Here is a 50,025-nt window from a genome sequence, read left to right as displayed (position 1 = left end):
GCTTTTGAAGCTCCACGTGCACCCATCGAAGAGCAGCCGAGCAAGCTCGGCTCTACGACGCTTCGGTAACACGCAGACAATTCGGGCAGCCAGCAGGCTCTTGTAGAGCGGAGCTTGCTCCGCTGCTTTTGAAGCTCCACGTGCACCCATCGAAGAGCAGCCGAGCAAGCTCGGCTCTACGACGCTTCGGTAACACGCAGATAATTCGGGCAGCCCGCAGGCTCTGTAGAGCGGAGCTTGTTACATCCCCTTGGGGGACTCCGCTGCTTTTGAAGCTCCACGTGCAGCCATCGAAGAGCAGCCGAGCAAGCTCGGCTCTACGACGCTTCAAAGCGCTCCAGCAAGCGCGGATCAGCCGCCCTTCACACGATCTTCGCCCAAGGCAAACCACAATGCCAGGTTGCGATGCGGTCCGCTGCCTGTAAATGCAGGCGATTCCACACTTTGCGATATTCATGGCAGGTTAGAACGCTGCCGGGATAGATGTGTCTTCGAACTCCGGATATGTTTGGCTAGTGCAGCTGGATCGCGCTTGCACAAGTTTGGTTCGAATATCCCATCGGCATCGCACGAACGGCCGAAGTAGATTGCAAAACACGATTGATCAATACCGCCAGGATTTGGCAAGGTGTCGATAACCCTTAGGCTGGCCATCGCATATGGCCGCCCAGAATCCAAAGGTGGCATGCTTGAGAAAGATCGACCGTACATGGGTGCGTACTTGGGTGATGGCGGGCTGCCTGTTGGCACTGTTCGGCTGTAGTGCTGGAGGGCCTACTCGCGAACTGCCGCCGGCGGACCCTGTCAGCGAAGCGCTGGGTAGGCCCGAATACAAGATCGGGCCAGGGGATCTGCTCAAAGTGCAGGTGTTCCAAGTCGAAGACCTCGAACGCGATGTGCGGGTCGACAATGCCGGCAAGATTTCATTGCCCCTTATTGGTGCGGTCGAGACCGCGGGTTTGACGGTCAGCCAGATCCAGGACCAGGTAGCAGCGCGCTATCGCGACCGCTATCTGCAGGATCCGCAGGTCACGATCTCCTTGCTGGAATCGCCGAATCAGAAAGTGACCGTCAGTGGCGCGGTGGAACAGACCGGCATCTATCCGATGGGCGCTCCGCACCTGACGCTGCAGCAAGCAGTGTCGTTGGCGCGCGGCGTCAGCAACGTCGCCAACCAACACAACGTCATCGTGTTCCGTACGGTCGGCGGCGAACGCATATTCGCCAGGTTCGACCTGATCCAGATACAGGAAGGCAAACTGCGCGATCCCGATATCTACGGTGGCGACATCATCATCGTCGATCGCTCCGATACGCGAGTGTGGCTGCGCACACTGGTCGAACTCACGCCTTTCGTCGCGGTATGGCGGGCCTACAACCGATGAACGCGAACGTCCGAGCCGATACATTGCGCCATTCCGACTACGACGGCCCCATCACCGCCACGCTGGCCGAATTCGGCCGCGGCATTCTTCGCCGGTGGTGGGTGGTCGCCGGAATCGCGGCCGTCGTGGTGCTGGTGGCGCTGGCGGCAAGCCTGGCGATGACGCCCAAGTACCGGGCAACCACGACGCTGCAGATCGAGCGCGAGGCGATGAAGGTCGTGAACATGGACGACCTGATGCCGACCGAATCGCCGCAGGATCGGGACTTCTATCAGACGCAGTACGAACTGATGATGAGCCGTTCGCTGGCGCGCCGGGTGATCACCAAGGCCGGGCTGGCGAGCCATCCGGTTTACAAGGAAAGCGTCGAAACCGCGCTTGAGAAGTACGAGGAGGCCGCTGCCAGCAAGCGGGCTTCCGACGAGCGCGCGCCTGACAAGATCAACCCCTCCAAGCAGGCGTTGATCGAACGTGCGCTCACCGGCCAGGTACTCGCCTCATTGAACGTCGAGCCGGTGCGCAACTCCCGTTTGGTGAAGGTGAACTTCGACTCGCCGGATCCGGAGCTTTCGGCACGTGTCGCCAATACCTATGCCGACGAATTCATCGCCAGTGGCCTGGAACGCCGGTTGGAAGCCTCGACGTTCGCCACCAAATACCTGTCCGAGCGTTTGGCTCAGCTGAAACAGCGGCTGGAAGATTCAGAACGGAACTTCGTGGTTTTCGCCGGCCAGGAGAAGATCGTCTCACTGGGCGAAAACAAGCCATCGTTGCCCGCGCAGAACCTGACCGAGCTCAACGCGCTATTGGCGACCGCGCAGGACGCGCGCATCCAGAGCGAAGCCGCGTGGAGCCAGGCGAAAAACGCGAGTGGCCTGGCGCTGCCGCAAGTCGTAACCAATCCCTTGATCCAGAACATGCTGCAGACGCGTGGACAGCTGTCCGCCGAATACCAGCAGAAACTGAGCACGTTCAAGGCGGATTATCCCGAGATGCTGCGCTTGAACAGCCAGATCAGCGACATCGATCGCCAGATCAATCTGCAAGCGACCAATATCCGCGCGTCGATCAAGGCGCAGTACGATGCCGCCCGTTTGCATGAGCAGATGCTGGAGCAGCGTATCGAACAACTGAAGGGCGACGAGCTGGACCTGCAGGACCGCAGCATCCGCTACAACATGCTCAAGCGCGAAGCGGACACCAATCGCCAGCTCTACGACGGACTATTGCAGCGATTCAAGGAAATAGGCGTGGCCGGCAACGTCGGCGCCAACAATATCTCCGTGGTGGACAACGCGGATGTTCCGACCAAGCAATACTCGCCACGCGTTGGATTCAATCTGGCGCTGGCCGCCGTCTTCGGTATTTTCCTTGGCTTGATCGTAGCGTTGCTCTTGCATGTCATGCGGCCAGGCCATCGGCCAGTTTCGTGATCGGACACTACCAATTGATGACCACGCGCATGCACCGGCAGGGTGCATGAATCGAATGCTGGTTGGGTGTGTTCCTCGTGCATTGAATGTTCGACATCGCGACGGCGATCAAAATCGTACGTCGGCAACCTTCAAAAAATTCGCCGGCGAATTTCAGAAATACGTGCGGATTCCCAATTCGTAAGTGACGCGTGTCATTGGGTTCAGTCGAACTCCGCATTTGTTTTGAGGGGCGAATCACGCTCCACCACATTCGGCTGAATCGCATCGGTTGAAAATCACACTGGCTCACACTTTCTTCACGCACTGTTGAACTATGTTGCAGTGCAGCGAAAACAATCGTACGCTCGAAAACAAGGGTCATGAATGCATGGAATAGCGAATAGCAGCGGATGGAACCACCGGAGATTTCCGTAGTTTTCCACCAGTAAGCGAGCTTGTCGTTAGACCCGGGGTCGGTGCGGGAGGGCATCGAGGAAGGCGACGACGAGGTAACTAAACAGCACGGTTCGCGCTTCGACGTCCCCCCGCGTCAGGCCTGCTCCGAGCATGTTGCGGAATACTCAAAATGCTTCTGGCAAATATCAGCGCCGATACTTCGGCGTCCTCCCCCCGTTTGCTGTCCAAATACTCAACCGCCGCGGATCTGTGCCTAAGGTTCGCGGATCTGTCGGTCGTGCTGGCCTCCGCCCTGATCGCCTACCGGCTTCGTTTCGGGGAATGGATACCCGCCATCGAGTATCGGATTCCCATCAGCACATCGCTGCTGTTCGCGATGATCTGCTTCAACGTCTTTCCGCTGTATCGCAGCTGGCGCGGACGTGGTGTGTTCCGCGAGGTCGCCGTGCTGGGGATGGCCTGGACCGGCGTGTTCTTGCTGTTCACCGTGCACACCTGGAGTTTGCAGCTCGGGCAAGAGACTTCCCGACTCTGGGTAGGCATGTGGTTCGCGATTGGATTCGCACTGTTGGGTATGTCGCGGACGATCGCGCGCAGCGTGTTGTACTGGATTCGCAGCCAAGGCATCGACGTTCAACGCGTGGTCGTCGTGGGGCTGCGCCCGCCGGTGGTCAAGATCCATCGCTATCTGCGCCAGAACGCCTGGGTGGGCATGCAGATGGTCGGGTATTTCAGCACCCGCGAAGATATCGTTATCGCTGAGCGCACCGAACTGCAATGCCTGGGTGATGCGGACCAGCTGATCGAGTACCTGGCGACCGACAGCGTGGAAGAGGTGTGGATCTCGTTGCCGCTGGGCAAGCTGGACCAGATCAAATCGGTGCTCGCCAAGCTCGAACAGACGCCGATCAAGATCAAGCTGATTCCGGATATTTCCGACTTGGCGGTGCTCAATCAATCCAGTGAGCAACTGGGCAGCGTGCCGGTGATCAATCTTCGCCAAGGCAGCGGAGCTCCGGACAATTCGTTCTTCGTCACCAAAGGCGTGGTCGACAGGGTGCTGGCACTCATCGCGCTGATCATGCTGTCGCCGCTCATGATCGGCATTGCCATCGCAGTGAAGCTGAGTTCCCCCGGGCCGGTGTTGTTCCGGCAGAACCGCCACGGGCGTGGCGGCAAGATTTTCCAGATGCTCAAGTTCCGCTCCATGCGCACCGACCAGGAGCCCAGCGCGGAGCTGAAGCAGGCGACGCGCTCCGACCCGCGGGTCACCCGGATCGGTGCCTTCCTGCGACGCAGCAGCCTGGACGAGTTGCCGCAACTGTTCAACGTGCTGGGCGGCAGCATGTCGATCGTCGGTCCGCGCCCGCATGCAGTGCAGCACAACAGCCACTACGGGCGATTGATCAATTGCTACATGCACCGCCACTACGTGAAGCCGGGCATTACCGGCTGGGCCCAGGTCAATGGATTCCGCGGCGAAACACCGAGGCTGCGCGACATGAAGAAGCGCGTGCAGTACGACATGGACTACATACGCCGCTGGTCGCTGTGGCTGGATATGAAGATCATGGTTCTCACGGTAGTGAAGGTGCTTGGCCAGAAACAGGCGTACTAGGGCCTGCTAACGCTACTGGGATAAGCCACGCCGCAATCCAGTGCGTGCGGGGCAAGGAAGAATGAGGAAATGTATGTCGATCCATGCCCGAATGATGACGCTGGCCCGTGCGCACTGGGTTGCGGCCCGTTGGGTTGCTTCCCCGCCTCGCCAGGAACTCGCGCGTGGCTTGAACAGGCGGCCAGCCTGTCGCTACGCCACGCGCAAGCCCCTGGCAAGGCGGGGAAGCAACGTGACTTATCCCAGTAGCGTTAGCAAGCCCTAAGGCGATGGCGGGATGCAACCGGACGCGCTGCCATGGACAGATCCGCGGGTGACGGCGCGTACCGGTGGCACGCGCATCGATGACGTGCGTGCGCAAGGTGATCGCCTGACGAACCTGGCGGTAGGGGCGCTGCTGCTGCTTGGGGTCGGCTACAACTTCGCGCTGGCAGCGTTCAACGCCAATGTTGCTTCGATAGGCCCGTCGGCGGCCTACGCGGTGGAACTGGTGGTGTATGCGGGGTGCTTCTTGTTTGGCCTACGCACGCTGGGGCGAGAGGGGATCCTGCTGGTGCTGACCGGGCTTGGCCTGGTGCTCGTCTTCAATCTGATCCGTTTCCTGGACACGTGGAAATTCGACTTGAAGCTCGCACGCGACGCGATCATCCCGTTCGCTTTTCTGGCGCTGGGCACGGCTTACCGGGGATCGCTACGCAAGCTGGTGTTGTGGCTGGCGATCATCGTCTCGCTGGTGGCCGTGTTCGAAATGGCATTGCCCGGCCTGTACGGTGACCTGGTCAATCCTCGCAGCTACTTCGTCAACACACGCGGCAATGTCGAGGAGGATTTCTGGAACGACAGCAAGCTTTACGTAAGCGCCACCCGGCCGGGCGAGCGCAACTGGCTGGCCGGGTTCGAGCTGCCGCGGGTTTCCTCGATCTTCGTGGAGCCGGTGACGATGGGCAACTTCATCATTTTCTTCTGCGCGGTGGCGATCACCTTCGGGCGTTCCCTGCGTCTGGGCGGCATGGTGCTTTCCGTGGTGCTGATCCTGTTTCTGCTGATCGCTTCCGATGGGCGGCTGGCCAGCGCGACCTGTTTGCTGATGCTGCTGTTGGCGCCGTTGCTGCGGCGGGTGGACCAATGGCTGGCGGCGTTGATCTTCATCGGCGTGCTGCTGGCCGGTGGATTGGCGGTGTGGGCACTGGGTGTCGATGCTTACGAGGACACGTTGCTGGGACGCGTGTTCGTGTCGGTCGACGCCATCGTCAACCTGACTCCGCGCGAGTGGTTCGGGCTCGAACTGGGTGCTCCTTATCGCTACTCCGACAGTGGAATCGCCTACTTCATCGCAGCCCAGTCGATCGTCATCGTGTTCGCGTTCCTGCTGGGGTATTCGTTCCTGCTCAGGATGCCCACCAGCAACGGCCAGCTGTTCAAGAATCTCTTCATGCTGGCGTTCGCGTTGAGCCTGCTGGTCTCCAACTCGTACTTCTCGATCAAGACCGCGGGGCTGTGGTGGTTCGCGTGCGGCTATCTGTGGCGGCTGCAGGCCACGTCCGCAACGCGCATCGCTGGCGACTCGCCGGCTCCGCAGATGCCTGGCCACGCGCACGCCGCGGTAGCCACGTGAATGGAATGAGGACAAGAGATGGCGTCGAATATGGAAATCGTCCTGGAGCGCCATCGCGTGGTTGCCCCGGCGAAATCGGACCGGAACCCACGTATCGACGCCGCCAAGGGCGTGGCCATCGTGCTGGTGGTATTGGGGCATGCCAAGGGCATACCACCCTGGTTCACCGTGTTGGCTTACAGCTTTCACGTGCCGCTGTTCTTCGTGCTGTCCGGCTGGCTCTCCCACCACCGCGACGCCTACACCATGCGTCAGTGGCTGGATACGTCGACACGCACTCTGCTGGTGCCTTACGTCTTCTTCTTCCTCGTCGCTTACGCCTACTGGCTGCTCACGCGCAACATCGGCGAAAAGGCGCTGCGTTGGGGGCAGTTGCCTTGGTGGGATCCGTTCACTGGCCTGCTGACCGGAATCGGATCGCAGCTTTACGTTCACCCGGCGCTATGGTTCCTGCCGGCGTTGTTCGTGGCCACGCTGGCGTACCAATTGCTGCGCCGCGTACTGCCGCCGGAGATGATCGCGCTGCTGTCGCTGCCGCCGGCGCTGGCGTGGATCCTGGGCTTTCCGGATACCGGCCTGAGGCTGCCCTTCGCCCTGGATATTCTCCCGGTGGCGTTGCTTTTCTACGCCATTGGCGCCGTCGCCGGCAGAAGTGCCGCGTTGCCCCGAACAGTGCGGATGGGCTGCACGGCAGCGGTTCTGGTGGCAGTGCCCTGGTTGCTATTGGCATGGAGCAACGGCCGCGTCGATATCAACCAGCTGCGCTTTGGCGCCTCGGCGTGGAAGTTCCTTGCCGCAAGCGTGCTCGGCACATCGATGGTCCTGCTGGCCGGTCCTCTGGCGGCGCAATCTGCGGTTCTGCGATGGATCGGCCGCAACACACTCTTGATTCTATGCACTCATATTCTGGTTTTCTTCGTCCTGTCCGGCGTTGCGTCGCTAATGGGACTCTTTCTCGCCGGTACCAAACCTGGCGCGGCTTGGGCGATCTCAATCTCGATCGTCTCGATCGCGCTGTGCGTACCCATGCGCTGGGCGTTCCTGCGCTATGCGCCATGGGCACTCGGCGTTCGTGGCGAACCCGTGAGGGCGGCGGCATGAACAGGTCGCCACGCATGGGGACGAGCAACGTATTGGCGGGAGGCCGCGCATGAAGGTCGTGCACGTCGTCCGTCAGTTCCATCCTTCCGTGGGTGGCATGGAAGAGGTGGTGCTGAACATTGCCCGCCGGCATCTGGAAGCCGGCCGCGACCAGGTGGAAGTGCTGACGTTGGACCGGGTTTTTCGCGAAGACGGGAAACGCCTGGATGCGCAGGAAGTCCACGAGGGCGTGCCCGTGCGTCGCCTGGCGTACGCGGGATCCCCCCGATACCCGTTGTGCCCGCAGGTGCTGGGCGCCCTGCAAGGCGCCGACGTCGTGCACGTGCATGGCATCGACTTCTTCTACGACTACCTGGCCATGACACGCGTGCTCCATGGCAAGCCGATGATCGCCTCCACCCACGGCGGCTTCTTCCACACCGCGTACGCGTCGAAGCTAAAAAAACTTTGGTTCGGCAGCATCACCCGTGCATCCGCGCGCGCCTACCGGCGCATCGTCGCTACCAGCCAGAACGACGGCGACACGTTTGCCGAAGTGGTTGCGGCCAAACGCCTGCGCGTGATCGAGAACGGTGTCGATATCCAGAAATTCGCCGGGAAGGGTGCGGAGGAACCGGGCAAGACCATCATCAGCATCGGCCGTTGGTCGGTGAACAAAGGCATCCCCGAAACGCTCGACCTGCTTCAACGGCTGGTCGCCGAAGACAAGGCCTGGCGATTGATCGTGGCCGGTCGCGAATTCGACCTCAGCCGCGCTGATATCGATCGGGAAATTGCCGCGCGCGGCCTGCAGGCACACGTGGAGATCGAGCACGCGCCCTCGCAGGCGAGGCTGGGCCGGCTGTTGTCGCGCGCTCAATACTTCGTTTCGCTGTCGCGCCATGAAGGCTTCGGCATTGCGGCGATAGAAGCGATGAGCGCGGGTTTGATTCCCATACTCAGCGCGATTCCACCCTACGCGAAGCTGCACGCGGAGTCGAAACTGGGCGCGCTGGTGGATGCGGATGCGCCCGACATCGCCGCGCAAGCGGTCCGCCGGCTCGCCGACATCGGCCCGGATGTCTTCCTGTCGCAGCGCGAACGGGCCATGCGCCACGTCGAACGCTACGACTGGCGCGAAGTGGTGGACAGCTATGTCGACGAGTACCAACAGGCATTCGCCGACACCCGCAGGCAATCGCAATGATGCCGGCCGCCTCCGCCATGGCAGAGCAATCCCAGCCACGTTTCGTCGTGCTGCAGTCCACCGGCCGGCCGGACGACACCACCAATCCCTATCTGGTGCAGCTGTTGCGCGCGTTGCCTGACACCGTGGAAGTCAGATACTTCTCGGTACGCGATGCGTTGCTGTCGCGCTACGACCTTTTCCATGTGCACTGGCCGGAATACCTGATCCGCCATCCCACGGCACTGGGAACCCTGGCGAAGAAATTCTGCTTGTTCCTGTTGCTGCTACGCCTGTGGGTCACGCGCGTGCCGATCGTGCGCACTTTGCACAACGCACGTCCGCATGAGCAGGGCGGTCCGATCGAACGCCTGTTGTTGAACTGGCTGGATCGCCTGACGACAAGGCGGATCAGGATCAACGACGCTGCGCCAGACGCCGATCCGGCAACCGACACCATCCTGCATGGCCACTACCGCGATTGGTTCGCCACGCGAACGGTTCCCGCCAGCGTACCGGGGCGGGTGCTCTATTTCGGATTGATCCGCCCCTACAAAGGCGTGGAGACGTTGATCGAGGCATTTCGTGGCATGCCTGAGTCATCCGCCACCTTGCGCATCGTCGGCAACCCAAACACGCCCGCCATGCGTCAGACGGTGGAGGACGCCTGCCTGGCGGACCCACGTATCAGTGCGCGACTGGAATACGTGGGCGACGACGTGCTGGCGCGTGAAATCGGCGAAGCCCAGTGGGTCGTGTTGCCCTATCGGCAAATGCAGAACTCCGGTGCGTTGCTGCTGGCGTTGTCGTTATCGCGCCCGGTCCTGGTGCCGCGTACCGACGCGAACGTGGCCATTGCCGAAGAGGTCGGATCGCAATGGGTGCGCCTGTTCGACGGAGGCCTGGACGCGCAAACGCTGTCCGGCGTCCTGCGTTCCCGGTTCGAGAGCGCCGCCGCCGCACCCGATCTGTCCCGGCGTGATTGGCCGGCGCTCGGAGAGAGGCACTACCGCACTTATCTGTCGGCGTTGCGCGCCATGACGGACAAGGCCTGAGCCATGGCGATAGAGAAGCCGAGCGAGATTGCAGGCAGCGCACCGCCATCGCTGGCCCGCCTGGCCGCGAGCGGTGCACTGGTGACCATGGGCAGCCAGGTGGCGAAGATCGCAGTGCAGTTTGGTGGCATCGTGCTGCTGGCCCGGCTGCTGACGCCACGCGACTATGGTCTGGTGGCGATGGTCGTGGCGATTGTCGGCGTGGGCGAAGTGCTGCGCGATTTCGGGCTTTCTTCGGCCGCCATACAAGCCAAGAACCTCACCCGCGAGCAGCGCGCCAACCTGTTCTGGATCAATTCGGGTATCGGCCTGCTGCTGGCGTCCGCCGTTTTCCTGGGCGCCGGGGCCATCGCCGACTTCTATCGGGAACCATTGTTGCGCCCGATCTCCCAGGCGATTTCGGTCACGCTGCTGCTCAACGGCTTGACGACGCAGTTCCGCGCGCATCTCAATCGCGACATGCGCTTTGGTCCGTTGGCCTTGGCCGACGTCGGCGGTCAGCTGTTGGGGCTTGCCGCTGCCGTGGGGACGGCATTGCTGGGCTGGGGCTACTGGGCGCTGGTGGTACAGGCGCTGGTGCAGGCATCGACCGTCCTGGTCATGATGGCGGTGGCGACACGTTGGTTGCCGGGACTGCCGCGACGCACCGCGGGCATGCGCGGCTTGTTGCGCTTCGGCGGCAACTTGATGGCGTCGCAGCTGCTGAACTATCTCAGCACCAACGTCGGCCAGATCATCATTGGCAGCCGCCTGGGACCTGCGCCGCTTGGCCATTACAACCGCGCATTCGCGTTGTTGATGATGCCGTTGACCCAGCTCAATGCGCCGGCCACCACCGTGGCGCTGCCGATCCTGTCGCGCCTTCAGGGCGACCGCGAACGCTATTCCGCATTCCTGCTGCGCGGCCAAGCCACGTTGATGCATTTCATCATCGCCATCTTCGCCATGGCTTGCGCGCAAGCCGCGCCGTTGATCTTGCTGGTGCTGGGCCAGCGCTGGGAGATGACAGTGCCGATCTTCCAGATACTGGTGGTCGGCGGAGTTTTCCAGGCCGCGGGTTACGCGGCGTACTGGGTATTCCTTTCCAAAGGACTGACCGGTCCGCAGCTGTACTACGCGATCGTCAGCCGCACGCTGGTGATCGCCTGTATCGCCATCGGTTCGCAATGGGGTGTGCTGGGCGTCGCCACCGGCTATGCCTGCGGATTGGCGTTGTCGTGGCCACTGGTGCTGTGGTGGCTGTCCCGCGTATCGGATGCGCCGGTGCGCCAGATGCTGATCAATGGCTTGCGTGCCATGGCGGGATATGGCCTGTGTGCATTCGCCTCATATACGGCATCCGCGCAGTTCGCCGCGGCATCGCTGTCCCTGCAGTTGGGCATTGGGATTGCCGCTGCCGTTGTCGCCTTCGCGGTGCTGTGCGCAGTGTGGCCGGCGTTCCGGCGCGATGTCGTCGACATCCTGCATACCCGCACGTTCTTTGGGAGCGCCAAAGCAATGGAGTTGAAACGATGATCGAATCCTCGAAAGCGCAGTCCGCCGACGACACCGTGCCTGGTACGGAACCCAGTCGCTTCCTGGTGTTGTCGGCGCACGATTACCGCACGCCGCGCCGTGCCAATATCCATTTCGTTACCGATGAACTGGTCAAGCGCGGGCAGGCGCGGTTTTTCTCGCTTCGCTACAGTGGCCTGTCGCGCTGGAAAAAAGACAATCGGCTCTTCCTGGACGCTCGCGCCAACACGATGGAGCGCCATGGCGGCGTCGAATGTTTCCTGTGGAAGACCGCGCTGCATCCGTTCAACACCCGCCGCCCCTGGTTGCGTCCGCTGGAGCAGTTGATGTTCGCGTGGTATGTGCGGCAAGCGCCGCCGGTGCTGGTGAAATGGATGCGCGAAGCGGAAGTGATCATCTTCGAGAGCGGCACCGCCGTCGTCTTCGTCGAACTCGCCAGGGAGATCAACCCGTCCGCGCGGCTGATCTACCGCGCTTCCGACAGCCTGAGTGCCATCGATACAGCCGCATACGTAGAGCGCAGCTTCGCGCGCGTGGCCGCCGGCATGGATGCGATCGCGCTGGTATCACCGGCCATGGCCGATGAAGTGGCGAGCCGGCACAACGTCTATCACATCGGACACGGCATCGATCCGGCCATCGACACTCTCGCCGATCCGTCGCCCTATGGCGCGGGACTGCACGCAGTGTCGGTGGGGTCGATGCTGTTCGATCCCAGCGCTATCGCCACTGCCAGCCGGGCGTTTCCACAGGTGACGTTTCATGTGATCGGATCGGGACACGGGCCGATGCCGGAATACGGCGACAACGTGAAGGTGTACGGCGAGATGCCGCATGCGCAGACGCTGCGCTACATCAAGCACGCCAGTTTCGGCATCGCTCCCTACGCGTCTTCCAACATTCCGGCGTACCTGGCAGACAGTTCGCTGAAGTTGCTGCAATACGATTTCTTCGCACTGCCGGCCATCTGTCCGCACGTCATCGTCGGGCGCTATGCATCGCGGTTCGGTTACACGCCGGGCGATGAGGAATCGATCGTTACGGCAATCCAGGGGGCACTGGCCGCACCGCGGATTCGTTCGCGCCAATCCTTGAGCTGGTCCGAAACGGTGGACCGACTGCTCGCACCGGAGCGCTATCCGGAAACCCGAATCATGCCGGATATCGGCATACGGCGACCATCCACTGCGCCCGCCGGCGCGATTGCCTAATTGATTCGGAACAAAACAGTTTGAAACCGGCCGAATCAATTTCCCCCACCCTTGCCCGTCCCGCTCGGCGCAGCACGCCGAGCGTTCGGATGGCCTGCGCGGCAGTGCCGCGCAAACCGCCCATCCTCGCCCCCCGCATTGCGAGGGGAAAAGGAAGGCACTCAACTCGTTGAGTGCCGCATCTATCAGGAGAATCCGCTTGTCCTTACTCGAAACCTGGCTGGATCGCGAACAGCGGCGTGCGCTGTATTGGTGGCAGCCGAAGAATGGCGAAGTCAATGTTGGCGACTACCTGTCCAAGGTGACGGTGGTGGCGATGCTTGCTCTGCGCGATCTGGACCTGCTGGAAAAGCGCGACAAGAGCCGGCGCCTGTTCGCCATCGGTTCGGTGCTGCACAACGCTCGCGACGGCGAAACCGTCTGGGGCAGCGGCATCAACGGCAAGATTCCCCCGGCGCAGCACCGTTTTCGCGATCTGGATGTGCGCGCCGTGCGTGGCCCGTTGACTCGCCAGACGCTGATGGAACGCGGCATACAGGTCCCGGAGGTGTACGGCGATCCCGCGTTGCTGATGCCGTTGCTGTTTCGCAAGGAACTGATCGATACGGCGAAGCGGCATCCCTTCGTGGTCATACCGCATTTCAACGAGTCGCCAGAAAAGTACGCCGCCTACCGGCAACAGCTGGTGCTGCCGACGGCCAAGCCGCTCGCGTTCGTGGCTGCCTTGCTGGGCGCGGAAAAGGTGGTGTCCAGTTCCTTGCACGGCGTGATCCTGGCCGAAGCCTATGGCATCCCGGCGGTGTATCTGGACAGCGGCAACGGCGAACACCAGTTCAAGTACGACGACTACTACCAGGGCACCGGGCGGGAGAAATGGCACTCGGGTCGTTCCGTCGAAGAATGCCTGGACCTGGGCGGCAACGCGCGCTTCGATCTGGAGCGTATCCAGACGTCATTGATGCAGGCTTTTCCTTATGAACTATGGTGAAGTTTCGTCGAATAATGCCGCTGAGCCGCGCGTGCTGAGCCACGTGCCCGATGCGGCGCGGGCGCTGTTCCTGGGCGGTTACAGCGTTTATTCGCTACCGCGCGAAACGTTGGAAGCCAGGGTGGCCGACGCCTGCGAGCAGGGCGGCAAGCTCCAGGTGTTTTTTGCCAATACCAACTTCATCGTCGAATGCCGACCGCTGATACCGCGGTTGCAACGGCCTTCGGTGTGCATCGTGAACGATGGCATCGGCATGGACTTGGCGGCATTGTTGATTCACCAACGGCGGTTTGCCGAAAATCTCAACGGCACAGATTTCATCCCCTATCTCTGCAGCCGCAGTCCGCGGCCGTTGCGTTTCTTTCTGTTGGGCGGCCGTCCCGGCGTTGCCGAAAAAGCCGCGCGGCAGTTGGCCGATGGGCTGGGTCAGCAAGTGGTGGGGACCTGCGATGGCTATGGTGAGTACGCAGCGGCTGGCGACGATCTGATACGGCGGATCAACGAATCACGTGCGGATATCGTGCTGGTCGCCTTCGGCAACCCGAAGCAGGAAGCCTGGATCCTGGACCATTGCGATGCCGTCGATGCTCCGGTGATGTTCGGCGTGGGCGCGTTGCTGGATTTCCTGTCCGGCAGCGCGAAGCGTGCGCCCGAATGGGTGCGGACCGTGCACCTGGAATGGCTGTTCCGGTTATCGCGCGAACCGCGTCGACTGCTCAAGCGCTATAGCTGGGATTTGATCCGGTTCTTTGGGATATGCCTGCGGGCAGGTAGGCGGGCTTAGGGCTTCTGGGTGCCGCTTTACTGCAGAGCTGAGATCCCCATGTGAGGCAATCGGCGCCCTGGCTCTCCTGTCGGCAGCCGCAGCCTGATCCCGAGCGTGAGCAAGTGAGAGGAACAGCCATGTAACGCGATGTAACGCCGTTCCGAAACGCAGGCGTAACTCCGTCAGTGCGTTATTGGCGGAAATTCACGGCTCCTTCGCAAAAGAAGGGTACCGTCTCGCACAAATAACCCTTAACGTTGCCGCAGTACGTCCCACGACGGATCGCCTGCCCAGCGTCACGCGGGTTTGCTTTTGCCAAGCCCGATGCCAGGCAACTTGATTCACCCACCCCCGAGATAGGTAGACTGTTACTGTCGTCACAGTGCGCATGGAATTGTTTGCGCGGTTGGATTCCCCCACCGAAGGTTGAAAAATTGATGCAGGCAACGCGATCGGAACTCGATCAGATCGCCGTCGTCGAGGACGATGAAGAGTTCCGGGAACTGATGGTTTCCGATCTTTCCAGCCGCGGGTTTGCGGTGGTGGGAATGGACAGTGCCGAAGCGCTCTATCGGTACCTGTCGATAAGGCGGTGCCATATCGTGGTACTGGACGTCGGCTTGCCCGGCGAAGACGGCTATTCGGTGGCCCGACATCTGCGGCAGATGTCCTCCGTCGGCATCATCATGCTGACCGCGCGCGGTGATGCCGGGGATATGGCGCGCGGCTTCGATACCGGCGCCGATCTCTATCTGATAAAGCCGGTGGACCTGGACGTGCTGGCGTCAGCGGTCACCAGCTTGCAACGCCGGCTCGCCTCGGCCAAGGTCCCGGCCACCAGCAAGAAGAACGGCAGCTGGTCGCTGGTCGCGAGCGGATGGACGTTGAGCCCGCCACACGGAGAAGAAATCGCACTGGCGGAAGCCGAGCGTGCGTTTCTCCAACCTTTGTTCGCCAACCCCGGGCAACCCGTCGCACGCGAAACGCTGATCAGCGAACTCACCGACAAACCTTGGGAATTCGATCCGCACCGCCTGGAAGTGCTGGTGCATCGATTACGCACGCGGGTAAAAACCGCCACCGGCCTGACGCTGCCTATTCGCGCCGTGCGCGGTGTGGGGTATCTGTTCACCGACGGCGATGGCTCGCAGTAACGTCGTGTCCGGTAGCAGTTGGCGGTAAAAGTCGCTGGTCAAAGGGTGATTGTGGGTGTTCGCTTTTCTCCCGGAACAAAAAAGAAAAGAAATCTCGCTTCGCTGCGCATAACGCCAGCAGTCTTTTTTTCTGCTACTTGACCATTGAAGAATGCTTCCGGCCTACGCCGTGATGGCGACGGATTTTTGACGCCGCGAGCGAAGTGGTCGATACGAACCCTGTTTCTATCCGGCTCAATGGCTGGCAAACGACGCTTGTGGATGCCGGTATTCAGTGCCTTGCACTTGAGAAGACAGCACGTCGATCAATGCCAGCGATGCGGCCGTTGAAGAGCATCGACACACAACGAGATGGCGACGGATTTTTGACGCAACGAGTAAGTGGTTGATACGAAAAGCTCTCGTGTGAAATCGCTGCTCGTAAGCGAGTGAGAGTTTTCGAGAGCATTCGGAACTGCACTTTTATTTTCCGGCTCCCATAATCCCGCCCGCTGTTAGCAGGCTGGGGCCGTTCCCATAGTCGATCGTACATGCATACCACGGTGTGCACTGTGCCTTGGCTCACGAATGGTCCTCATCCGCGGTAACTACCCGCGGTGGGGAAAAGCCTGCATCAAAGCAGCTACGCGATCTGTGTTGGATCGCGATACGGGAACAGGGGAAAGTCCAGTGTGCATGCAAGTTGAGCCGGCAATGATTGCTGGCAAGGTTGATTCGTATTCGCTTGGCCGAATGAAAAGCGCTGCATCCGGCACCTCGCCGACGCGTTGCACCGCAGGGAACACTCGGCACGGTTGGCGTACGACATTGCGGCGACTGACCGCATCCGCGCTGTTGCTGATGGTGCCAACGCTGGCGTTCGCCGCCGACTTGCAGATCACCGACCTGTCCGACACCGGGTACGATCCCACGCCCGCTGGCGGCCAGGTGATCTACAGCATCACCATCGAAAACGGTGCGGTCGACGTCGTCAACAACACGGTGACCATCTTCGATCTGCCGGCAGGGACCACCGCCGGCACCTTGCCGGGATACTGTGCGGCCGACGCCGGTACACCTACACGCATCGTCTGTAACAACGGCACGTTGGACGGCACGTCACCTACCGGCAACTCGTCCACGTTCCAGATCGGCGTCAACACCGCCGGTCAGACGCCAGCGACCGTTACCGTGCGCGGCGCGATTGGTTTCGGCAACGCAGTTCCACCTGCTTCCACGCCGATCGCCAGCCTGACTCCGGCCGATCCGTTCTTCGTTGGCGACACCAACACCGCCAACAACACCCGCGTCGAAGCGACCACGCTGACCAACGCCGGCGACCTGCGCCTGGAAAAGACTGCGACGCCCGATCCTGTGGTGGGCGGTGCGGAAATCACCTATACGCTGACCGTTACCAACACCGGTCCCAGCGTATCGACCAACTTCCAGGTAGTGGACACGCTGCCGGCTGCCACTTCGTACGTGGCCAGCAGCTTCTCCGGCAGCGGTTGGACGTTCAACAGCGGCACCATGACCGCAACGCATGCCGGCACCTTGGGCGTTGGCGCCAGCAGCAGCTTCACCTTCCGCGCGCGGGTCAACGCTGGCACGGGCAACGTCATCAATGGCGCGACGGTTTCGGGTATCGGCACCGCAGATCCGAATCCCGCCAACGACAGCGCCCAAGTCACCACCGCGGTGACCGCAGGCGCGGATCTGACGTTGAGCAAATCGGCCGCGCCGGCGCCGGCGGTTTCCGGGCAGCCAGTGACTTTCACTTTGGTCGCACGCAACCTGGGGCCCAGCAACGCCCAAGACGCCAGCTTCACCGATACGCTGCCGGCCGGCTTCGTCATCACCGGCGGCACGCAGCCGGCTGGCTGGACCTGTACCAACAATGGCACCGATACGGCGCGTACGTGTTCGCGTAACACGGCGTTCGCCAATGGTGCGGTGGACACGTTCACCATCGTGGCAACCGTGCCCGCATCGGGCGCCAACAGCAGCGGCGATGTCACCAACACCGCCACCATCACCTCGACCACGCCGGATCCCAATGGTCCGACGCTGGGTACCAACAACAACAACGGTAGCGTCACTTTCACCGTATTGGCCGACGGCGCCGATCTGTCGTTGACCAAGTCCAAAACGCCGGACCTGATAGCAGTGTGGGACGGCATCGGCAGCGATGCCGACAGCCGCATGACCTCGACGATTGTTGTGCGCAACCTGGGGCCGCGCGCGGCCAGCGGCCAGGTACAGGTGGTCGACGAACTTGCTGCGGGCGAAGAGTTCGTTTCCTCTTCCGGGCCTTGGACCTGTACGGTCAACAATCCTTACGCCGTACCGCCGGCGCGCCAGCGCGTCACTTGCGATCTCAATGCCGGGTCGCTGCCGTTGGCGGTGAACAACAACGCGCCGCAGTTGCAGATCATCTCGCGCGCACGCGCGGCCGGCGCTCTGACCAACACCGCCTGCACCGGCGGTAGCGGCGGTTCCATCGAGCCCTTGACTGCCGGTGGTCTCAACAGCGACCCGGAAACCGACAACGACTGCAACGGCGACGGCACTCGCACCACGGACGAACGCGCCGATCTCACCATCGCCAAGCAGACCAATGGCCCGGGCACGGCCGACAACGTGTTGCCTGCCAACGGCACCACGCTGACCTACACGCTGACGGCCACCAACAACGGTCCGGACAGCACCACCGGCGTAGTGGTCAACGATGCGATCCCCGGCTTCGTCGCCAGCCGCACCACGGTGTCGGCCACGACCGTGCCGGCAGGTTGGACCTGCACCACCGGCGCCTCGGTGATCTGCCGTTCCGGCACCACCGCGCTGGCTAGCGGTGCCAGTGCGACGATCGTGCTGACGGTAAATCGCGCATTGTTCGACAGCGCTGGCCTGGGCGCAGGCACCTGCGGCGGCGTCGCCACCAACAACGCGTTCTGTAATACCGCGGGCGTCGGTATCGATGCCAACGTCGCCGGTTCGGTCGGCGAAATCGACACCAGCAACAACAGCGCGTCGGACTGGATACAGATCGACCGCGTCGCCAACGTGCAGACCACGGCGAAGAACATCACCTCCGGCGCTACCGGTCAGGCCGGCGTCAACACCACCTATCAGATGTCGTTCCGCAATCAGGGTCCGTCCACCGTGCCTGGCGTGGTGTTCCGCGACGTGTTCACGCTGCCTGCGGACGATACCGGCTTCGTGCTTATCTCGGCTAACCGCACCGGCGGCGGTAGCACCGCATGTACGGCGACCCCTGGCGCTGGTGTAACCACTTCGCCAGCGGCGGGCGGCACCTCGTACGCGAATCCGACCGCCGGAACGGCACAGGTGACGATCACCTGCACGCCGTTGTCGCTGACGAACGATCAAACCGAAAGCCTGACCGTGGTGATCCGCCCGAACGTCAATTCGGGCAACACCGGTCGCGTGTTCAACAACACCGCCGACTTCTTCTTCGATCGCAACAACGATGGCACCGCTGATCCGGCGACCGGCAGCGACGCCAACGGCAGCTTCGACTACAACACCGACACCAGCGCTGCCGACGACGAGCGCAGCGCATCGTTGCCGTTCGGCAGCGGTAGCGTGGACCTGATCACCAACAAGGTGGATACCGGATTTGCGGGCGGCGTGGATCCGCTGGGCTACGACGCCACCAACCTGGCGCTCAACGCGATCACCTATCGGGTGACCGTGCTCAACAACGGCCCCTCGGTCGCCAGCAACGTTCGCATCAGCGACACCATCACGCCGTTCGCTGGGCGGACGGTGCGCTACGTCGGCGCATCGGCGACGACTGGCGGGCCGTTCGTGGAGGCCGCCTGTACCGTTACTGCGGGCAGCAACCCCACTGCCGGTGTACCGATGACGCTGGACTGCCAGATGCCGGGCGCGGGCTTTTCGCCCAACCAACCGGGCATGGTGGCCTCCGGACAGACCAGCACGCTGTACTTGCGCTTCCAATACGAGACGGCGCCGGGTGCCTCGGGCGATACGCTGGCCAATTCGGTTACCGCCAGCTCGGCGGAAACCGACACCAACGCCGCCAACAACATCGCCAACCAGGAAACCACCATCCGTGCCCGCGCCGACATGGGCGTGGCCAAGACCATGGTGGTGCTGACGCCGGACAACGACCCGAATGCGGCGTTGCCGACTACGGTGACCAGCGTTGCGCTGCGCCAGCCGTTCTACTACGTCATCGATGGCGTCAACAACGGTCCCGGTGCCAGTCTGTCGCGCGACCGCACCGGCAACGGTCCGCTCAACGGCACGGGTACTGTCGTCACCGATACGCTGCCGGCCGGTGTGGTCATTACCGGTCCTATCAGCTGGCGGAAGGTCGGCCCGGATCCCGGCGGCGACGAAGTGCCCAACGGCACCGGCACGTGTACCCAAGCCGGTAGCACTGTCACCTGCAACCTGGGCGACGTCACCGTCAGCGGCCGCGTGCGCATCATCGTGCCGGCGGTCTGGAACTCCTATCCCAGTGGCGGTACCAGCAACAACACCGCTGCGGTAACCACCGAGCAGGTCGATCCCACTCCGCCCAACAACACCGTTACCGTGCCGTTGACCGTGACTAGGTCTTCCATCGCGGGCGTGGTGTTCGAAGATCGCGATCGTGCGGGCGCGAATGGTGGTATCCGTCAGTCTGCTGCAGCGGAACCCGGCATCGCCGGCGTGACCATCACCCTGACGGGTACCGATGCTTACGGCAACGCGGTGAATCGCACCACGACGACCGCTGCCGACGGCACCTACAGCTTCAACAATCTGTCGCCGGCGAATGCTTCCGGCTACACGCTGACGGAGACGCAGCCGAGCACCTATCGCAACGGTCCGGTGAATCCGCCTGCCGCCGGCGGCGATGCGCCATCGTTGGGCGGCACCTACGCGGTGGGTTCGCCGAACTCGGTGTACAGCGCCATTGCGGTGGGCGCCGCCGATACCGGCGTGCGCTACAACTTCCCGGAAGTGCGCAATCCTTCGTTGTCGGGTTTCGTCTACGTCGACGGCAACTTCAACAATGTGCGCGATGCCGGTGCGGACGCCGCCATTGCCGGCGCCACCGTCGAACTGCTGAACGCCGTCACCGGCACCGTGATCACCACGGCCACCACCGATGCGAGCGGCGCCTACAGCTTCACCAATCTCGACCCGCTGATCCTCTATACGCTGCGCGAAGTATTGCCGACCGGCAATTACCGGAATCGGCCGACGGCGGTGAATCCTGGGCAGATCGGCGGCGCGCCCTGCGCTACCGGCTGTACTCCCGGCACCGGCGTGAGCGGCGATGCCGCCACCACCGATCGCATCGCCAGCATCGATCTGGGCGCTGGTTTGGACGGTACTGTCTTCAACTTCGGCGAAGACGCTATCTCCGCCATTTCCGGCAGCGTCTACCTGGACCGCAATCGCAACGGTGATTTCGACGGTGCCGATGCCGGCAGCGTCAACTCGCAGCCTAACGGCGGCTTGCAAGGTGTCAGCGTGACGCTGACCGGCGCGGGCGCCAACGGTACGTTCGGCGATGGCGACGATCCGGCTCCTGTCACCATTCAAACGGGCGCCAACGGTGCATATCAGTTCACCGACCTGGTGGTCGGCCAGAACTATCGCGTCACCGAAGCGCAGCCAGATGGCTATGCCGACGGTACGGAAAACACCTCCAACGTCATCAACGTTGCCAATCTGCCCGTGGCAGGTTCGACCGGGCATGACTTCGGTGAAGTGCTGGGCTCCATCGCCGGCGCGGTATTCGAGGACTTCTCCACGACCGCGGCGAATAACAACAACGGCGCGTTCGATACCGGCGAAAACCCCATCGCGAATGCGACGGTGACGCTGACCGGTACCGATGTACTGGGCAATCCGGTGAACGTCGCTGTGCAGACCAACGCGGCTGGCGCCTACGTGTTCAATGATCTGCTGCCACCGCAGGCGGGCACGTTCTACACCATCACCGAAACCCAACCGGTCGGCTATATCGACGGCCGCCATACGCCGGGCAATGCGACCACGCCGGGCAGTGCGGCCACGTCGAACATCATCGACGGCATCGCGATCAGCGCGGGCCAGCAGGCCGCCGGTTATCTGTTCGGCGAATTGGCCAACACCAACATCAGCGGCACGGTCTACCTGGACCGCAATGACGACGGAGATCAGGACGGCGGCGAACCCGGCATTCCTGGCGTAACGGTCGTCATCCAAGGTGCGGGCCCGGATGGCGTGTTCGGCACCGGCGACGATCTGCCGCCGGTCACGCTGACCACCGACGCCAACGGCGACTACAGCTATGGCGGCGCGATCACTGGCCAGGACTATCGCATCGTAGAAACCCAGCCGACCGGCTTGGCCGATGGCCAGGAGAACACCACCAACACCATCACGGTGACCAACCTGCCGGCGAGCGGTTCCACCGAAAACAATTTCGGCGAACTGGCTGGTTCTATTACTGGCAACGTCTGGCTGGATGCCGACAACGACGGCGTGCGCGATGCAGGCGAGAACGGCATTGCCGGCGTCAGCGTCAGCCTGCCTGCGGGTACCGTGGATGCGCTGGGCAATCCGGTCGCCGCCGCGGTGACCGACGCGAACGGCGACTATCGCTTCGACGATCTGCTGGCCGGCAACTACACCGTGACCGAGCAAGTCGCGCAGCCGGTCGTCGGCGGCGTGACCACGCTCAACGGCACCACGCTTGCGGGCAACATCGGTGGTACGGCTACCGGCATCGCCACGCCTGTCGCCACGGTACCCAGTGCGGTATCGGGCATCGTGCTGCCGGCGGGAGCGGCGTCGGTACAGAACAACTTCGGCGAAACACTGGGTGTGTCCGTCTCCGGTCGCGTGTTCTTCGACGGCAACAACGACGGCGCGCAATCCGGCGTCAGCGAAACCGGCATCGCCGGCGTGACCATCAACTTGACCGGTACGGACGATACGGGTGCATCGGTATCGCTGAGCACCACCACCGATGCCAACGGCGACTTCGAATTCGAAGGCTTGCGTCCGGGCACCTACACGGTGACCGAACCCACGCAGCCGACCGGTACCAGCAACGGCATCACCACGCCGGGCCGCATCATCAATGGAAGCAGCGGCGGCACCTCGTCCGGCACAGCCACGCCGATCACCACGGTGCCCAGCGTCATCAGCACCATTGATCTGACCACGCCGGGCAGCGCATCGGTGGAGAACCTGTTCGGCGAGATCCCGCTCAACAGTTCCATCAGCGGCCGCGTGTGGCGCGATCTCGACAACGATGGCGTGATCGACCCGACGGAAGTGGGCATCGGCAGCGTCGTCGTGCGCCTGACCGGCACCGACCTGGCCGGCAACACGGTCACGCGCGAAACCACCACTCTGCCTGATGGCAACTACGCGTTCACCGAGCTGCCGCCGGGCAACTACACCATTACCGAGCCCGAGCAGCCGACCGGCACGCTCAACGGCATCACGGTGGCCGGCACCGGTGGCGGCAATGTCACTGCACCGAACACCACGCCTTCGGTGATCAGCAGCGTCACGCTGGGCGTGGGCGAGGAAGCCAGCAACAACAACTTCGGCGAGATTCCCGTCGGTTCGATTGCTGGGCGTGTTTATAACGATGCCAACAACAACGGCATCATCGACAGCAACGAGCCGGGTATCACTACCGTCGATATTGTGCTGACGGGTACCAACGATCTCGGCGAAACAGTCAGCGTGACCGTGCCCACGGATGCCGAAGGCCGTTACCGCTTCGAGAATCTGCGCCCGGGCACCTACACCGTGACCGAGCCCACGCAGCCGCCACACACACTCAACGGCATCACCACGGCGGGCAACATCGGTGGTACCACCACCGGCACCGCCACGCCGGTGGATACCACGCCGTCGGCGATCAGCGGGATCGTGCTGCCCATCGGTGGCGAATCGGTGGAGAACAACTTCGGCGAGATCGGCGATTCGCCGGACCTGGTGGTCAGCAAGACCGCCACGCCGACCACGTTCACTGTCAACAACATCGGCACCTACACGATCCGCGTGCGCAACATCGGGCAGCAGCCGAGCAGCGGCGAGTACGTGGTGGAAGACCGTTTGCCGGCGGGCCTGACCCTGGCGGAAACACCCGCGGGCAACGGCTGGATCTGCACCGGCGCGATCGGCGAGAGCCGCTTCCGCTGTGCCACCAGCAGCGTGATCGCCGCGGGTGCGACGCTTGCCGACACCATCGTGGCGCGTGTGCGGGTTGCCGCCTCGACGGTGGCCGCTTCGCCGGTGGACAACGCCGTGCTGGTGGAAGGCGGCGGCGAGAACGAGTTCCGCCGGCCGACGCCGCAGGAGCGCTCCAACTTCGAAGGCAACCCGGGCGACTTGCCGGTCTGCGATCCGGCGATCACCCAGAACGCCTGTCGTCTGCCCACGCCCGTGCAGCTGGCCGCTACGGTGTCCGGCACGGTGTGGTTCGACCAGGGCAGCGATATCGGCCTGATCGACGGTGGCGACCGCCGCCTGCCCAACTGGACCGTGGAAGTGGTGGACGCCAACGGCCAGGTCGTGGCGACTACCACCACCGCGCCGGACGGCAGCTACTCGGTGCCGGATTTGATCCCCGGCGTGCCGTTGGACATCCGTTTCCGCGATCCGTCTTCCGGCGTGGTCTGGGGCTGGCCCGTGAGCGGTGAAACCGCTGGCGGCGCGCCCGCGCCTTGCGATGGCACCAATGCGATCAACAATGGCACCGCCAGTTCCTGCCGCAGTGGCGACGACGGCAACACGCACCTGGCGGTGATCCTGGCGCCGGGCGCCAACCTGCCGCAGCAGAGCTTGCCGCTGAGTCCGGGCGGCGTGGTGTATGACGCCGTCACCCGTAATCCAGTGCCGGGTTCGCGCGTCACACTGACGCCGGTGGGCACCTGCGCGGGTTACTCGCCGGAAGCGCATCTGCTCAACGCGGGTCTGGGCGGCTACAGTATCGAAGGTACGTCCGCGTCGATGACGGTGGGTACCGAAGGCTTCTATCAGTTCCTGATGTCGCCGTCGGCGCCCGCTTCGTGCCGCTTCCAGATCGCGGTCACGCCGCCAGCCGGTTACAGCTTCCAGTCCGGGATGATCCCGGCGGAAACCGCGCCGCTGACGCCGCCGTCCACGCCGGGCATCAGTTATCCGGTGCAGACGAACGCGACCGCGCCGACCGCGCCGGTCGGTACCGCGACGACCTACTACCTGGAAGTGACGCTGGGTTCGGCCACCGCTGCGCCCATCCACAACCACATCCCGCTGGATCCACAGGTTGCGCCAGGGCTGGTCATCACCAAGACCGGCGACCGCAAGACCGTGGAAGTGGGCGACAGCATGGTCTACACCATCACCATCCGGCAGACCGCGGGCGCGGCGCTGGGCACGGTGAACGTGATCGATCGCCTGCCGCACGGCTTCACCTTCATCGAAGGCACTGCGCGCGTGGATGGCGCCGGCATCGCCGACCCGATCGGCAAGCCCGGTCCGACGCTGGTGTTCGATGTCGGCTCGCTCGCCGTCGGCGGACAGAAGGTACTGAACTATCGTGTCCGTGTCGGTGTAGGCAGCCAGCAAGGCGACGGCATCAACCGCGCTCGCGCGCATGGTTGTTCGATCGCCGGTGGCTGTGTGGATCCGAACACGCTGCTTCCGTACACCAACGGCGGCGTGGTGGCGTCCAACCCCGCCGAGTACCGCGTGATCGTCAGCGGTGGTGTGTTCACCGACGAAGGTTGCGTGTTGGGCAAGATCTTCGTGGACTGCAACGTCAACCATGTGCAGGACAAAGAAGAGATCGGCATCCCCGGCGTGCGCATGTACTTCGAGGACGGCACCTGGCTGATCAGCGATTCGGAAGGCAAGTACAGCTACTGCGGTCTGCCGCCGAAGAGCCACACGCTGAAGGTGGATGCATCCACGCTGCCGGTCGGCTCGCGCCTGACCACCAGCAGCAACCGCAACCTGGGCGACGCCGACAGCCTCTTCATCGACTTGAAGAATGGCGAGCTGCATCGCGCCGACTTCATCGAGGGCAGCTGTTCCAACCCGGTCATCGAACAGGTCAAGGCACGCCGCACGCAGGGCGAGATACGCGCACCGGAAACCGAAGCGGGGCAGAAACCGCTGCGCTTTGAAAGCAAGGCGCCGCGCGCGCCGCAGCAAGGCACCGACTCGGCCAACCAGCGTCCCATCGTGGATCCGAGGCCGACCGGCACCGAACAGGAAGGCGACAAGGAGGTGCAGCCATGAGCCGCACCGCCTCGACGACTTCTTCCCTGATCAAAGCCAAGCCCATGCGCGCACTTCGTCTTTCCGTTACACCGCTTGCGTTGGCACTGTCGCTGGCGATAACCCCCGCGATTGTGCAGCACGCCGCCGCGCAGAACGTCTCCGGCGATCAACGCTTCACGCCGGTGCTGGGGCAGGGCACGCCGCTGTTCCCGCAATCGCCACAAACACAGAACACCGGCTCGCAAGCGCTGTATGCGCAACCAGGCAACGTCGACTATCGCGTCAACGCCGGCGTCGACCGCGTGGTGGTGGAAGTCGATCGCGACGGCGCACCGGCTGATGGCCAGTCGCCGGTGCACGTGGTGGTGCAATTGTTCGGTGCCGATGGCAAGCCGATGACGGGCGAAGCGTTCGCCACCATCGAGAACTCCGGCGGCCGCATCAAGCTGCCCGACGGCCGCACCGACGAACTCGGTCCGGGTCACCTGGATGCCGACAAGGTCACGCCGGGCGTGCAGTTGCCGGTGCGCAATGGCCGTGCCGAATTCGATCTGCTGGCCCCGCACGATCCGCAGGATGTGCTGTTGCGCGTGACCTCCGGCGGACAGAGCGCCGAAGGCGTGGTTGGCTTCGTGCCGGAAATGCGCGAGATGATCGCCACCGGTTTGATCGAGGGCGTCATCAACTTCCGCCGCAAAGGCAACCTGATCAACGGAACCCAGCAAGGCGACGGCTTCGAGCGCGAAATCCGCCGTTGGGAAAAACAGTTCAACAATGGCAAGGCGAACGGTGCCGCGCGCGCCGCATTCTTCGTCAAAGGCCAGATCAAGGGCGAGTACCTGCTGACCGCAGCGTACGACTCGGACAAGGAAGTCCGCGCCCGTCTATTGCGGGACATCCAGCCGGAAGAGTTCTATCCGGTCTATGGCGACGCGTCGCTGCGCGGCTTCGACGCGCGTTCGGCCGAACGCCTGTACGTGCGCGTGGACAAGGACCGCAGCTATCTGCTGTACGGCGACTTCCAGACCGGCGACAGCATCAGCACGCAGACCGGCGTCGATTTCGGTGAGCGCGCTTCGCAGCGCGTACTGGGCACCTACAACCGCACCGCCACCGGCCTTGGCTGGCATTTCGAAAACCAGCGCGTACGCGGCAACGTCTTCGCCATCGAGGATTCGCTGCGCCAGGTGATCGAAGAGCTGCCGGCTTCCGGCAGCGGCCCGTATGGCCTGCGCAACAATGCAGTGCTGGAAGGCAGCGAGCGCGTCGAAGTGGTGGTGCGCGACCGCAATCAGCCCTCGCGCATCGTCTCGGTGCGGCCGCTGGGCCGGTTGGTGGACTACAGCTTCGAACCGTTCTCCGGCCGCATCCTGCTCAACAGCTTCCTGCCTTCGTTCGATAGCGACCTGAATCCGGTTTCGCTGCGCATCACCTACGAACTGGACCAGGGCACCGAGAAATTCCTGGTGCTGGGCGCGGACGCGCAATTGCGCGTGGGCGAGAACGGCGAGATCGGCGGTTCTTATGTCGATGACCGCAATCCGTTCGCCGCATTCGAAATGGGCAGTGCGAATGTCGGCTACCGCTTCGGTCCCAACACCTGGCTGGTGGCCGAAGCCGCGCGCACGCGCAGCGAGGTCAACACCAATTCCATCAACCAGTACGGCACGCCGGCGCTGGAAGGCCTCAGCGGCCTGGTGGAAGGCGATGCCTGGCGGGTGGAGTTCGGCCACGCCGGCAAGGACCTGGACTTCAAGTTGTTCGCGGGCCGTTCCGATCCGGAATTCAACAATCCTGCTTCGCCCCTGTACGGCGGCCGCGGCGAATACAGCTTGAACACGCGCTACCGCATCAATGAACGCTTCGAGGTGTACGCGGAAGGACTGCGCAGCGAAGACCGCAATCCGGAAGGTGGCGAACGCGATGCCGGCAGCGTCGGTACGCGTTTCAAGGCGACCGACAAGTTGACGTTCGACTTCGGCTACCGCGCCATTCGCGAAACCGTCGGTGCCTACTACACCTGGGCGACCAACAGCGGCTACGGCAATCTCGGCGGACTGTCCGGCGGATACGCCACCGGTGCCGGCGGCGGTGTGTTGGGCTACGGCCAGCAACCGCTGGATCCGCTGACCGGCCTGCCGATCATCAGCAGCGGCAACCCCAATGATGTGGGCAGCGGTTTGCCCGTGGGCACTGAGTTGTCATCCGACATGCTGCGTTTCGGCGTCGGCTACCGTGCCAACGATCGCCTGAGCCTGGGCGGCGAAGTGGAGCAGGACATCCACGGCGAGGACCGCAACCGCATCGCGTTGGGTGCCGACTATCAGTTGCGCGAACGCAGCCGCCTGTACGGCCGCTACGAAAAGCAGACCGGCATCAGCGGCGTCAACGGACTGACCCAGGATGGACGCGAAGCCGACACCATGGCGTTCGGCGTGGACACCAGCTTCATCAAGGACACGCAGTTGTTCTCCGAATATCGTTTGCGTGACGCGATCAGCGGCCGCGATATCCAGGCCGCTTCGGGCGTACGCAATAACTGGGACATCCGCGAAGGCATGCGCCTGAGCTCGTCGTTCGAGCACACCAACGTCATCTCCGGCGATGTCGGCGATTCTACCGGCGCTGGCCTGGCGCTGGACTACAGCGCCAATCCGCTGTGGCGCGGCACCATCCGCGTGGAGCACCGCATTTCCGATGACGTGACGGAAACGCCGACAGACGAGGGCTACAACACCACGCTGCTGCAGTTCCTCGCCGCCCGCAAGCTCAACCGCGACTGGACGATATTGGCGCGCAACTACTTGCTGCGCACCGAATACGCCGCACGCGGCGACGTGTTGCAGGACCGGTTCCAGATCGGCGCGGCGTATCGCGACACCGATACCAACCGCATCAATGCGCTGGCCCGCTACGAGTACAAGCTGGAGAAGGACGAAAGCGGCATGGACGGTTCGGGCTTCGGCTCCGACACCGGCCAGGACATCCGCACCAGCGCGCACATCATCTCCGCGCATGCCGACTGGCATCCGTCGCGGCCGTGGTGGTTGACCGGCCGCGTGGCGGCGAAGTGGCAGAAGGACAGCTTCTTCTACGCCGATACCGGGCGCGTGAACGACGACTTCAACGCAGTGCTGCTGTCGGGCCGCGTGGTGTACGACATCACCGAGAACTGGGACATCGGCGTGCTGGCCTCGACCTTCCGTGGCCAGGACGGCGCAAACCAATATGCCTTTGGTGTGGAAGTCGGTCGCTTGCTGCGGCAGAACCTCTGGTTGTCGGTGGGCTACAACGCCACCGGTTTCCGCGGCGACGAAGACCTGACCGGTTACGAGTACACGCAGCAGGGCGGCTTCATCCGCCTGCGCTTCAAGTTCGATGAAGACCTTTTCCGTAGAGACGATGCCCGCTACCGCGATCCGGTGCGCTGAGGAATGCAGATCATGAAGAACACTAAGCAGAAGATTCTCGGCATCGCCATCGCTGCCGTCACGGCGTCGCTCGCAGTGACCGCCGCCAACGCCCAGCAGACCACGCTCGCTCCGCAAGAGGCACGCATCACGGATGAGGCGATCCATGCCGATCTGTCCGATTACGGACAGACGCAGGGCCGCATTCAGGCGCTCAACGATGCCGGCCGGCCGGTGCGCGACTATCACCTGTCCAAGGCGCAGTGCTGGCTGGACGTGTCCTTCCACGAATACACCCGCAATGACCGCAGCGACTTCCCGCAGGAAGCGTTGACCGAGTCGGAGAAGCTGATCGTGGGCATGGAGCAGGGCGTCACGCCGCTGCCCACCGACACGCCATTGGTCAACGGTGCGGCACGCGTGCGCGAGGATCTGTGGAAGCGCCTGGGCGCGATCCATGGCACGCCCGGTTTCCAATGCGCGCAGCAGGCCGTGGCCTGTGGTGAAGTGGAACTGGTGCACGCCGGCAACGAGTTGAACCAGCAGCAGTGGCGGCATTCCAAGCCTTACATCCAGATCGCCGAGGATTGGGTCAACGACGCCGAAGCGCTGGCGCGCCAGTGTGGCGCCGCTCCCGCCGCCGGCCCGCAGGCACCGCTCGCGCTGACCGCCAATGTGCTGTTCGAGTTCGATCGCGATCAGAAAGGCGACATCCGGGCTTATTCGCTGCAGAGCCTGGATCAATCTCTGGCACGCATCCGCGAAGAAGGGCTGACCCTGACCGGCATCGAGTTGATCGGCCATGCCGACCGCTTGCAAGGACGCGGCCACGACTACAACCAGGGTTTGTCTGAACGTCGTGCACGCACCGTGCGCGAGTTGCTGATCGCCCGCGGCGTGCCGGAGAGCCTGATTACCCACGAGTATCGCGGCGACACCGAACAAGTGCAGCGTTGCGAAGGCGCCAAGCCTCAAGCGGCTCTGCGCGAATGCCTGATCCCGAACCGCCGCGTGGAAGTGAAGTTCAACGTTTCGCGTTGAGACGGATGGGCCGGCCCCCGTAGAGCGGAGCTTGCTCCGCTGCCTTTGTTTTTTTAGATCGGACCAAAGAGCAGCGGAGCAAGCTCCGCTCTACGAGACTTTCTCAATTCTTCAGCTTGTACCCGGTCCTGAAGATCCACCACACCGCGATCAAACACAGGACCAGGAAGCCGATGATCGCCGCCAGGCTGATGCCGACGTTGACGTCGGACACGCCGTAGAAACTCCAGCGGAAGCCGCTGATCAGGTACACCACTGGATTGAACAAGGTGATCTTCTGCCACACCGGCGGCAGCATGTTGATCGAATAGAACGCGCCGCCCAGGAAAGTCAGCGGTGTCACGATCATCAGCGGGATCACCTGCAACTTCTGGAAGTCGTCGGCCCACAAGCCGATGATGAAACCGAACAGGCTGAAGGTCACCGCCGTCAGCAGCAGGAAGCACAACATCCAGAATGGATGCGCTATTTCGTAGGGTACGAATATCCGCGCGGTGACCAGTATCAGCACGCCCAGCATCAACGACTTGGTCGCCGCGGCGCCCACGTAGCCGATCACCACCTCCACATACGAGACCGGCGCCGACAACAGCTCATAGATGGTGCCGGCCCACTTGGGCATGTAGATCCCGAACGACGCATTGGAAATGCTCTCGTTGAGCAGCGACAGCATGATCAGGCCCGGAATGATAAAAGCGCCGTAGCTGACACCGCCGATGTCTCCCATCCGCGAACCGATGGCCGCACCGAACACCACGAAATACAGCGACGTCGAAAGCACCGGCGATGCGATCGACTGGGTGATGGTGCGGAAGGTGCGCGCCATTTCGAAACGATAGATGGCCTGGATGGCATACCAGTTCATGCGCGCGCCTCCTTGCCGTTGTGAGCATTGCCGTTATGAACCAGGCTGACGAAGATCTCCTCCAGCGAGCTTTCACTGGAATGCAGATCCTTGAAGTCGATGCCCAGTTCACCCAGCCGCTTCAGCAGCGCGGCGATGCCGGTTTCTTCACTCTGCGCATCGAAGGTGTAGACCAGGGCGTGGCCGTCGTCGGCCAGCTCCAGCGGCAACGCGGAAAGTTCGCCGGGGATGGTCTGCAGCGGGGTGTGCAGCTGCAGCGTCAACTGCTTCTTGCCCAGCTTACGCATCAGCACATCCTTGTCCTCGACCAGGATCAATTCGCCCTTGCTGATCACGCCGATGCGGTCAGCCATTTCCTCGGCCTCTTCGATGTAGTGCGTGGTCAGGATGATGGTCACGCCGCTTTCGCGCAGCTGGCGCACCATCTGCCACATGTCGCGGCGCAGCTCCACGTCGACGCCGGCGGTGGGCTCGTCCAGGAACAGGATCTGCGGCTCATGCGCCAATGCCTTGGCGATCAATACACGCCGCTTCATGCCACCGGACAGCGCCATGATCTTGCTGTCCTTCTTGTCCCACAACGATAGATCGCGCAGCACTTTTTCCAGATGGGCCGGATTGGGCGGCTTGCCGAACAGGCCGCGGCTGAACCGCACCGTGGCCCAGACCGTTTCGAACGCGTCGGTGGACAGTTCCTGCGGAACCAGGCCGATCTTGCCGCGCGCCGCGCGATAGTCGCGAACGACATCGTGGCCGTCGGCCAGCACCGTCCCCTCGCTGGGATTGACGATGCCGCAGATGATGCTGATCAGCGTGGTCTTGCCAGCACCATTAGGGCCGAGCAGGGCGAAGATCTCGCCGCGGCGGATATCCAGATCGACACGCTTCAGCGCCTGGAAGCCGGACGCGTAGGTTTTGCTTAGCTGGTTGATGGAGATAATGGATTGCACGGGGCTCCTGCATGGGTGCGATGAACCGCGTGAATCCTACCGGAGCCAGGGCGCCGCCGTTGTCCCGGATGCGGGAATATGAATCCCTGAGCGTGTACAGACGCCCCGCAGCGCAGTTGTTGCGGTGCGGGACGACTTCGTAGAGCGGAGCTTGCTCCGCTGCTTTTGCTCTTTGCTTTTCATCTTGGAGCGCGGACCGAAGAGCAGCCGAGCAAGCTCGGCTCTACAAGGTTGAGGCCAAGGGGACGTAACAAGCTCCGCTCTACGCGGCTGGTCAGCAGCAAGCAGCGGTACAACAGGTCCCCACCACCGGCACCGACACCGCAGGCGCCTCAACCGCACCCGACGCCGCAGACAAGGCCCGCGCGGCTAGATCACCCTTGCGCTCGCTATAACGGCTGGTCAGATAATCGCTGCGGCCACGCACCATCAGCGTGAACTTCACCAGTTCTTCCATCACGTCCACCACGCGGTCGTAGTAGGACGAAGGCTTCATCCGTCCTTCGTCGTTGAATTCCTGCCAGGCCTTGGGCACTGAAGACTGGTTGGGAATCACCACCATCCGCATCCACCGGCCCAGCACGCGCAGCGTGTTGACCACGTTGAAGGACTGCGAACCGCCGCAGACCTGCATGACCGCCAGGGTGCGGCCCTGGGTCGGCCGAACGCTGCCGCTTTCCAGCGGCAACCAGTCGATCTGGTTCTTGAATACGCCGGTGACTGCGCCGTGCCGCTCCGGGCTGACCCAGACTTGGCCTTCGGACCATTCCGACCACTCGCGCAGCTGGCGAACCTTGGGGTGATCGGCATTGACGCTGTCCAGCATGGGCAGGTCGTGTGGATCGAACACGCGCGTTTCAGCGCCGAAATGCCGCAACAGACGCTCGGCTTCCAGCGCCAGCTTGCGGCTGAAGGATTGCGGTCGGAGCGATCCGTACAGGATCAGGATGCGTGGCGGGTGCGCCGCACCTTCCGGCGCCAATTGGCTTGGATTGGGCAGTGCAAGCGCTCCGGCGGCCACGTTGGGCAGGTCATTAATTGTCATAAAACCTTGCTAGCCTGGGTTATGTTCGATTATTCTAGAATTATGGAAATAACAAATGCAACCACTGCGCTCGCGGCCTTGGGCCAGCCCACCCGGCTGGCGATCTTCCGTCTGCTGGTCGAGGCCGGACCGGGCGGCCGCAAGGCCGGCGAAATCGCCGAGGCGCTGGCGCTACCTGGCGCCACGCTGTCGTTTCATCTGAAGGAACTGGTCGCCGCCGGATTGATCCACGGCGAAACACGTGGACGCGTCATCTGCTATCGCGCCGACTTCGCCGCCATGAACGCGCTGATCGAATTCCTGACGCGCAACTGCTGTGGCGGCACGCAGTGCGGCCCGGTAGCGACCGGCGGCGGATGCGCGCCGAAAGCCGACGAAGCACCCCAAGAACCCCAACTCGCATGAGGGAGGAGACATGAAAGATCACTACAACCTGTTGTTCGTCTGCACCGGCAACGCGGGTCGCAGCATCATCGCCGAAGCGCTTGCCAATCAACTGAGCAAGGGCCGCTTGCGCGCCTACAGTGCAGGTAGCCAGCCCAAAGGCGAGGTCAATGCGGACGCGATTGCAGTGCTGCAATCGGCGGGCTTCAGCACCGATGGCTTGCGCAGCAAATCGTGGGAAGAATTCTCCGCTGCCGATGCGCCGAAAATGGATCTGATCATCACCGTGTGCGATCGCGCCGCCAATGAGCCTTGCCCTATCTGGCCAGGTCACCCTACCACCGCGCATTGGAGCGTTCCCGATCCCTCGGTAGTCGCCGACTCATCCCAACCCGGCTCTTCCGAAAAGATCCAGGCGGCGTACCAGGACGTGATGAAGCTGTTGAGCCAGCGCATCACGCTGCTGCTTTCATTGAAACTGGAAGCGCTGGATCAACTGACCGCCTCCACTCGCTTGCGCGAGTCCGGCCTTTCCGCGCATGCCGGCAGCTGACGCTGAATTCTTTCTCAACTCAAGGTTTCCAATGACGATACGTGTCGGTATCAACGGCTTCGGCCGGATGGGCCGTCTTACCCTGCGCACCGCATGGGAAGACAACGAACTTGCGTTCGTGCGAATCAATGACCCGGCCGGCGATCCCGCCACGCTCGCGCATCTGATGAACTTCGATTCGATACACGGGCGCTGGAATCGCGAAGCCAGTGCCGATGGCGATCACCTGGTCATCGATGGCGTGCGTATTCCGATCACACGCAACAAGGACATCGCGGCCACCGACTGGTCCGATTGCGATGTGGTGATCGAAGCCTCCGGGAAGTTCCGCAAACCCGACGTACTGCAGCCCTATCTCGACCAGGGCGTGAAGCGCGTCGTGGTGACCGCGCCGATCAAGGCCGCAGGCACGCTGGATACGGTCATGGGCGTCAACCATCACCGTTTCGATCCCGCGCAGCACCGGATCGTCTCGGCAGCATCGTGCACCACCAACTGCTTCGCGCCGGTGGTCAAGGTGATCCACGAGAACCTGGGCATCCGCCACGGCAGCCTGACCACCATCCACAGCCTGACCAACACCCAGGTGATCGTCGATGCGCCGCACAAGGATCTGCGCCGCGCGCGCGCCTGCGGCAGCAGTTTGATTCCCACCTCGACTGGATCGGCGACTGCCATCGCCGAAATATTCCCGGAGCTGCGTGGACGTCTGGATGGCCATGCGGTACGCGTGCCGTTGACCAACGCGTCGCTGACCGATTGCGTATTCGAAGTGGAGCGCGCGACGACGGTCGACGAAGTGAACGGCTTGCTGCAAGCGGCCGCCGAGGGCGAGCTGAAAGGTATCCTGGGTTATGAAACCCGTCCCTTGGTATCGATCGATTTCCAGACCGATCCGCGCTCCAGCATCGTCGATGCGCTGTCCACCTTGGTGATCAACGGCACGCAGGTGAAGATCTACGCCTGGTACGACAACGAATGGGGTTACGTGAATCGCACAGCGGAGCTGGTAAAGCTGGTGGGGCGGGCGGATCGCTAATTCATGTTGCAACGACTCTCGCCCGATGTGCGCCAGTATTTGCTGATCACCGGCAACTATTGGGCCTTCACCCTGACCGACGGCGCGCTGCGCATGTTGGTGGTGCTGCATTTCCATCAGCTGGGCTACAGCCCGTTGCAGGTCGCGTTGCTGTTCCTGTTCTACGAAATATTCGGTGTGGCGACCAATCTGGTTGGCGGCTGGCTGGGCGCGCGCATCGGCCTGAACCGCACCATGAACATCGGTCTTGCCTTGCAGGTCGCGGCGCTGTCGATGCTGCTGGTCCCCGCCGTGTGGCTGACGGTGCCTTGGGTGATGGCGGCGCAGGCGCTGTCGGGCATCGCCAAGGACCTCAACAAGATGAGCGCCAAGAGCAGCATCAAGCTGCTGGTGCCGGGCAACCAGCAAGGCGCGTTGTATCGCTGGGTGGCGGTGCTGACCGGATCGAAGAATGCGCTGAAGGGCGTGGGGTTCTTCCTGGGCGGCGCGCTGCTGACGTTGTTGGGTTTTACCAAGGCGGTCGCGGCAATGGCGGTGGCGCTGGCAGTCGTATGGGTGTTGAGTTTGTGGTGGCTCAAGCGTGATCTGGGCAAGGCGAAAAGGAAGCCCAAGTTCCGCGAATTGCTGTCGAAAAGCCGCGCGATAAACCTGTTGTCGGCGGCACGGCTGTTCCTGTTCGGTGCGCGCGATGTGTGGTTCGTCGTGGCGTTGCCGGTTTTTCTGGCCGAGGTGCTGGGCTGGGACTTCTGGCAGGTCGGCGGATTTCTGGCCGCCTGGGTGATCGGGTACGGCATCGTGCAAGCACTGGCGCCGGGCTTCACTGGCAAACGCGATCTCACTGGCGAGCGCGGTGGACGACTGCCGGACGGGCGTACGGCATTGCTATGGGCGGTGCCGCTGGCATTCGTGCCGGCGTTGATGGCGTGGCTGCTGTTTCAAGGACAGGACGCGCGCGCGGTGGTGATCGTAGGGCTCACTGCTTTCGGCGTGCTGTTCGCCATCAACTCGTCGCTGCACAGCTATCTGATCGTCAGCTACGCGGCCGAGGACGGCGTGTCGTTGGACGTTGGCTTTTACTACATGGCCAATGCGCTGGGACGGCTGCTGGGTACGGTGTTGTCCGGCTGGGTTTACCAGGTCGCTGGATTGCCGGCCTGCTTGGCAATCTCCGCGACGTTGGTAACGCTCGCGGCGTTGGTGTCGATAGCGTTGCCGAGGCACGGGGTTGCGGCTTGATCGCAAGGTGAGGGACCCCGTTACTCGAAAGCGCGTCAATGAGGCATCAACCAAAAAAGAACCCGGCATGAGCCGGGTTCTTCCATATGCCTTACTGGCACGGATCAGAACAAGCTGTGTGCCTGTGCTTGGTCCTCCATCGGCTGTGTCACCGACATCACCGCAACCTCAACCGCGGTGGTGCCGTACGGCGAAACCGCATCACTGTTCCATGCCTGCAGTTCGGTGGCCGACAATGCATACGGATCTGCCGACGCCACCGTTTGCATTGCATCGTCCGCGTCGGTGAACAGCTCGGCATCGTTCGCGCTGAGCAGTGCGCCGAGCGGAAGGTCCAGCGATTCCAGTTCTGGTTCTGACTGGGACTGCTGATTGGCATCCTTGATCTCGAAGACGATCGGGCTGGACTGATCGCTGATCAGTTCGCCTGCTGCATTGGCGCCAGCGACCGTGATCTTGACTTCTCCCGGCTCCTGCGACGGCAGTTGGAACTTCCAGCTGGCATTGAAACTGACGTTGGCATAGCCCGCCAGTTCGCCATTGACGAAAACAGCCACCTTGGCGGTGTCGTTGCCGACCACATAACCACGCAGGGCGGGAGTGTCGTCATAGGTGGTGCCGCCCGCTTCGATCGGCTGGTTGGCCACATCATCGTAGATGGTGTCGATGTACGGCGCCGGCTTCCCGGGACCGGCCTCGGAGATCTCGAAGCCGATCGGATTGGACTGACCGCTGATCAACTGGCCAGCCCCATTGGCGGCAGCGACGCTCACCTCGATATGGCCCGATTGCTGCGATGGCAGTTCGAAGGACCAGTATCCGTTCGAGTCCGTATTCGCATAGCCGACCGTTTCGCCGTTAACCAAAACGGCGACCTTGACTACGTCGGCATCGGCACGGCCGCTCAGCGTCGGGGTGTCGTCCCGGGTGCTGCCGCCTGCGCGGATCGGCTGATAGGCCACGTCATCGTAGACAGAATCGACACGCGGCGGCTCACGATGACCGGTGTCGGTGATCTGGAAGGCAATCGGATCGGACACGGCACTGATCAATTGGCCTGCCGCGTTGGCGGCGGCGATCGTCACCTCGACTTGACCGGGACTTTGCGATGGCAGAGTGAAGTGCCAGCCGCCTTCCACATTCACTCCGGCATAACCGGTGAGTGCGCCATTGACGAAGACCGCGATCTTGGCGGCGTCGGCATTGACGCGACCGCTCAACGTCGGAGTGTTGTCACGAGTGCTGTCACCCTGCCCAATCGCCTGATAGCTCACGCTGTCGTAAATCGATTCGATGCTTGGTAGCTCCTGCTGGCGAGCGGCGCCCGTGATCTCGAAGGCGATCGGGTCGGACGGAACGCTGATGAAACCACCCGCGGCATTAGCGGCGATAGTGGTCACTTCAACCGGGCCAGTGCCCTGCGGCGGCAAAGTGAATTGCCAGTGACCCTGGCCAAATCCTTCTATCTTGACGTCGGCATAGCCGGCCAGTTCACCATTGACGAAAACGGCGACCTTGGCCACACCGCTATTGGCGCGGCCGCTCAGGGTCGGCGTGTCGTCGCGGGTGCTGCCGCCGTGGCCGATCTGCTGATGGGCCTGGTCGTCATAGACCGTATCGATGCGCGGTGGTTCGCGGTGGCTGGGGTCCTTGATCTCGAAAGCGATCGGATCGGACGGCGCGCTGATGAAGCGGCCCGAGGCATCGGTGGCGATGGTGGTCAACTCGACCGGACCGGCACCCTGCGAGGGCAGTTGGAAGCTCCAGTTACCATTTTGGTTGACATTGGCATAGCCGACCAGCTCACCGTTGACCAAGACAGCGACCTTGGCGATACCGACGCCGACGCGGCCATTCAAAGATGGCGTGTCGTCGTGGGTGCTGCTACCCGGGCGGATCTGCTGGAAGGCCTGATCGTCATAGAGCGAATCGATGCGCGGGGACTCGCGGTGGATAACGTCCTTGATTTCGAAAGCGATCGGATCGGATGGCGCGCTGATGAAACGGCCCGAGGCATCGGTGGCGATGGTGGTCAACTCGACCGGGCCCACGCCCTGTGAAGGCAGTTGGAAGTTCCAGTTGCCGTTCTGATTGGCATTGGCATAACCAACCAGCTCACCATTGACGAAGATCGCGACCTTGGCGACGCCGACGCCAACGCGGCCGTTCAGAGATGGCGTGTCGTCGTAGGTGCTGCTACCTGGGCGGATCTGCTGGTAGGCCTGATCGTCATAGAGTGAATCGATGCGGGGGGGCTCGCGGTGATTGGCGTCCTTTATCTCGAAGGCGATCGGATCGGAGGGCAGGCTGATGAAACCACCCGAGGCATTGGCGGCGATGGTGGTCAACTCGACCGGACCGGCGCCCTGCGAAGGCAGGTTGAAATACCACTGACCATTCGGACTGGTATCGGCATAGCCGACCAGTTCGCCATTGACGAAGACGGCGACCTTGGCCACGCCGATATCGGCACGGCCTCGCAAGGTCGGGGTGTCGTCAAAGGTATTGCCGCCCGGACCGATCTGCTGATACGCCTGATCGTCGTAGACTGAATCGATGCGCGGTGGCTCATGGTGGTTGGCGCCCGTGATCTCCAAGGCGATCGGGTCGGACGGCACGCTGATGGGCTGGCCGCTGGCGTTGAGCGCGGTGACAGTGATTTCGATCGGGCCGAGATTTTGTGGCGGCAGCGTGAACTCCCATGCGCCGTTCTGGTAAGTCTCGGCATATCCCGACAGTTCGCCATTGACGTATATCGCGACCTTGGCGGTGCCGAGTTCGGAGCGGCCGTGCAGGGTTGGCGTGGCGTCGCTGGTCTCGCCGCCTGGTTCGACGATGACGGTATTGCCTGCCGAGTTATCGGCGATGGTGTAGATGTTGGGCGGCCCGGCGTGATCCGCAGCTTCGATTGCGATTGTCGTTGGTTCCGATGGCGCACTGATAATGCGGCCGTTGATGTCGGCGGCTGCCACCGTGAAGGTGATCTCACCGTTGTCCTGATGCGGGGCTATGAATGTCCACTTGCCATTCCAGAGGACCTTGGCATAGCCGATCAGTTCATCGTTGGCGTAAATGGCGACCTGGGCAACGCCACTTCGAACCGTACCGGTGAGGGCGGGCGTGCTGTCGTAAGTGGTGCCGCCATGAGCAATAGGCAGGCCGAATTGATCATCGTAGACGTAGTCGACGCGCGGTGGCGGATAGAGGGCCTGTGGAGTCTGGGCGCTGGAAACATCCGGCGACAGGCTGTCAGCGAGGAAGGACTGGGACGCCAGCTCCACACTGTTGATATCGGCTGACATGCGGTAGGGCGCTTCCATGTTCTGTGTTGCGCGCGATGAGGTAGTGCGGTCTTTATCATTCATCAGCTTACTTTCCTCGAATACTTAGTGAATTTATCAATGCGCTCACGACCACTTGCCCGGCGAGCTTCGGGCTGGTCCTACATTGAGACGCAGATGAGAGGAAACGATTCGAAGCGCTGACAATTTCGTGAAATCTCTAGTGAATATATGAGCAAAGTCACTACATGGATGTGGATCTCACATTAGGTATGCAGCAGGAGTAAATTTCGGCCGAAGGTGAGCGTAGCCAGGCCTCTTTGTAATCTCTCGCGTGCATTCGTGCGCGCATATTCGTTTCGGCGGACAGAAGCCGTCGCCCCGAAGAGGCAAGAGAGTTCTTTGGTATCTCGCTAGATTGGCAGCGACTTATCGCAGGGCGGCGTCGCGGTTGTGGGGCCACGCGTGATGCACGCACGTTGATCAACGGCGCCATCGCCTCATCGAGCATTGGCGATACTGAAGCCAGCCGTTTCGGCGCGGAAGCAGGAAGATCAACAAGGATGATCGACGTCTTTACGGCGCACGGTGGCGATAGTTCGAGAAATCATCGCTCGTTGCTGTCTTGCTTACAGAGAGGGATCTGATGGGCATTCCCCTTGCGCTCATGCGTGGATGGCGCCCGCGGAGGATCTGCTACTTCAAAAGACGGAACGATCGGCGTGAAAGAACGGCGGTGAAGTGCTCTTCCGTCAGTCTTTCCACACCTTCGCCATCTTCGGTCGAGTAAATCGGCGCGAGCTCATGCCTGGATTCCGTACCGTTGCCGCCATGTCGAGAAGTTTGGCGGGTCTGCTGCAGGATCTTGGCCGGAATCCCGGCATCCGAAACGACATCGATGCTTTGAGTACGAACGTTCATGGCGAACTCCAGTCAGAGTGAACTCAGCGCAGCGTCAGCGGAATCTCGTAACTGCGGTCACGGTACTTGCTGCGTTCGTCGCGGCAATAGGCGCTGCCCATGGCGAACTTGCGACAGATCGCCGGGCGTTGATCGTAGATGGTGCAATGCATATGGATGGGGTCGACAGCGACGCACCAGCCGTCCTCGCCGTGCGCCATGGTGTCCAATCCAGAGGCGCTGCGCTCGACCAGGTGTCGTGGAACTTTGTCGTCAGGCATAACCACCACCGTCAGCCGGCAGCAGACCGCATCGCAATGCGAGCACGACACTTCCGTATCGACGCGTTGGTCGTCGTCGCTTTCGTCGACGCCTAGGCGGGGGTCGTAAACTTCGATCATAAAAAACTCAACGTAGATATGTCAGAAGACGGCCGCGGAAGGGGGCTATGTCCTCTTCCTTGAATCGCAGTCGCCGTTCGGTGGAAACGAAACCCAGGTCCGACATCGCGCGCGAAAACGCACCGCTGTTGCCTCTGCCCGGGTCAGTGATCAGGACTTCCATCTTCGGCTGCCCATGGCGCTGGACCAACGCCGCCAGCAGAAGCGCGTGCCCGCGTTCATAAAGCACGTCGCTGCCGATAATCAGGTCGAACAACCCCAGCGCCTCGTCCGGCCTTTCCCAGCGCAAATCGCAATACGGAATCTTAGCCAGCCCGTTCAACTCCGCATTGCCGGCGAGAAACGGTCCTGCCAGCGGGTGGTGATCGCTTGCGGTGATGTCGGCACCGCGCTGCTGCAAAACCAGGCTGGCAAGCGCCAACCCGCAACCGATTTCCAATACGCGTTTGCCGGCCACGTCGTAATGCGCCATTTCGTCGGCAAGGATCCTTCCTGCTGGCCAGGCCTGGCCGAATAGCGGCCACAATGCCGAAGAAATTCCCGCTTGATCGGCCGCGCCGTCCGGATCATCAAACTGTTGCAGGTCTTTCAGTGCGCGGACTTGGAAATCGTGCCCGCCGATACGAATATCGAGCAAACGAGTGAGATAGGCCGACATCGGCGCTCCCGGGTGCATCGGCGTATTGGCACGGCGATGATGCGGAAAGGAGCGAAACGGCGACGGAAACCGGCCGGGCGAAACGCAAGTGGGAATAGGTAACTAAGCATCGTACGCTTTAATGGCTGGCTATGCGAGGAATTCCCGTTTTTGCCCGATTGTGAACGCTCATTCACATCGCTTTGTCTGCAGCGGAATTGCGCTTATTTGCGCTTAAATGGGCGGGTTGACCCCGCATCGACTCCGAAAAGCGCATACTCGCTAAAACCCACTGGAGCGCGCCCATGATGAGAAGCCATATCGAGTGGTTCAAATTCCATCTGGGAAATCGACAGAGCATTGGCCCGGCCACGTTGCGTGCGCTTTGGTCCGATGCCTGCGATTCTTTCGACATCAGCGTGAATCGGCAAATGCACAGTATTGCGGGGCATACGACGGTTACTTATTCGTTGTGCGCTTCGCCGCGATTGCCGAACCCCAAGCTTGTCGAACTACGCATGAGAAAGTTGCTGGAATCTTCCAACTACGCCTTCTCCATGACGGTGATCCACCATTGAACACGGCGCCGGGCCGAGCCCTCCCGGCCGTAAACGGGAGAAGGCAATGAGCTTCGACATCGGTATCGGCAAGTGCTGTGGAATCGCAGATGGCTTCGTCGATGTCAGTCTGGACAGCGCGATGGTCAGTCGGTTGATTCCCACGCAAGGTTGGCGCAAGTCGGGCTCCAGTACGCTGCGCTTGCCGCTGCGGCTGTGCAGCCAGAAAAGGCCGCCCACCGTGGGAATGGAAGTGTATCTACCGCAGGAAGCGCTAGCCAAAAGCCAGAAAGGTTCATTGGATTTGAATGGCGATGGCAACTTCGCCGCGGTGGAATTGATGGCCTTGGTCAAGGATCTCGATCCACGTGCCATCAATGTTCCCGCCGCCAAGCCGCGTTCTTCGCGCTGGTAATCGGCGCTGACAACATCAAAAGCTCGCGGCGGGACGCCGCTCCTACGCGACTTCTGATCGATCAAGCCGCGGTGCGAAATTGAGCGTAGTGCGTGTACCGGTTTGGGCTTGGGATGAAATGTCCAGCGCCCAGCCAAGGTGATTGCATAGTCGGGAAATCAACTCCAGTCCGATACCGCCACCGCCGCGGCCCTCGCCGCGGGCCAGGCGGGCGTAGATTGTGCTGATCTCTTCCGGTGACATGCCGTGGCCCGGATCTTCGATGATTACCTTTGCCGGTTTTTCCAGGCGGATCCGGACTTCGCCACGGTCGCTGTGCTCGATGGCGTTGCGCAGTAGATTTCCGATGGCTGCCTGTACGATCGCCATCGGTGCGACGATTCCGCAAGCCGGTAGTTCGTCCAAGCTCAGTACCAGCGCCTTGTCGCGGGTCAAGTAGCGGTGGTCCTCCACGATCTCCGGCAATAGCTGATCCAGCGGCACTTGGTCGCTGATGTTGGCCAGGCGCGAAGGATCCTTCGCAAGTACCAATAACAAGCCGATCAACTGTTCGATGTCTTGCGTGGTTCGCTTCACTCGCGTCATCTGTGCGCGTGCGGTGGCGCCCAGGTCGGGCTGTTCCAGCGCCAGTTCGGCGGCACCGGCGATAACCGCGATTGGCGTGCGGAGTTCATGGCTGGCGCTGTCGATAAAGGCGCGTTCGCGTTCCACGAAGCGTTCGTTGCGTCTTAGATAATCGTTCAAGGCATCGGCAATGACGACCAGTTCGGAACTTGCGTGAGTATTCAACGCCAACGCCTGGCCCTTTTTATCCGGCTGCAACGCCATGATGCCTGCGGAAAGATCGCTTAACGGTTTGACCGCCCGACCCAGACCCCAGGCAAAGATCGCGCCCAGGATCAGCACCAGGGCGCCCGCGCCCAGCAGCATGTTGTGGACGATGATCTCCTCGAAACCCTCGAACTCGGTGATGTCCATTGCCAACCCGATTCGTCCACGAGGTGTGTCGTCGATCAACACGACGCTCAGCACACCATCTACCGGAACGTCGTCATGCAAGCCGGGCCCCAGGTTTTTCAACGTGGGCGGTACGGTGTGCTCGTCATTGAACGCGAACAATCTGAGCGTATCGGTGTCCTTCCACCGATAGCTGGCATCGTCCGAAGCACGATGCAGGTAGTAGTCCATCTCGGTCTTCAGCAACGATTGCCAGACCATGCGTTCGGCGTATTCGTTGACGGCCATGCCGCCAAAGAAAAGCGTGAGCGACAACGCGGCGACATAACCCAATAGCCACAACAGCAGGCGATGCTTCAGGCTGAGCTTACCCATCTGTGTGGGTGCTCTCGGTGTGAGTGTCCTCGGCGTGCATGGCGAGCCGGTAGCCGATGCGGGGCAGCGTCTGGATCAGCTTGACCTGGAAAGGTCCATCCACGCTACGGCGCAACTCGTAGATATGCGAGCGAAGCATGTCGCCGTCCGGCGGACTGTCGCCCCACAGCGCATATTCCAAACGCTCGCGGGTGACCGCGCCTGGACTAGCTTGCATCAGAACTTCCAGGAGTTTGCGGCAGGCGGGATACAGATGCAGCGGCTTGCCGGCACGGCTCGCTTCGAGCGTGGCCAGATCCAGACGCAGGTCCTGTACTTCAAGAACCCGGGCTCGGCCGCGACCTTTGGCGCGCGTCACCAGCGCCTCCAACCGCACTTCCAGTTCCGGCAGTGCGAAAGGTTTGGTCAGGTAGTCGTCGGCGCCTGCGCGAAAACCGGCGATTTTGTCCGGTAGCTCATCGCGCGCGGTGAGCATGATCACCGGCACATCGGCGGCATGTTCCTCGCGAAGCTTCCGCAGCACTTCCGGGCCGTCCATGCGCGGCAGCATCCAATCCAGCACCACGGCATCGTAGGTTTGCGTGGTCGCCAGGTGCAGGCCGGTGATGCCGTCGGGAGCGGCATCGAGTGTATGGCCGCGTGCTTCGAAATAATCGAAAAGATTGGCGACCAGATTTCGGTTGTCTTCGACGACGAGCAGCCGCATGGCAGAAGATCCAGTATTGACTCGACAGCATGACGGAGGTCACGTCGGAAACCTGTCGGAATGCGACAGAGCACGACGGGACGGTTCCTGCGATTCTCCCACGTTGACGATGCCACCATGCGGGGCAAGTCCAGGCCGCGATACTCGCGGAGCTGCACGAACGCTGACCACGGGTAAACTTCGATGCGAATTAACGCATCGCCAACGTCGCTCCGACCGCTCTCCGACAAATTCGCCGTGACCATGCCGCATCGATGAAACGGGGCCGACGTGGCGCCGTCGAGGTGCGAACCGATGGCGCTCCGAAGCCTTCCAGAGGCGTTTTCCAGCAATGGCGCCAGTAACGGCATGCCGATGGTGCCAGGCCAGTTTCATTGGCTGGCGAACCATCTGCTATGCCCGGGCTTGGTCTTCGCCGTGGCGGTGACGTGGCTGGGTCCCTTGCACGGCGATCTATGGATTGCCGATCAGCTCTATGCCCTCGAGGGACATGCGTGGTCGTTGAACGAGAATCTCATTGCCCAGCATCTGATCCACATCGGTGGCAGACGCTTGAGCGCCATGGCCTGGTTGGGTGTCGTGCTGGCGTGGATGGTTTCCTGGCGCGTGCCTGCGCTACGCGAATGGCGGCGACCACTGCTGTACTTGTGGGTGTCGGTCTTGTTGTCGACAGTGTTGGTCGGCGCCATCAAGCGCGGATCGGGCGTGGATTGTCCGTGGGATCTGCTGCGCTACGGCGGCGGTCGCGCCTATTTCGGTTGGTTCTCCTCGCGTCCAGCCGGGATGCCGGCCGCCTCCTGTTTTCCAGCCGGACATGCGGGCGCGGGCTATGCATGGGTTGCGTTGTATTTCTTCTTCCTGGCTCAGCGCCCCGCCTGGCGCTGGCGAGGGCTGGTGATAGGCCTGATTGTCGGCGCGACTTTTGGCTTCGCGCAACAGCTGCGCGGCGCGCACTTTCTTTCCCACGATCTGTGGACGCTGATGATCTGTTGGTCGATCGCGCTTCTGCTCCATGCGGTGATGCTCGCGCCGCGCCGCGCCGATAACCTCTCCGGAGCAACCTCAACATCAGCTCCTGTCGTGGTGAGGGACGCGCGATGAGTACCTGGCCGGCATCCGCGCAAACCAGACGGAGGGTCGCTGACTATTGGCTGGCCTGGCGGAATTTCCGACCAGAAATGAGTCTGGAATCGCTGGTCCTGCTGACCAGCCTGTTCTTCAGCGTTTTCAGCAATATATCGTTCTGGCAACGCGCGCTGCCCGAACCGCTGGTGCAGTGGAAGCTCGCAGTTTCCCTGTTCCTGGTGGTGACTGCTTTGCATGCCTTCTTGTTGGGGCTGGTAGCGAATCGCTGGATCGCCAAGCCGCTGCTGTCGCTGCTGCTGTTGGTCACGTCCATCGCGGCGTACTACATGCACGCCTACGGCATCTATCTGAATGCGGACATGATGCGCAACGTGCTGCAGACCGATGTCCGCGAGTCCAGCGAACTGCTGTCGGCGGCGCTGATGCTGCCCGTCCTGGCGGCGACGCTGCCGATCGTATTGTTATGGCGCGTTCGCATTCGCCGGCGAATGTTGACCCGCGCGTTCGGTATCCGTATCGCATTCCTATGCGGCCTGCTACTGCTAGGTAGCGCAGGGGCATTGCTGTCGTTCCAGGATATTTCCGCGTTGATGCGCAACCAGCGGGAGGTGCGTTACCTGGTTACGCCCGCCAACTACTTGGTTTCGTTGTCGCAGGTGTTGTTGGCTGATCCGCCCGGGGTGAAGCCGCCGCGGCTGCCGATAGGCACCGATGCGCGTTTGCTTCCCGTCAAGCCTGGCGAGAAACCTCGGCTGCTGGTGGTAGTCGTGGGCGAAACCGCACGCGCACAGAACTGGGGTTTGAATGGTTACCGCCGCGACACCACGCCGAAACTGGCGCAAGCGGATGTCATCAACTTCTCCGATGTGACCTCCTGCGGCAGCAGCACCGAAGTGTCATTGCCGTGCATGTTTTCCCCCTATGGTCGCCGCCACTATGATCGTGGCGAGATCGAACGCCATCAATCCGTACTGCACGTACTGCAACGCGCCGGCATTCCGGTCCTGTGGCGCGACAATCAGTCGGGCTGCAAAGGCGTGTGCGAGGGACTGGCTTTTGATCGACTTGCCGACGCCAAGAATCCGGCCTTGTGCAACGACCAGCGGTGTCTGGACGAGATTCTGATCCAGGACCTGGAAGCGAGGGTTCCACCCGGCGGTAGCGACCGTATCGTGGTCCTGCATCAGCTGGGCAACCATGGGCCCAGCTATTTCGAGCGCTATCCGGCGCGCTTCCGCAAGTTCACGCCTACCTGCGAGACCCCCGAGCTCGGAAAATGCAGCCGCGAACAGATCGTCAATACTTACGACAACGCACTGCTGTACACCGATCACTTTCTCGCCACCACCATCGGCCGGCTCAAGGGCCTACGGGGCTACGACACCGCGATGATCTATGTGTCGGATCACGGCGAATCGCTCGGCGAAAACGGGCTGTATCTGCATGGCCTGCCCTATGCCATCGCCCCGCGGGAACAGACGCGAGTGCCGATGGTGATGTGGTTCTCGCCGGATTTCGCGCGCGACAATCGCCTCGACACGGCCTGCCTGCGCCAGCGAGCAGCCAAGCCGGTCAGTCACGACCATCTGTTCTCGTCACTGCTGGGACTGATGCGAGTCGAAACGTCCATCTACGACCGATCCTGGGATTTGTTTGCGGAATGCAGGGGCGGGGCGGGTTAAGGCGAACGGCTGCGCTGGCTTCTTCAGCGCAGGAGCACCGTCTCGGCGCGAGCTCTGCCCTTTTGTCGCGACCTGCCAGGAAGAGCTCGCGGCGGGGACGCCGCTCCGCGCCCGCGCCCCGGTAGCCCTTCGGTGTGCGAGATCAAGGGCGCGCCGCAGCGCGTCCATATGATGAACAAAAGGGGCTTCAAATCCCTTTTTCTTTTCGAGCGATGACGCCGCTCCTACGGAGTCGCCGCATCCAGAAACGACTGCAATGCCGGCGAGCGGGGACGATTGGCGAGTTCCAGGCGGAACAGCGGTCGCATCAGATCGCCGTTGCCTTCCAGTTTGAGCTTGCGCAAGCGGCCGATGGCGATCAGGTCCTCCGCCACCACCGCCGGCAGCACGGCGACACCGGCGCCAGCGACAACGGCTCTGGCGATCGCCTCATTGCTGCCGATCTCCACCCACGTCCTGGGTGCGATGCCGCGCGCTTCGAGTAACGATTGGGTCACTTGCCGCGTACCCGACCCAGGTTCGCGCACCAGCCAGGTCTGCTTGCTCAACTCAGCCGCCGTCGGACGGCGCTTGGCGTCCAGCGGCGAATCATGCGCAGCGACGAACAGCAGCGCCTCGCTTTTCCATTGGCTCGCTTCAATCCTCGCGTCATCCACGGCGCCTTCGACGAATCCGGCATCGATACGGCCATCGACGATCGCATGCGCGATTTCACCGGTGTTGGCGACGGTCAGATCGAACTCGATGCCCGGATGCTGATGGACGAACTGCGCAATGCAGGCCGGTAGCCAATAACCGGCCACCGTGGTGCTGGCGCCGATCCGCAAGCGGCCTTTGCGTAGTTCGATGCGGTCGCGGATGTCTTCGACGGCGATGCGTTCCATGGCGAAGATGCCGCGTGCGTGCTCATACAAGGCCTGCCCGCTGTCGGTCAGCTGCACGCCGCGCTGCCCTTTGGCGCCGGCACCGCGTTCGATCAGCGGCAGGTCCAGTTGGTTCTCCAGCTCCCGCACGCCCTTGGATACCGCGGACTGGCTGACGTGCAGCGCTTCTGCGGCGCGGGAGAAGCTCCGGTGCTCCACCACCGTCAGGAACATGCGCAGCAAATGCAGATTCATCACCATGAGCAAAACTCACGCATATGTGAAATATATGCCTTGGACTCATTGTAGCGCCGCGATTATCTTGGGCGCTTCATCTGGTTGGTTCTGTCCATGCGTTCTGTTCTGTTGCCTCGGGTCTGGCCGTGGGCTGCCCGGTCTGCGCCGTTCTGGTGGGGGCTGGCCGCGGTTGCCGCCATCGCCGTCCTGGCGATGGCACTGGCGCAGATGCCGTGGGCGCAAGGCGCCGGGCTCAGCGCGCTGACCTTGGCCATCTTGCTGGGCATTGGCTTCGGCAATACCTTGTTTCCCCCGGTCATAAGCCAGACGGCGGCCGGTGTCGATTTCTCCAGGAGCACCCTGCTGCGCCTGGGCATCGTGCTATACGGTTTCCGCATCACCTTTCAGCAGATCGCCGAAGTAGGCGTCGCCGGGCTGGTGATCGACATGGTGGTGGTGGCGTCCGTCTTCGGCCTGGCCATCGGCCTGGGCACTCGCGTATTCAAACTGGACCGAGAGACGTCGATGTTGATCGGCGCCGGCAGCGCCATCTGCGGCGCGGCCGCGGTCATGGCGGCCGAGCCGGTGGTACGGGCGCAGGCGCATAAGGTGTCGGTCGCCGTCGCGACGGTGGTGGTGTTCGGCACCATCGGGATGTTCCTCTACCCCGCGCTCTATCCCTACCTGGGCTTCAGCGAACATGCGTATGGCGTGTTCGCTGGATCGACGATCCATGAAGTGGCCCAGGTAGTGGTGGCAGGCAAGGCGATTGGCGAAACCGCCGCATCGGCCGCCGTGATCGAAAAGATGCTGCGGGTAATGTTGTTGGCGCCGTTCCTGCTGCTGCTGTCATCGCACCTTCGCCGCAGCGCCAATAGTGCGGACGCCTCGGCGACCGGCGCCGCAAAAATCTGCATGCCCTGGTTCGCCGTGTTGTTCATCGCGGTCAGCGCGTTCAATTCGCTGCACCTGCTGCCGGAGGTGTGGGTGGCACGCATCATCCAGGTTGACACGGTGCTGCTGGCAATGGCCATGGCAGCCCTCGGCCTGCGCACGCAGGCAAGCGCGATTCGCCAGGCGGGCGCGAAGCCGCTGCTGTTGGCGGCGGTATTGTTCTGCATTTTGGTGGGTGGTGGCTGGGCGTTGAACGCAGGCGTGAACGCGCTGCTGTAGGGCGGGCCTTGGCCCGCCATTGCCAAGGCTCGGTGGAAGTCGCAATGAGCGGGGAAGTAGGCGCCTGGCGTTAGCGCGGGTGGCTCATCGGATCTGATGATCTACGCGCTGCCGCGGGCGTCACTTTTCTTTGCTCGTGCAAAGAACAAGTAACCAAAAGAAACACGCCCCTGGCGGCGCGCCCTTCGGGTGCGTGTCGCCGGTGGGAATTTTCGGAAGGCACATCCATGTGCCTGCCGAAAACGCCGCGCGTCGTGCGCGGCGCCCCAAGGGGTTGTACCCACCGGCGCCACCGCGCCTTAAAGGGGACCCCGAGAAGCCAAAAGCAACAGCAAGAGCTTAAGAGCAGCGGCAGAAACAAAGTCGTAGAGTTTGCTATTGCTTGGCTTTCGTTTTTTGGCCGTCCTCTTAGCTTTGCTTTTGCGATTTCTTTTGCTTCTCGCTCTTGCTCTTGATCTCCGGGGCCCCCGTTAAAGCGCGGCAAGCGGGACGGGTAAAACCCCGCAGGGGCGGCGCACAGGATGTGCGTCGTTTTCGGCAGGCACATGGATGTGCCTTCCGAAAATTCCCGGCCCGATTGCGAACCCC

Annotated in this window: 34 protein-coding genes; 24 read left to right on the top strand and 10 right to left on the bottom strand. The window is 62.3% G+C overall.

Features of this window, described 5'->3' with window-relative positions:
* Nucleotides 1-728 precede the first annotated feature (728 nt).
* The 15 genes from AADW18_RS17850 (at nucleotide 729) to AADW18_RS17780 (ending at nucleotide 30,095) form a co-directional block, all read left to right on the top strand.
* Nucleotides 729-1,385: a polysaccharide biosynthesis/export family protein gene (locus AADW18_RS17850; protein ID WP_337344761.1), complete on the top strand. Its 657-nt coding sequence runs from the start codon at nucleotides 729-731 to the stop codon at nucleotides 1,383-1,385.
* A complete protein-coding gene (locus AADW18_RS17845; protein ID WP_337344748.1) occupies nucleotides 1,364-2,818 on the top strand; it encodes a GumC family protein in 1,455 nt (484 codons plus the stop codon). The genes AADW18_RS17850 and AADW18_RS17845 overlap by 22 nt, the downstream gene beginning before the upstream one ends.
* A gap of 568 nt (nucleotides 2,819-3,386) precedes the next feature.
* Nucleotides 3,387-4,835: an undecaprenyl-phosphate glucose phosphotransferase gene (locus tag AADW18_RS17840; protein ID WP_337344747.1), complete on the top strand. Its 1,449-nt coding sequence runs from the start codon at nucleotides 3,387-3,389 to the stop codon at nucleotides 4,833-4,835.
* 277 nt (nucleotides 4,836-5,112) lie between these two features.
* Nucleotides 5,113-6,450 carry a polysaccharide biosynthesis protein GumE gene (locus AADW18_RS17835; RefSeq protein WP_337344746.1) on the top strand — a complete coding sequence of 446 codons (1,338 nt, stop codon included), beginning with the start codon at nucleotides 5,113-5,115 and terminating at the stop codon, nucleotides 6,448-6,450.
* Between the two features lie 18 nt (nucleotides 6,451-6,468).
* On the top strand, nucleotides 6,469-7,551 hold the full coding sequence (locus AADW18_RS17830; RefSeq protein ID WP_337344745.1) for an acyltransferase family protein: 1,083 nt from the start codon (nucleotides 6,469-6,471) through the stop codon (nucleotides 7,549-7,551).
* A 49-nt stretch (nucleotides 7,552-7,600) separates the two neighbouring features.
* The gene (locus AADW18_RS17825) at nucleotides 7,601-8,737 is read left to right on the top strand and encodes a glycosyltransferase family 4 protein (RefSeq protein ID WP_337344744.1); all 1,137 of its coding nucleotides are present in this window, start codon (nucleotides 7,601-7,603) and stop codon (nucleotides 8,735-8,737) included.
* On the top strand, nucleotides 8,734-9,771 hold the full coding sequence (locus tag AADW18_RS17820; RefSeq protein WP_337344743.1) for a glycosyltransferase: 1,038 nt from the start codon (nucleotides 8,734-8,736) through the stop codon (nucleotides 9,769-9,771). The genes AADW18_RS17825 and AADW18_RS17820 overlap by 4 nt, the downstream gene beginning before the upstream one ends.
* Before the next feature lie 3 nt (nucleotides 9,772-9,774).
* Nucleotides 9,775-11,286 (top strand): lipopolysaccharide biosynthesis protein, encoded by a 1,512-nt coding sequence (locus AADW18_RS17815; protein WP_337344742.1) that lies wholly within the window; start codon nucleotides 9,775-9,777, stop codon nucleotides 11,284-11,286.
* Entirely contained in the window at nucleotides 11,283-12,497 is a 1,215-nt protein-coding gene (locus AADW18_RS17810) for a glycosyltransferase family 1 protein (protein ID WP_337344741.1), read from the top strand. The genes AADW18_RS17815 and AADW18_RS17810 overlap by 4 nt, the downstream gene beginning before the upstream one ends.
* Before the next feature lie 193 nt (nucleotides 12,498-12,690).
* On the top strand, nucleotides 12,691-13,485 hold the full coding sequence (locus tag AADW18_RS17805) for a polysaccharide pyruvyl transferase family protein (protein WP_337344760.1): 795 nt from the start codon (nucleotides 12,691-12,693) through the stop codon (nucleotides 13,483-13,485).
* On the top strand, nucleotides 13,472-14,269 hold the full coding sequence (locus tag AADW18_RS17800; protein WP_337344740.1) for a WecB/TagA/CpsF family glycosyltransferase: 798 nt from the start codon (nucleotides 13,472-13,474) through the stop codon (nucleotides 14,267-14,269). The genes AADW18_RS17805 and AADW18_RS17800 overlap by 14 nt, the downstream gene beginning before the upstream one ends.
* A 419-nt stretch (nucleotides 14,270-14,688) precedes the next feature.
* Nucleotides 14,689-15,405: a response regulator transcription factor gene (locus AADW18_RS17795; protein ID WP_337344739.1), complete on the top strand. Its 717-nt coding sequence runs from the start codon at nucleotides 14,689-14,691 to the stop codon at nucleotides 15,403-15,405.
* Between the two features lie 732 nt (nucleotides 15,406-16,137).
* Nucleotides 16,138-25,662: an SdrD B-like domain-containing protein gene (locus AADW18_RS17790; RefSeq protein WP_337344738.1), complete on the top strand. Its 9,525-nt coding sequence runs from the start codon at nucleotides 16,138-16,140 to the stop codon at nucleotides 25,660-25,662.
* Nucleotides 25,659-29,075: a hypothetical protein gene (locus AADW18_RS17785; protein WP_337344737.1), complete on the top strand. Its 3,417-nt coding sequence runs from the start codon at nucleotides 25,659-25,661 to the stop codon at nucleotides 29,073-29,075. The genes AADW18_RS17790 and AADW18_RS17785 overlap by 4 nt, the downstream gene beginning before the upstream one ends.
* Nucleotides 29,076-29,087: 12 nt before the next feature.
* Nucleotides 29,088-30,095 (top strand): OmpA family protein, encoded by a 1,008-nt coding sequence (locus AADW18_RS17780; RefSeq protein WP_337344736.1) that lies wholly within the window; start codon nucleotides 29,088-29,090, stop codon nucleotides 30,093-30,095.
* A 103-nt stretch (nucleotides 30,096-30,198) separates the two neighbouring features.
* Here the strand turns inward: AADW18_RS17780 and AADW18_RS17775 are convergent, their stop codons facing one another.
* The 3 genes from AADW18_RS17775 to arsH form a co-directional block, all read right to left on the bottom strand.
* Nucleotides 30,199-30,960, bottom strand: coding sequence for an ABC transporter permease (locus AADW18_RS17775; RefSeq protein ID WP_337344735.1), 762 nt, complete (start codon nucleotides 30,958-30,960; stop codon nucleotides 30,199-30,201).
* Nucleotides 30,957-31,910, bottom strand: coding sequence for an ABC transporter ATP-binding protein (locus AADW18_RS17770; RefSeq protein WP_337344734.1), 954 nt, complete (start codon nucleotides 31,908-31,910; stop codon nucleotides 30,957-30,959). Before AADW18_RS17770 ends, AADW18_RS17775 begins: the two co-directional genes overlap by 4 nt.
* Before the next feature lie 274 nt (nucleotides 31,911-32,184).
* The gene (gene arsH, locus AADW18_RS17765) at nucleotides 32,185-32,955 is read right to left on the bottom strand and encodes an arsenical resistance protein ArsH (protein WP_337344733.1); all 771 of its coding nucleotides are present in this window, start codon (nucleotides 32,953-32,955) and stop codon (nucleotides 32,185-32,187) included.
* Between the two features lie 42 nt (nucleotides 32,956-32,997).
* Here arsH and AADW18_RS17760 point away from each other — a divergent pair, with 42 nt between their 5' ends.
* Genes AADW18_RS17760 through arsJ form a run of 4 tightly spaced genes read left to right on the top strand, consistent with a single transcriptional unit; the run spans nucleotide 32,998 to nucleotide 36,167 of the window.
* Nucleotides 32,998-33,360 carry a metalloregulator ArsR/SmtB family transcription factor gene (locus AADW18_RS17760; protein WP_337344732.1) on the top strand — a complete coding sequence of 121 codons (363 nt, stop codon included), beginning with the start codon at nucleotides 32,998-33,000 and terminating at the stop codon, nucleotides 33,358-33,360.
* 10 nt (nucleotides 33,361-33,370) lie between these two features.
* Nucleotides 33,371-33,892: an arsenate reductase ArsC gene (locus tag AADW18_RS17755; protein ID WP_337344731.1), complete on the top strand. Its 522-nt coding sequence runs from the start codon at nucleotides 33,371-33,373 to the stop codon at nucleotides 33,890-33,892.
* A 31-nt stretch (nucleotides 33,893-33,923) separates the two neighbouring features.
* Nucleotides 33,924-34,931: an ArsJ-associated glyceraldehyde-3-phosphate dehydrogenase gene (locus AADW18_RS17750; protein ID WP_337344730.1), complete on the top strand. Its 1,008-nt coding sequence runs from the start codon at nucleotides 33,924-33,926 to the stop codon at nucleotides 34,929-34,931.
* A gap of 3 nt (nucleotides 34,932-34,934) precedes the next feature.
* Entirely contained in the window at nucleotides 34,935-36,167 is a 1,233-nt protein-coding gene (gene arsJ / locus AADW18_RS17745) for an organoarsenical effux MFS transporter ArsJ (RefSeq protein WP_337344729.1), read from the top strand.
* A gap of 104 nt (nucleotides 36,168-36,271) precedes the next feature.
* On the opposite strand, the gene AADW18_RS17740 is transcribed toward arsJ, so the two are convergent.
* From AADW18_RS17740 to AADW18_RS17725, 4 genes are all read right to left on the bottom strand, one after another.
* Nucleotides 36,272-39,532: an Ig-like domain-containing protein gene (locus AADW18_RS17740; protein ID WP_337344728.1), complete on the bottom strand. Its 3,261-nt coding sequence runs from the start codon at nucleotides 39,530-39,532 to the stop codon at nucleotides 36,272-36,274.
* Nucleotides 39,533-40,144: 612 nt separating this feature from the next.
* Nucleotides 40,145-40,369: a hypothetical protein gene (locus tag AADW18_RS17735; RefSeq protein WP_337344727.1), complete on the bottom strand. Its 225-nt coding sequence runs from the start codon at nucleotides 40,367-40,369 to the stop codon at nucleotides 40,145-40,147.
* A 23-nt stretch (nucleotides 40,370-40,392) separates the two neighbouring features.
* Nucleotides 40,393-40,749 carry a YkgJ family cysteine cluster protein gene (locus tag AADW18_RS17730; RefSeq protein WP_337344726.1) on the bottom strand — a complete coding sequence of 119 codons (357 nt, stop codon included), beginning with the start codon at nucleotides 40,747-40,749 and terminating at the stop codon, nucleotides 40,393-40,395.
* A gap of 7 nt (nucleotides 40,750-40,756) precedes the next feature.
* Nucleotides 40,757-41,407, bottom strand: a complete 651-nt coding sequence (locus AADW18_RS17725) for an SAM-dependent methyltransferase (RefSeq protein WP_337344725.1) — start codon at nucleotides 41,405-41,407, stop codon at nucleotides 40,757-40,759.
* Between the two features lie 284 nt (nucleotides 41,408-41,691).
* On the opposite strand from AADW18_RS17725, the gene AADW18_RS17720 reads away from it, so the two are divergent.
* Both AADW18_RS17720 and AADW18_RS17715 read left to right on the top strand, forming a co-directional pair.
* Complete coding sequence (locus AADW18_RS17720; RefSeq protein ID WP_337344724.1) at nucleotides 41,692-41,964, top strand: hypothetical protein; 273 nt, start codon at nucleotides 41,692-41,694, stop codon at nucleotides 41,962-41,964.
* Nucleotides 41,965-42,010: 46 nt separating this feature from the next.
* Nucleotides 42,011-42,358 carry a hypothetical protein gene (locus AADW18_RS17715; protein WP_337344723.1) on the top strand — a complete coding sequence of 116 codons (348 nt, stop codon included), beginning with the start codon at nucleotides 42,011-42,013 and terminating at the stop codon, nucleotides 42,356-42,358.
* A 42-nt stretch (nucleotides 42,359-42,400) separates the two neighbouring features.
* Here AADW18_RS17715 and AADW18_RS17710 read toward each other — a convergent pair whose 3' ends face one another.
* Nucleotides 42,401-43,690 (bottom strand): sensor histidine kinase, encoded by a 1,290-nt coding sequence (locus AADW18_RS17710; RefSeq protein ID WP_337344722.1) that lies wholly within the window; start codon nucleotides 43,688-43,690, stop codon nucleotides 42,401-42,403.
* A complete protein-coding gene (locus AADW18_RS17705; RefSeq protein ID WP_337344721.1) occupies nucleotides 43,683-44,396 on the bottom strand; it encodes a response regulator transcription factor in 714 nt (237 codons plus the stop codon). The genes AADW18_RS17710 and AADW18_RS17705 overlap by 8 nt, the downstream gene beginning before the upstream one ends.
* A gap of 294 nt (nucleotides 44,397-44,690) precedes the next feature.
* On the opposite strand from AADW18_RS17705, the gene AADW18_RS17700 reads away from it, so the two are divergent.
* Both AADW18_RS17700 and AADW18_RS17695 read left to right on the top strand, forming a co-directional pair.
* Nucleotides 44,691-45,497, top strand: a complete 807-nt coding sequence (locus AADW18_RS17700) for a phosphatase PAP2 family protein (RefSeq protein ID WP_337344720.1) — start codon at nucleotides 44,691-44,693, stop codon at nucleotides 45,495-45,497.
* Nucleotides 45,494-47,164 carry a phosphoethanolamine--lipid A transferase gene (locus AADW18_RS17695; protein WP_337344719.1) on the top strand — a complete coding sequence of 557 codons (1,671 nt, stop codon included), beginning with the start codon at nucleotides 45,494-45,496 and terminating at the stop codon, nucleotides 47,162-47,164. The genes AADW18_RS17700 and AADW18_RS17695 overlap by 4 nt, the downstream gene beginning before the upstream one ends.
* Before the next feature lie 224 nt (nucleotides 47,165-47,388).
* On the opposite strand, the gene AADW18_RS17690 is transcribed toward AADW18_RS17695, so the two are convergent.
* Nucleotides 47,389-48,288 carry a LysR substrate-binding domain-containing protein gene (locus AADW18_RS17690; protein WP_346842736.1) on the bottom strand — a complete coding sequence of 300 codons (900 nt, stop codon included), beginning with the start codon at nucleotides 48,286-48,288 and terminating at the stop codon, nucleotides 47,389-47,391.
* A gap of 90 nt (nucleotides 48,289-48,378) precedes the next feature.
* Between AADW18_RS17690 and AADW18_RS17685 the strand changes: the two genes are divergently transcribed.
* Nucleotides 48,379-49,437 (top strand): YeiH family protein, encoded by a 1,059-nt coding sequence (locus AADW18_RS17685; RefSeq protein ID WP_337344717.1) that lies wholly within the window; start codon nucleotides 48,379-48,381, stop codon nucleotides 49,435-49,437.
* Nucleotides 49,438-50,025 lie beyond the last annotated feature (588 nt).

The organism is Pseudoxanthomonas sp. CCNWLY206-1 (genome assembly GCF_039710385.1).
Classification (GTDB): Bacteria; Pseudomonadota; Gammaproteobacteria; order Xanthomonadales; family Xanthomonadaceae; genus Pseudoxanthomonas_A.
This window is presented reverse-complemented; position numbering and strand designations above follow the sequence as displayed.

What these genes read in the sequence shown, in the direction of transcription:
- AADW18_RS17810 (WP_337344741.1), top strand. Translation starts at nt 11,283, where the DNA reads ATGATCGAATCCTCGAAAGCGCAGTCCGCCGACGACACCGTGCCTGGT.
- arsH (WP_337344733.1), bottom strand. Translation starts at nt 32,955, where the DNA reads ATGACAATTAATGACCTGCCCAACGTGGCCGCCGGAGCGCTTGCACTG.
- AADW18_RS17725 (WP_337344725.1), bottom strand. Translation starts at nt 41,407, where the DNA reads ATGTCGGCCTATCTCACTCGTTTGCTCGATATTCGTATCGGCGGGCAC.
- AADW18_RS17730 (WP_337344726.1), bottom strand. Translation starts at nt 40,749, where the DNA reads ATGATCGAAGTTTACGACCCCCGCCTAGGCGTCGACGAAAGCGACGAC.
- AADW18_RS17705 (WP_337344721.1), bottom strand. Translation starts at nt 44,396, where the DNA reads ATGCGGCTGCTCGTCGTCGAAGACAACCGAAATCTGGTCGCCAATCTT.
- AADW18_RS17800 (WP_337344740.1), top strand. Translation starts at nt 13,472, where the DNA reads ATGAACTATGGTGAAGTTTCGTCGAATAATGCCGCTGAGCCGCGCGTG.
- AADW18_RS17690 (WP_346842736.1), bottom strand. Translation starts at nt 48,288, where the DNA reads ATGGTGATGAATCTGCATTTGCTGCGCATGTTCCTGACGGTGGTGGAG.
- AADW18_RS17790 (WP_337344738.1), top strand. Translation starts at nt 16,138, where the DNA reads ATGAAAAGCGCTGCATCCGGCACCTCGCCGACGCGTTGCACCGCAGGG.
- AADW18_RS17825 (WP_337344744.1), top strand. Translation starts at nt 7,601, where the DNA reads ATGAAGGTCGTGCACGTCGTCCGTCAGTTCCATCCTTCCGTGGGTGGC.
- AADW18_RS17720 (WP_337344724.1), top strand. Translation starts at nt 41,692, where the DNA reads ATGATGAGAAGCCATATCGAGTGGTTCAAATTCCATCTGGGAAATCGA.
- AADW18_RS17715 (WP_337344723.1), top strand. Translation starts at nt 42,011, where the DNA reads ATGAGCTTCGACATCGGTATCGGCAAGTGCTGTGGAATCGCAGATGGC.
- AADW18_RS17820 (WP_337344743.1), top strand. Translation starts at nt 8,734, where the DNA reads ATGATGCCGGCCGCCTCCGCCATGGCAGAGCAATCCCAGCCACGTTTC.
- AADW18_RS17750 (WP_337344730.1), top strand. Translation starts at nt 33,924, where the DNA reads ATGACGATACGTGTCGGTATCAACGGCTTCGGCCGGATGGGCCGTCTT.
- AADW18_RS17760 (WP_337344732.1), top strand. Translation starts at nt 32,998, where the DNA reads ATGGAAATAACAAATGCAACCACTGCGCTCGCGGCCTTGGGCCAGCCC.
- AADW18_RS17775 (WP_337344735.1), bottom strand. Translation starts at nt 30,960, where the DNA reads ATGAACTGGTATGCCATCCAGGCCATCTATCGTTTCGAAATGGCGCGC.
- AADW18_RS17695 (WP_337344719.1), top strand. Translation starts at nt 45,494, where the DNA reads ATGAGTACCTGGCCGGCATCCGCGCAAACCAGACGGAGGGTCGCTGAC.
- arsJ (WP_337344729.1), top strand. Translation starts at nt 34,935, where the DNA reads ATGTTGCAACGACTCTCGCCCGATGTGCGCCAGTATTTGCTGATCACC.
- AADW18_RS17780 (WP_337344736.1), top strand. Translation starts at nt 29,088, where the DNA reads ATGAAGAACACTAAGCAGAAGATTCTCGGCATCGCCATCGCTGCCGTC.
- AADW18_RS17830 (WP_337344745.1), top strand. Translation starts at nt 6,469, where the DNA reads ATGGCGTCGAATATGGAAATCGTCCTGGAGCGCCATCGCGTGGTTGCC.
- AADW18_RS17840 (WP_337344747.1), top strand. Translation starts at nt 3,387, where the DNA reads ATGCTTCTGGCAAATATCAGCGCCGATACTTCGGCGTCCTCCCCCCGT.
- AADW18_RS17710 (WP_337344722.1), bottom strand. Translation starts at nt 43,690, where the DNA reads ATGGGTAAGCTCAGCCTGAAGCATCGCCTGCTGTTGTGGCTATTGGGT.
- AADW18_RS17815 (WP_337344742.1), top strand. Translation starts at nt 9,775, where the DNA reads ATGGCGATAGAGAAGCCGAGCGAGATTGCAGGCAGCGCACCGCCATCG.
- AADW18_RS17785 (WP_337344737.1), top strand. Translation starts at nt 25,659, where the DNA reads ATGAGCCGCACCGCCTCGACGACTTCTTCCCTGATCAAAGCCAAGCCC.
- AADW18_RS17735 (WP_337344727.1), bottom strand. Translation starts at nt 40,369, where the DNA reads ATGAACGTTCGTACTCAAAGCATCGATGTCGTTTCGGATGCCGGGATT.
- AADW18_RS17835 (WP_337344746.1), top strand. Translation starts at nt 5,113, where the DNA reads ATGCAACCGGACGCGCTGCCATGGACAGATCCGCGGGTGACGGCGCGT.
- AADW18_RS17795 (WP_337344739.1), top strand. Translation starts at nt 14,689, where the DNA reads ATGCAGGCAACGCGATCGGAACTCGATCAGATCGCCGTCGTCGAGGAC.
- AADW18_RS17845 (WP_337344748.1), top strand. Translation starts at nt 1,364, where the DNA reads ATGGCGGGCCTACAACCGATGAACGCGAACGTCCGAGCCGATACATTG.
- AADW18_RS17755 (WP_337344731.1), top strand. Translation starts at nt 33,371, where the DNA reads ATGAAAGATCACTACAACCTGTTGTTCGTCTGCACCGGCAACGCGGGT.
- AADW18_RS17850 (WP_337344761.1), top strand. Translation starts at nt 729, where the DNA reads ATGGCGGGCTGCCTGTTGGCACTGTTCGGCTGTAGTGCTGGAGGGCCT.
- AADW18_RS17700 (WP_337344720.1), top strand. Translation starts at nt 44,691, where the DNA reads ATGGCGCTCCGAAGCCTTCCAGAGGCGTTTTCCAGCAATGGCGCCAGT.
- AADW18_RS17685 (WP_337344717.1), top strand. Translation starts at nt 48,379, where the DNA reads ATGCGTTCTGTTCTGTTGCCTCGGGTCTGGCCGTGGGCTGCCCGGTCT.
- AADW18_RS17740 (WP_337344728.1), bottom strand. Translation starts at nt 39,532, where the DNA reads ATGAATGATAAAGACCGCACTACCTCATCGCGCGCAACACAGAACATG.